Raw genomic sequence first — 52,378 nt, forward strand, 5'->3', positions numbered from 1 at the left:
TTGATAAGAAACTTAATCGTTGACTTTATCAAGAGTTTAAGTTGTTATGTATATAGCAAGGTTCCCACGACACGGTCGGCGGGGGCAATAACTACCCTCGAAGGAGCAGACATGTCACTGGCTGGAAAAGTTGCAATCGTTACCGGCAGCGGCCGCGGACTCGGCCTGAGCTACGCACAGGAACTGGCCCGCCAGGGTGCCGCAGTGGTCGTCAACGACGTCGATGCCGACGTGGCCGCCGAGGCGGTTGCCTCGATCACCGCGGCGGGCGGCAAGGCCGTGGCGGTCGTGGCCCCCGTCGGATCTTCCGAAACCGCCCAGGCACTGGTTGCCTCCGCCGTGGAAAACTTCGGGCGCCTGGACATCCTGGTCACCAACGCCGGCGTGCTGCGCGACAAGTCGATCCTGAAGATGACCGACGAGGACTTCGACCTGGTCATCAACGTGCACCTGCGCGGCACCTTCACCTGCGTCCGCGAGGCCTATGGCTACTTCAAGGAAAACAACATCGCCGGTCGCATCATCACCATCGGTTCGCCCACCGGCCAGCGGGGCAACTTCGGCCAGACAAACTACGCCGCCGCCAAGGCCGGCATCGTGGGCATGGTGCGCACCTGGGCCATGGAAATGAAGCGTGCCGGCGTCACGGTCAACGCCGTCATCCCGGTGGCCGCCACCGCCATGACCAAGACCGTCCCGTTCTTCGCCAAGGCCGTCGAGGCCGACGAGCGCGGCGAGGCCATGCCGGACTTCTTCCGCAAGGAACTGGGCTTCGGCACCGCCGACGACGTGGCAGGACTCATCGCCTTCCTCGCCTCCGAGCAGGCAGGCAACATCACCGGCCAGGCCATCGGCGCCGGCGGGGACCGCCTGCAGCTGTGGAGCCACCCGGAGGCGATTGCCTCGGAATTCAACGACGGCGGCTGGGACTACGCCACCTTGCTCGAACGCTTCCCGTTTGCGGGCAACCTGCAGTCGGTCGGCGAAAAGTTCCCGGAGCTGCCGGCCGAGCTGCAGCCCGAACCGGCAGCCAAGTAGAAAGCACCACCATCACGATGAGCGTTCGCTACGAATCCAACATCGACCTCGACGCGGTCACCGCGATCGACATGCACGTGCACGTCGAGGTCGACGACTGCGGGCACAAGGCCATGCCCGAGGACCTTTTCGAGGCCTCGGCCGCTTACTTCAAGTCCGCGGACCGCACCCCGTCGGTGGACCGGATCGCCCAGGTCTACCGCGAGGCGAAGATGGCCGCGGTGCTCTTCACCGTCGATGCCCGCACCGCGCTGGGCCACGAGCCGAACTCGATCGACGACCTGGTGGCCGGGGCCGCGCGCAACAACGACGTGCTGATCCCCTTCGGCTCGGTGGACCCGCGCACCGGCCCGGCCGCGATCACCGAGGCCCGCCGCCAGGCGGACGAACTCGGGGTGCGCGGCTTCAAGTTCCACCCCTCGCTGCAGGGCTTCGACCCCTCTTCCGAGGATTTTTACCCGTTGTGGGAGGCGCTTCAGGAGCTCGGGTTGCCATGCATCTTCCACACCGGGCAGAACGGGATGGGCGCGGGGCTTCCGGGCGGGCGCGGCATCAAGCTGCGCTACTCCAACCCGCTGCTGCTCGACGATGTGGCAGCGGACTTCCCGGGGCTGACGATGATCATGGCCCACCCCTCGGTGCCGTGGCAGGACGAGGCGAACTCGATCGCCACGCACAAGGCGAACGTGTTCATCGACCTTTCGGGCTGGAGCCCGAAGTACTTCCCGGAGTCCTTGGTGAAGATGAGCAACAACGTGCTCTCCCGCAAGGTGCTTTTCGGCACCGACTACCCGTTGATCACCCCGGAAAAGTGGCTGGGCGCCTTTGCCGAATTGCCGCTGAAGGACGAGGTCCGCCCGCTGATCCTCAAGGACAACGCGGTGCGGGTGCTGGGACTGCGCAGGCCATGACCGACTTCTATCCCAGCGACCAGTACGGCTTCGCGCGGCTGCTGACCGATGCCGAGCGCGCCGCGCTGCTGCGCCTGCGCGCCGTGCTCGATGAGCATGTGCGCCCGGTGCTCAGCGACCATTGGGAACGCGGGGAGTTCCCGGAATCGATCATCGAGCCGCTGGTGGGCCTGGACTTGATGCGGCCGGCCGAGGTGCTGGCCGCCGGCGAGCCGGTCCGCGGCCTCTTCGGCGGCTTCCGGAACTTCGAGCTGGCCCGGGTGGATGCCTCGGTCGTCACCTTCTACAACGCCCAGTCCGGGCTGTTCCGCACCACGGTGAACCTGGGCGGCAGTCCCGAGCAGGTCGCCGAGCTGGACCCGCGCATCGCCTCCTACGAATTCAAGGGCGTCTTCGCGCTCACCGAACCGGACCACGGATCGGACATCGCCGGGGGACTGGCAACCACCGCGACGTTCACGGACGACGGACAGGGCGGGCACTGGGTGCTCAACGGGGCCAAGCGCTGGATCGGCGGCGCCGCCCAGGCCGACGTGCTGGCCGTGTTCGCCCGCGACACCGCCGATTCGAAGGTCAAGTGCTTCTTGGTGCCCACCGACGCGCCGGGCATGAAGCTGAGCAAGATCGAGCGCAAGACCAGCTTGCGGATCATGCAGAACGCAGACATCGAGTTGGTTGACGTCAGGGTTCCGGAGTCGGCGCGGCTGGCGAACATCAACTCGTTCGCCGACGTCGCCGCCTGCCTGCGCAACATGCGCTCGGACGTCGCCTGGATCGCCGCCGGAGCGGCGGCCGGCGCCTACGAGGCGGCGCTGAAGTACGTCACCGAGCGCCACCAGTTTGGCAAGCCGCTGGCGTCCTTCCAGCTGATCCAGGAGAAGCTCGCCACGATGCTCACCAACGTGACCGCCTCCCTAGCCATGGTCACCAGCCTGACCCAGGCACAGGACGAGGGCGTCTACAAGGACGAGAACTCGGCCATGGCCAAGATGTTCACCGCGCGCATGCTGCGCGAGACCGCCGCCCTGGCACGGGAGATCTGCGGGGGCAACGGCATCGTGCTCGACTACGATGTCGCCCGCTTCCACGCCGACGCCGAGGCGATCTATTCCTACGAGGGCACCGACGAGATCAATGCGTTGATCCTCGGCAGGGCCATCACCGGGATCGGGGCCTTTCGCTAGATTGCCCCGGCACCACAAGTCTGTTTTTTGCACATCTCAAGACCAACCACTTAGTTAAAGGGAGTACCCATCATGGGCCAGACAGTTCTTTCCTACGAGCAGCTCGCAACCGCGGCCGGCACCGACCTGGGATACAGCGAATTCCGCACCGTCACCCAGGACCAGGTCAACACGTTCGCCGACGCGACCGACGACCACCAGTGGATCCACACCGACCCGGAAAAGGCCAAAGACGGCCCCTTCGGCGGTCCGATTGCCCACGGCTACCTCTCGCTGAGCCTGCAGATCGCCTTCTGGTCCGAGCTTTTCGACGTCACTGGCGTCTCCACCCGGGTGAACTACGGGCTGGACAAGGTCCGCTTCCCCTCGCCGGTTCCGGTGGGCGCGCAGATTCGCATGAAGGCTCAGATCGCGGAGGTAGAGGAAGTCAAGGGCGGTTACCAGATCGCCGTTGACCAGGTCGTCGAGGTCGAGGGCGCGCCGAAGCCGGCGGTCGTTTCGCGCGGCATTTACCGTTTCTACGCCTAGTATCCAGCAAAAGGTCGGGAGCCCGCTGGGGGTGCTCCCGGCCTTTGCCGTAGTGGCGCRAGGTCGCTGGTCCGAATGTGGCGTCACATTCAGCCATCCCAGGCGCACAAAAGTGACAACTATTGATTTTCTCAATGATTGTGCTTAGATTGTCCTATGTGGCAGGGGTCACAGAATCTCGCGGTTGGGGCGTAGGTGCCTGGCCTATCATTTTTCACCAAGGAGCATCCATGAAGAAGCGTTTGTCCACTATCCTCGCCGGGGCATCGATTGCGGCTCTCGCACTGACCGGTTGCGGCCAGGGATCGCCCTCCGGTTCCGCCGCCTCGGATGCGGGTACCGCCTCCGCCGCCGGCTCCGACGGACTGACCAAGGTTGTCGTCGGCGTCCTGCCGATCGCACCGTCAGTTGCCGTGAAATACGGAATCGACAAGGGCATCTTCGAAAAGCACGGACTCGACGTCGAGTTCACCACCAGCTCCGCCGGTGCAGCCATGCTTCCGGCCGTCTCCACCGGCGACCTGAACTTCGCCGTCGGCAACCCGCTCTCGGTGCTGACCGCGGTCGACAAGGGCTTGGACATGAAAATCGTCTCGGGCTACTCAGACTCCAAGGCCGAAGGGGACGACATCAACGGCGTGGTCGTGCGTGCCGATTCGGGCATCAAGGACTTTGCCGGCCTGGCCGGCAAGACCACCTCGGTGAACGCGCTGAAGACGCAGGGCGACCTGACCATCATGGAATCCGCCGCGATCGATGGCGGGGACTCGGGGGCCCTGAAGTTCTCCGAGATGCCGTTCCCGGACATGGAAGCGCAGCTCGACCGCGGGAACATGGACGCCGTCTGGCTCCCGGAGCCGTTCCTGTCCAAGGCGCTGGCGAACCCGGACAACGCACTGCTCGGCTACCCGAACCAGAAGGCCATCCCCGGCCTGCCAACCATGGTCAGCTTCACCAGCGGCAAGTTCGCCCAGGAGAAGCCAGAAGTCGTCTCCGACTTCAAGGCAGCCATGACCGAAACCCTCGCCGCTGCAGAAGCCGACCAGGCCGGGGCCAAGGCCATGCTGCCCGAGTTCATGAAGATGGACGCCAAGGTGGCCGAGAACCTGAAGATGGAAACCTGGGACGGCGAGGTGCCCAGCGACCAGCTCGCCAAGCTGGCCGAGCTGGCCGCCAAGCTGAAGTTCCTTTCCAAGGCACCCGACGTCGCGGCCATGACGGTCAAGTAGTACCGACAACAACGTTCTAAGAAGGTGTGCCGGCCATCCGGCCGGCACACGGGAAAGGCACCCATGCTCAACCAAGGTCTCGGCGGCTGGATCCACAAGCGCCGCGTCAAGTCGCAGGACCACGCGGCCGTCATTGAGGGGGAAAAATCCCTGAGCTACGCACAGCTGGCGACTCGCATCGACAAGCTGGCCAACGCGCTTCGGGCCTTGGGCGTGGCCAAGGGCAGCCGCGTGGCGTACCTGGGCAACAACCACTCCGCCTTCCTGGAGACCCTCTTTGCCTGTGGCGGCATCGGTGCCATCTTCGTGCCGCTCAACACCAGGCTGACCCCGCGTGAACTGAACTACGCGCTGAACGACTCGGGCAGCACCGTGCTGATCAACCCGGAGTCGCTGGACGACCTGGCGCAGGCCGCGATGGGCGAAAGCCCCGTGGAGCACCACCTGGTGCTCAACGACGAGCCCGGGGCGGACTCGGCGTACGAGCGCGCACTGGGTGCGGCGGAGGCCGGCTTCCAGGACATCGCCGTGGACCACGAGGATCCAGCCATCATCCTGTACACCTCCGGAACCACCGGCCGGCCCAAGGGCGCGGTGCTGACGCACGGGAACATGACCTGGAATTCACTGAACGTCCTGGTCGACTACGACGTGACCAGCGACGCGAAGGCCCTGATGATCGCCCCGATGTTCCACGTGGCCTCGCTGGGCATGGGTGCGTTGCCGACGCTGCTCAAGGGCGGCACCCTGGTGCTGCAGGACCGTTTCGAGCCCTCCTCGGTGCTCGCGGCGATCGAGCGCCACTCGATCACCTCGCTCTCCGGGGTCCCCACCACCTACCAGATGCTGGCCGAGCACCCCGCATGGGCCGGCACCGACATTTCCTCGCTGCGCATGCTCACCTGTGGCGGCTCCGCGGTCCCGATGCGTGTGCTCGAAGCCTACGAAAAACGGGGCCTGGGATTCTCGGGCGGCTACGGTATGACGGAAACCGCCCCGGGGGCCACCTCCCTGCAGGCCGAACGCTCCCGTGCCAAGGCCGGTTCGGCCGGCCTGGCGCACTTTTTCACCGACGTGATGATAGTTGATCCCTCGGGGGCCGAACTGCCGGCCGGCCAAGCCGGCGAGATCCTGATCTCGGGCCCGAACGTGATCAAGGAATACTGGCAGCTTCCGGAGGCCAGCGAGGCTGCCTTCATCGACGGACACTGGTTCCGCTCCGGGGACATGGGGCACCTGGATGACGAGGGTTTCCTTTACATCTCAGACCGGCTTAAGGACATGATCATCTCGGGCGGGGAAAACATCTACCCGGCCGAGGTGGAACAGGCCATCATGGAACTTGACGGCGTGGCCTCGGTGGCCGTCATCGGTGTCCCGGACGAAAAATGGGGCGAGGTGCCGAGGGCCATCGTGGTCCCGGTGGAGGGCGCGGCCATCACCGAGTCCGACATCAAGGAACACCTGGCAGGACGCCTGGCCAAATACAAGATCCCCCGCACGGTGGTGCTCACGGACGATTTCCCGCGCACCGCCAGCGGCAAGATCCGCAAAACCGATTTGCGCAAGAACTTCGGCGGGACGACTCCCCCGGTACACACAAGCTAAGGATTCATGACGACCATGAAAAACAAACTCACACTCGCAGTGGCCGCCTTGGGGATTCTCGCATTGAGCGCATGTGGCTCGGGCTCGCCCAGCGGCGAGGCCGCCGGCACCGCCTCCGAATCCGGCGGCGCCGGCCTGGAAAAGATCACCGTCGGCGTGATCCCGATCGTGGACACCGCCCCGATCTTCCTCGGCGACTCCAAGGGCTTCTTCGAGGCCGAGGGCTTGGACCTGGACATCCAGACCGCCACCGGCGGCTCGGCCATCGTGCCGGGGATCCAGTCCGGAAGCTACGACTTCGCCTTCTCCAACTACGTCTCGCTCATGGTCGCCAACGACAAGGGCCTGAGCATGAAGGTCGTCGCCAACGGCGTGACCACCTCCGGGAACAAGGACGGGGACTTCGGCGCCGTGGTGGTCCCGAAGGACTCGCCGATCAAGAGCCCCAAGGACCTGGCAGGCAAGAAGGTCTCGGTGAACAACCTTTCCAACATCGGGGACATCACCGTTTCGCAGGTCGTCAAGGACGACGGCGGGGACCCGAGCACCGTTGACTTCGTCGAGGTTCCGTTCCCCGATGCCCCGGCGGCCCTGGAAAACGGCATCGTGGATGCCGCCTGGATCCTCGATCCTTTCCTGGTCCAGGCCAAGGGTGACGGCGCACGGGTCGTGAGCAACAACTTCTCCGACTTCGATCCGGAACTGGACATCGCCGGCTACTTCGCCTCCTCGGACAAGGTCGCCGCCGAGCCCGAGCTGACGGCCAAGTTCCAGCGCGCGATGAACAAGTCGCTGGAATACGCGAACGAGAACCCGCAGGAGGTCCGCGACATCGTGGGCACCTACACCAAGATCGATGAGGAAACCCGCGCCAAGCTGGTGCTGCCGCGCTACCGCGTGGACATCAACACCGAGGCCGCACAGAAGCTGGGCGACGCGGCCCAGGAATTCGGTGCCATCGCCAAGCCCGTTGACCTCGAGGCCCTGTTGCCATGACCCAAGTGACCGAACCATCGACGCGCGCCGCGGTGAAGGCCAAGGCCTCCCGCGCGCCGTCCAAGGGCCTGCCGAAGTGGGTGCTGGGCCTGATCGGCATCGTGGTGTTCCTGGGGTTCTGGGAGCTGATGCCGGCGCTGGGCGTGGTGCAGGCCAAGTACCTGCCTCCGGCCTCCGAGGTCATCGCGGCCCTGGCCACCGACCTGGGGCTGACGGCGTTCTGGGTCGCCGTGGGCGACACCATGCTCGCCTGGGCGATCGGCCTGGCGATCGCCGTGGCCGCGGCCCTGGTGCTGGGCCTGGTGATCGGGATGTCGCCGTTCCTGCGGCGCTTCACCAACTCGACCATCGAGTTCCTGCGCCCGATCCCGTCGGTGGCGCTGATCCCGCTGGCGGTGCTGCTCTTTGGCATCAAGATCGAGTCCTCGCTGCTGCTGATCGTCTACGCCTGCTTCTGGCAGGTGCTGATCCAGGTCCTCTACGGGGTGGCGGACGTGGACAACGTGGCGATGCAGACGGCCCGCTCCTACGGGTTCTCCTACGCGCAGCGGGTGCGGGACGTCGTGTTCCCCACGATGCTGCCGTACCTGATGACCGGGATCCGGCTGGCCGCCTCGGTGGCGCTGATCCTGGCGATCACCGCGGAACTGCTGATCGGCTCCCCGGGGCTGGGAAAGGAGATCGCCCTGGCGCAGTCCGGCGGCGCGATTTCCGGGATGTATGCGTTGATCCTGGCCACCGGGTTCCTGGGGGTCGCGATCAACGGGGTCACCCGGGTGGTTGAGAAACGGGTGCTGTCCTGGCACCCGTCGGTTCGCGGGGAGGCGACGGCATGAAAATCCTGAAATCCTTCGGCTTCCTGTTGGGGTTGCCGCTGATCTTGCTGGCCTGGTGGTGGCTGGCGACCTCCGGGGCGCCGAACTTCTTCGTGCCCACCCCGGCGAAGCTGGTCACCACGTTCATCGAGACCTGGTTCGGGGAGCGGATGCTCACCGACGTGCTGCCCAGCATCATGCGCCTGGTGATCGGTGTGCTGGCCGCGATCGTGCTGGGCATCGTGCTGGGGCTGGCCGTGGGCCTGAACCGCACGCTGCGCGCGGTGACCGAGCCGGTGTTCGAGTTCTTCCGGGCGCTGCCGCCGCCGGTGCTGGTTCCGGTGCTGATGCTGCTGGTGGGCATCAACGACGGGATGAAGGTCGCGGTGATCATCTCCGGCTGCATCTGGCCGGTGCTGCTGAACACCATCGAGGGCGTGCGCTCCATCGACCCGGTGCAGAACGAGACCTCGCGGTCCTACGGGATCACCGGGTTCTCCCGGATCCGCTACCAGATCCTGCCCTCGGCAACCCCGACGATCATGGCCGGGGTGCGCCAGGCGCTGTCCATCGGGCTGATCCTGATGGTCATCTCCGAGATGTTCGCCTCGTCCTCCGGCCTGGGGTTCACGATCGTGCAGTTCCAGCGGTCCTTCGCGGTCCCGGAAATGTGGTCCGGCATCGTTGTCCTGGGGCTCATCGGCGTGGCCCTGTCGTTTATTTTCCAATGGGTCCAACGGCGCGTGCTGCGCTGGTACCACGGCCTGAAAGAGGTTGAAAATGCAGTCTGAGAATCCCACGTCGCACAAGGGCGGCCGCACCCTGCCCGAGGGGCAGGCCCTGCTCTCGGTCCGCGGACTGAAGAAGGTTTACCACACCGACGCCGGGGACATCGAGGCGGTGCGGAACCTGACCTTCGATTTGGGCCGCGGCGAGCTGGTCTGCCTGGTCGGTCCCTCGGGCTCGGGCAAGACGACGCTGCTCAAGTGCATCGCCGGGCTGCTGAACTCCACTTCCGGAGAGGTGCTCCTGGACGGGCAGAAGGTCACCGGCCCGCCGAAGAAGATGGCGGTGGTGTTCCAGGAATACGGCCGCTCCCTGTTCCCGTGGCTGCGCGTGGCGGAGAACGTCGAGCTGCCGCTGAAGAACGCCGGGGTTCCCAAGGAGGAACGCAAGCGCCTGGTTCAGGAAGCCTTGGAAGCGGTGGGCCTGGACCACGTGCCCAAGTCCTATCCGTGGCAGCTCTCCGGCGGCATGCAGCAGCGCGTGGCGATCGCCCGGGCGGTGGCCTACCAGCCGGAGGTGCTTTTGATGGACGAGCCGTTCGCGGCCGTGGACGCGCAGACCCGTGCGGACCTGGAGGACTTGATCCGCAGCGTCTGGAAGAAGCTGGGGGTGACGGTCCTGTTTGTCACCCACGACATCGACGAGTCGATCTACCTGGGGGAGCGGGTGATCATCCTGTCCTCCTCGCCGACGATCGTGCAGGAGGACATCGTGATCGACCTGCCGGCCGAGCGGGACCAGCTGGAGACCCGGTCGCTGCCGCGGTTCACCGAGCTGCGCCACCACGTCTATGCGGAGATCCAGAAGGCCAAGCAGGGGCACCGCCCCGAGGAAGCCATCACCATGGTCGCCAAGTAGCAAGATCCGTACCCTCATTACCGGGACGCCGTGCGTCCGTCATCCCCGTAGCCGGGCGATGACGGGCGTACGGCGTCCTTTTGTGGCCCGCGCCTCGTCCGTCGAACCACGTACAAGTGGCCGCCGTTCCCATTCACGGGATCGGCGACCACTTTGCCGGCTGCTGGGGGCGCCTACTTCCCGTAGGAGGTGCGCCACCCGCCCTGGTATTCGGCCCGGGCCACGGTCGAGTACGGCACGGGGCTGACCACCACGCGGGCCTCGAACTGGCGGTGCGGCTCCACGGTGGTCTTCTTCGTCCCTCCGTCCGGCTCGCCCCACACCACACGCAGCTCGGTGCCCTCGGGGACATCCGGATCAACAATGGCCAGGGACAGCCCCCGGCGCTCGTTGGAGCTGTAGCCGGTGAACATGGACAGGCCCACGGTCTTGCCGTCGGCATCGATGACGCGGTCGTAGTTGGAGGAACCGTAGTTTGCCAGCGGCAGATCGAAGTACTTGTAGGGGACCTCGTCGAGGTCCAAGACGGAGGAAAGGATCGTGCCCAGGTCTTCGGCGTTCCAGGCGAGGGTGACCTTCTTGCGCTGGCTGGCCGGGTCGATCTTCTCCAGGGCCTCGCGGCCGATGAAGTCGTGGTCGAATTTCACGAAGGATCCGTAGCCCAGTTCCCAGGGCGTGTGATAGTAGTCCTCGATGTCAGTGGAATCGAAGCTTCCGGCCACGGCGTTGGTGGCCTCGTAGCTGTCGGCACCCAGCCATTCGCGGTAGGCGCGCAGCTCCTCACCGGTGTAGATCCCCGGCAGCGGCGAGGGGATCCACCCGGATTCCAGGGTGTTGGAGGGATAGGCCCGCGCACCGACCGGCACCATGCCGAATTCCGCCCCCGCGTCCAGCACTGCCGCGCGGATCGTGTCGTAGGATTCGTACGGTCCCCAGATTTCCAGACCCGGTGCCCCTGCCATGCCGTGGCGCAGGGTGCGCACCTTCTGGCCGGCGATGGTCATGGTGTCCATGGAGAAGAAGCGCTGCTGTTCCAGCGGTTCGCCATTGAGCTTCTCGATGATGTTCCAGGCCTGTGGCCCCTGGATCTGGAAGCGCCAGTATTTGCGCTGCACCGGCTTGCCCATGGGGCGGGAGGGGGAGCGGCGATCCACTTCGATCTGTACGTCGTACCCGCCTGTTTCCGCCTGGAAGAGCAGCCAGTTGGCGGCAGGTGCCCGACCCACGTACACGTATTCGTCCTGTTCCTCGTGGAAGAGGATGCCGTCGCCGATGACGTGGCCGGCCGGTGTGGTGGGGACATACTGCTTGGCGCGGTTCACCGGGAAGACCGCCACGCTGTTGATGGCGGTGTCGGAGATCAGCTTCAGGGCGTCGGGGCCCTTGATGAAGAGGTTGTCCATGTGGTGGGTCTGGTCGTAGAGCACTGCGGTTTCCCGCCAGGCACGCTGCTCGCTGCGCCAGTTGGAGAATTCCGGGGCCACCACCGGATAGACGTAGGCCCCGAGCTGGGAATTGCGCAGCAGTTCGGCGGTGTTGCCAGCCGCATCCAGGACTTCCTGGAGGTTCTTGGGTGACATGCGAGAAGGCTTCCTTTCCTTGGGGAGCGGTGCCCTTTTTTCGCCGGGCCCGCACTGGAACACGAAGGAGCGGCGTATCTGCCGCTACCCCGACCATAGGCCAACGGACTCACTAAGTCGATAGTTACTTTTCGGAAAACCAAACCCCACGCGGCCTTGCCGCGGACCCCAGGATGCCGTGAAGTTGCGCGCCCAAGTATTTGGTCCCGTCGATATGCCCCAAAGCACTATCGGAATAGGTAGTATGCGACGTACATCACTTTTCTTTCGGGGGGTGACCCCGGGAATCCTGGAGACCAGCATGAAGAGAATCAAAGGGGCGTTGGCCCTGCTCGCGGCACTGAGCTTGGCGGCCTGCGGGAGCGGATCGCCGTCGACCGGCCCGGTCGAATCGTCCACAGAAGGCGCATCCGGCAGCGGCGCCGCCACGGGACTGGAAAAGGTCGAGGTCGGCGTGATCCCGATCGTGGACGTCGCCCCGATCTACTTGGGCGTCAAGGAGGGGCTCTTCGAAAAGGAGGGCCTGGACGTCAAGCTGACGCTGGCCCAGGGAGGGGCGGCCATCGTCCCGGCCATCATGAGCAAGCAGATGGACTTCGGGTTCTCGAACGTCACCTCCATGATCGTGGCACGCTCAAAGAGCCTGCCCCTGAAGATGGTGGCACCCGGGGGCAGCTCCACCGGCGACACCAAGGCGGACTTCGCCTCGGTGATGACCAAGCCGGACAGCGGCATCAAGGACATCAAGGACCTGGTCGGCAAGAAGGTCGCCGTAAACACCCTGAACAACATCTCGGACTCAACCATCAGCGAGGCGGTGAAGCTCGCCGGCGGGGACTACAAGCAGGTCCACTTCGTGGAAATGGGCTTCCCCGACATGGCGGCCCAGCTCGCTGCCGGCAACGTCGATGCAATGGCGGCCGTCGAACCGTTCGTGACCATCTCCGAGGCAGACGGCAATGTTCCGATCTTCTCCAACTACGCCGAACCGGTCGATGACCTGACCGTCGCCGTCTACTTCACGTCGGATGAATACATCAAGGAAAATCCCGAAACGGCGGCCAAGTTTGCCCGTGCCATGAAGGCCTCGCAGAAGTTCGCCGACGAGAACCCCGACAAGGCCAAGGCCGTCCTGCCGGACTACACCTCGCTGGAGCCGGATGTCATCGAGAAGCTGACGATGCCGAGGTACTACACCGAGGTCAACGAGGCCTCCATCGAGAAGATTGCCGAGATCTCGCTGGACCGCGGACTCATTGAAAAGATTCCGGACCTCACGGCGCTGCTGCCGTCAAAGTAGCTCCTACCAAGCATGAAGTCGGCGGCCTGCCGGGAACGGTTTCCCGGCAGGCCGCCGTCGGTTCTGCATGCTCCTGGTCCCCGTCTCAGAGGTGCGTCGCAACCCAGTCCGCGGTGGTCTTGATGCCGCCGAAGGTGTAGAAGTGCAGCTTGATCTCCCCATGGCGTGCCGGGTCGTAGTCCCGGGCCAGGTCGGCAACGAAGCGCTCGGGCCCGGCGGTCCCGAGCAGGTTCCCCAGGGAAAATCCGTAGCGCTTGGCGATCCCGGCGGAGGAAGCGACTCCGAACCGTCGGGCATAGCCCAGCAGTCGCTTGATGCCAGCCGGACCGGGTACCCCGATCCGCACCGGCAACGTGATGCCGCGCTCACGCAACGTGGTTAGCCAGTCCAGGACCGGGACGGTGTCGAACCCGAACTGGGTGATGATTTCGCCCTCGAATCCCCTCTCCCGAAGGGCGGCACTCTTGGCCTCGAGGGCCGACCAGAGTGCGTCGGCCTCGATTTCGGAATGGCCGTCGGGATAGCCGGCGATCGACACCGCGTTCACTCCGAAGGCCTCGAGCCGCCCGGAGGTGATCAGCGACAGCGAATCGGGGAAAGGGCCCATGGGTTCGGTCGGGTCGCCGCCGACGGCGAAGACGTGGCTTCCGGACCCGACCTGCACCAGCGCCTCAAGGAAGCCGTCGAGCTCGCCGGTGGATGCCAGCCTGCGCGCCGAAATGTGCGGCACTGGATGCAGTCCGGCTTCTTTGACGGCTGCCGCCGCGGCCACCCGCATCGACACATCCTCGTTGCCCAGGAAAGTGACGTTGACGGGGGTTCCGGGCGGCAGGGACGGGGCTGCTGCTTGGAGTGCGGGGATGTCCTTGCCCGTCATTTCCAGGGAGAATCCGTTCAGCAAGCCCCCGGAGGTGGTGCCGGGATGATCCGTTGTCATCGGTGGTGCCCCTTTCGTGCCCCGTGGGGCAGATCGGCATCATTGCCTATCCCCATAGGTATATCCCGGATGCACGATGGTGTCCATGGCCAGGGGGAGGGTCGGTCATTCCTTGGGAATGACCACCTCGCCCTCGAGTCCGTCCGGGTCCCGGAAGAACATACTGAGCACGGAACCGAAGTCGTTGATTCTCCCGTCTCCCGCTCCGGAGGCGATGAGCCGGTTGCGGATGGTCTCGAAGGCCGGCCGGGAGGCGGCTGCAAGGCCGAGGTGGTCGATGCGTCCGCGGCCCCACATCGGGGTCTGCCGTCGTGCCTCGGCGTTCCCGTCGATCACGAAGACATTGAGTTCCGTGCCCGGCCCGATCCTGATGTTTGTCATGGTCTCGCCCGGGCCGTGGTTGCGGGTCGGTCCCACCTGCGCGTCGAAGACCTTTCGGTAGAACTCGCCCAGTTTTCCGACATCGTTTGAGATGATCGCGATGTGGTTGACCCCATCCAGCAACATGTTCCCATCCTCCGTCTTGCCATGGCACGCTCGAGTGCCTTCCATGCCATTGAGCTACAGGTTCCGGGAGTTTACAAGGGCGGCCCAGCGGTGGCCGGCTCGGGGCGAATGGGGCTGGCGGTCAGCCGTTGAGCCGGTCGATGAGCTTGAGTCCGCGCCGGGCCCAGGCGATTTCTGCCTCCGCCTGGGACATGAGCCCCTCGTAGGTGTAGATCTTGTAGGCGCTGGTCTTTTCGCGGTCGGCCTCCGGGGTGTTGGCCAGGCGCCGGTTGAGCATGGCGCTGGAGCCATCCTCGATTTCCCTGACCTTTTCGCGCCATTGGCCCAGAAGCCCCGTGTGGTGTTCGATGTGGGCGCGCAACTGCTCCCGGGCGGCATCCGGATCCGCCCATTCCAGATAGGCGGCCTTGAGGTGTGCGGGGTCGCGGGTGCGGGCGTATTCCAGCGGGGTGTTCATCCAGTTCCTGAATGCAGCCTTGCCCGCCTCGGTCACGTGGTACTGGCGCTTCTTGCCACGCGGGCCCCAGGGGATTTCCTCGCCTTCGAGCAGGCCCTCGGACTCCATGCGCCTGAGCTCCGGATAGATCTGCGAGTCGGGGGCGTGCCACACGTGACCGACCGAGGACTCGAACTGCTTGTGCAGGTCGTATCCGGTCATCGGCTCGACAACGAGCAGGGCGAACAATGCGTTACGGAGACTCATAGCAACTTTCGGCGGTCACGGGTGTTGCAAATCACTATATCCGCAGTTAGTCTATGACCAACACCACTAACTATGTCGATAGGTAGTTTTGCTGCCGTATCGAAAGGAAAACCCCATGACCGTCGTCGCCACGACAAGCTCCACCACCAACAAGGTCCTGCCCCACCCGCTGAACGCCTGGTACGTGGCCGGCTGGGACCACGAGGTCACCCGCAAGCCGATGTCCCGCCGCATTGCCAACCGGCCCGTGGCCCTCTACCGCACCGAGGACGGCAGGGCCGTCGCGCTGGCGGATGCCTGCTGGCACCGGCTGGCACCGCTGTCCATGGGCAAGACCATGGAAAAGGACACCATCCAGTGCCCGTACCACGGCATCATCTACAACTCGGCCGGCCGCTGCGTCTCCATGCCGGCGCAGGAAACCATCAACCCGTCCGCCACCGTCCCCTCGTTCCCCGTCGTGGAGCGCTACCGCTATGTGTGGATCTGGATGGGCGACCCGACGCTGGCCGACCCGGACCTGGTGCCGGACATGCACCAGATGACGTCCGACGAGTGGGCTGGAGACGGGCTGACCATCCACGCGGCCTGCAACTTCCAGCTGGTGCTGGACAACCTCATGGACCTGACCCACGAGGAGTTCGTCCATTCCTCCACGATCGGCCAGGAGGAACTCAGCGAGTCCGACTTTGTCACCGTGCGCGAGGGCAACAAGGTGACCGTCACGCGCTGGATGCACAACATCGACGCCCCGCCGTTTTGGCTCAAGAACATGCGTGACAAGTTCCCCGGTTTCGAAGGCAAGGTCGACCGCTGGCAGATCATCAACTTCGAGGCGCCCTCCACCATCAGCATCGACGTGGGCGTGGCCAAGGCCGGCACCGGTGCACCGGAAGGCGACCGCAGCCAGGGTGTCAACGGCTTCGTAATGAACACCATCACCCCGGAAACCGACAGGTCCTCCCACTATTTCTGGGCCTTCATGCGCAACTACTGCCTGGACAGCCAGCTGATCACCACCCAGCTGCGCGACGGCGTGCACGGGGTCTTTGGCGAGGACGAGGAAATGCTCATGGCCCAGCAGGCAGCCATCGACGCCAACCCGGACTACGAGTTTTACAACCTGAACATCGACTCGGGCGGCATGTGGGTGCGCCGCATCCTCGAAGCGATGCTGGCCGCCGAGGGACGCCTGGCCACCTCCGCCTAAGGCGGAGACGGACAGCGAAGGATACGGACAAGGACCATGGCAGCAACCAACATTGAAACCTGGCAATCGGCAACCGTCGAACAGGTGGTTCCGGTCGCCGACGGCATTGCACGCATCGTGCTCATACCCTCCCTGCCGCTCAAGGCCGAGCCGGGATCGCACGTGGACCTCATGGTCGAAATCAACGGGGAACAGGCAAAACGCTCCTACTCGGTGGTGGAATCGAACCACGACGGGACCCGGCTGGTGATCAGCGTGATGAAGGCGCCGCTCTCGCGGGGAGGCTCGATCTTCATGCACTCACTCGTTCCGGGGCAGCGACTTGAAATCACCCAGCCGCTGCAGAACTTCCCGCTGCGCGTCGGCGCCCGGCGCTACATCCTGCTCGCCGGAGGCATCGGCATCACCGCGATCGCCAACATGGCAGCGGTGCTCAAACGGCTGAAGGCCGACTACACGCTGGTGTACGTCGGACGCAGCCGCAGCGCCATGGCGTACCTGGAAGAACTGTCCGAACTGCACGGCGAGCGGCTCGAGGTGCACGTCGATGACGAGGGCAGCTCGCTGAAGGTCCCCGCGGTGGTGTGCCGCGCCGACGCGGACACCGAGCTGTACATGTGCGGGCCCATCCGGCTGATGGACGCGGTGCGCCGCACCTGGGTGGAGCGCGAGCTGGATTTGCCCAACCTTCGTTACGAGACCTTCGGCAACAGCGGCTGGTACGACCCCGAGGAATTCATCGTCAGGGTTCCCAAGCTCAACCTGGAGGTCACGGTCCCGCAGGGCCGCTCCATGCTCGAGGCCCTCGAGGACGCGGGCGCGGAGATAATGTTCGACTGCCGCAAGGGAGAATGCGGGCTCTGCGAGGTCCGCATCACCGAGGTCTCCGGTGCCATCGACCACCGCGACGTGTTCTATTCCGAGCGCCAGCAGCGCCAGGGCACGAAGATGAACTGCTGCGTCTCGCGCGCCGTCACTTCGGCCACTGGCGCCAAGACCGACGCCGCCCATGCCGGGCCCGCCGTCATCACCATCGAACCAAACTAGCCACAAACCGCATTTGACAGGTCTCCCGAGGGTTCCGACAAGGGACCCTCGGGAGATCTGTCGCGCCCATAAGCGGAAGCCCCACCCACGTCACAAGCGACTTTGAGTTCCGGGAGCTGGTGGAATTGCTTGATATCTTCAAGATGTCTCAAAGTGAGACGCAAAGTAGGCGAGACCGCGAATAGGTTTGTGTCACACATCACTCGCATGTACTGAGGCGCGACCCCAGGATCGGGACCGACTACATTTCAAGGCGGCTGTTTATGACACCTATGACCAATCAGGAAACCGCGGTATCCGCATTCTGGGACACGGAATTCGTGCCTATGCGTGACGGCATCAGGCTGCGTACCGAAACCTACCGTGCCACCGGCAACGCGCCGACTCCGGTCCTCTTCATGAGAACGCCCTACAGTGAGCCCATGCAGCGCAATGCCCCCATCAGGACGGCCTTGGAAGCAGGGTTCTCCGTCGTGATCCAGTACTGCCGAGGGTCATTCGGGTCCGAGGGGGAGCTCGTGGCCTTCGAAAATGAGAAGCCGGACGGGCTTGATTCGCTTGCTTGGCTACGGTCGCGGGAATGGTGCGACGGGAACGTCGTCATGTTGGGACAGTCCTACTTGGGCATGACCCAGAACGCAATCGCCGGTTCTATGCCTGGGGGGCTGGCCGGCATGGTCCAGATGGTGACCACACACAACTACCGCGATGGCCTTGCCTACCAGCAGGGTGCCTTCCAGCTGGGCCAGGGGCTCGGCTGGCACGTGCTGAAGGTAGCCCAGACGCTTGCCGATCAGCCCACCTCCAACCCTGAGGAGAAAGCCCGGCTCGTTCAGGCATTCAGAAGTCTTGCCGGGAACCTCAACGAAGCATACCGCGTGCTGCCATCGAGCAACCTGCCAGCCATCAACGAGGTGCTCCCTACTTGGAGGAAATGGGTGGAGAACGAAACGAATCAGGACTACTGGAGTTCCTTCAGCTTCACCGATGAACGGGTAAAGACCAACGTACCGGTGCTCCACATCGGAGGGTGGTACGACCTTTTCCTCTCGGGCACGTTGGATAACTACACTACGATCAGCACTGCCGCCGAGAATGTTTCCATCAGGGCATCACAACATCTGATAATCGGCCCGTGGACCCACACTGACCAGACAGGGAACGCCGGGGAAATGTTCTATCCGGCAGGAAACGCAGCTGTCTTCGGACTGGAACGGCAACAAATCGGATTCCTCAGGTCCGCGGTGGAACGAGAAGCCTCCAGCCTTCCGCCAGTGCAGCTGTTTGTTATGGGTGCGAATATCTGGCGTTCCGAACAGGAATGGCCGCTTGCGCGCACGCAATGGCAGGACTGGAACTTCACGCCAGAATCCCAGCTGTTGCCCCCCGGGTCCCAAGTGGGTGAAGGCATCCTTGAGTTCACCACTGATCCGCTTGACCCGGTTCCGACAGTGGGAGGCCGGACCCTCATGCAGGGAGGGATCGATGGTGGTATGCACTACCAGCCCGGCACCCGCGATCAACGGATCCTTGACGGGCGCGCGGACATACTCAGGTTCGTTTCGGAACCGTTGGAATCAGACCTTGAAGTCACCGGACCCGTCAGTGCCACGCTCACGGTCTCCACGAGCGCCAAGGATGCGGATTTCACTGTTCGCCTCATCGATGAGCGCCCCGATGGAAGGGCCCTGGGCGTCGCCGATGGCATCCTGCGCCTGCGTTACCGAAACGGGATGAACCACCCAAGCCCGGTTGAGCCCGGGAAGGAATATCAAATCACAGTTTCCCTCGTGGCTACGAGCCAGCTGTTTGCCAAGGGGCACCGAATCCGCATTGACATCGCGGGTTCCAACTTCCCCTGCTATGACAGAAATCTTGGGACGGGGCGACCCATCGCCGAGAACACAGCCGGGGATATCCGGGAATTTTCCCAGAGCCTGCACTTCGGGCCGGAAAAAACCATGCACTTGAGCCTGCCGGTCATCCCTTGTACGGACTGACCTGAAATCCTCCAACCAGCAGAAACAAATCTCCCAGCATAAATCCCGCATGGCACAGAAGCCCTGCAACTTCAACGAAAGTGATTCGCCTTGAGAACACGACACATGCTTTTCGCTGCCTTGGCAGCAGGTTCATTGGTGTTGGCCGGATGCGCGGGAACGCCCACCGGCAACGCAGGGGAGCCAGCTCCCGGTGCCGAAGCAGCCACTCTCGCCGCGGTTCCGGGGTTCGACCCGGCGACCAAGACTATTACCGTTGGCACCATGATTCCAACCTCGGGGGTCTGGGAAGCCGCAGTGGCCAATATCGACGGTGCCGAGGCGTATTTCCACCGAGTTACACAACCCGGCGCACCCTTGGACGGATACAAAGTCGTCGTCAAGAACGTTGACACCGAATACAACCCCTCCGTTGCCGTCCCGCTTTACGGGCAGCTACAGAACGAAGTCCTAATGGTCAACCAGCTCTTGGGCACCGCAATTGCCAAGGCCCTGTTGCCACAGATCAAGGCCGACAACATGTTGGCGGTGCTCAACGCAAATGACGAGGACACCTTCAAGGACCCGAACTTCCTGACGTTCGGACCGTTCTACGGGGTGTACCACGCTGCTGCGGTGCAGTATCTGGCGGAGGAAGGGGAAATGCAGGGGGCACGCTTCTGCGCCCTGCTCCAGGACGACGATTTCGGGACCAAGGTTGAGGAAGGCTTCACCTTTGCCACGGAAGAACTGAGCCTGGACCGCGGAGTTTCCGTGCGCTACCCCACGGGACACTCTGATTTCACTCCGCAGATCGCCCGGCTACAGAACGACGGCTGCGAGGTCGTGGACCTGGGTGGTGCCGGTGCGGTGGTGCAGAACGCGGCAACCCGCGCAGTTCAGCTGAACTTCAMTGCCACGTGGCTAGCCGGTAACACTGCTTACAACGACACCCTGGCGACCGGTCCGGCCGCCGACTACATCAAGAAGAACGTGAAGTTCCTCGTGACCGGAACCGAATGGGGCGATGAAACGGTCCTCGGCCAGAAGATGCTTGAAGAGGATCTTGCCGCCACGCTGCCCAACGCCAAGCCCGTTGCCAACGCCTACCAAACGGGGTATGCGGCAGCCATCGTGACCTCGGCCGTGATCGAAAAAGGCATTGCCGATGGCGACCTTTCACGCGAACACCTGCTCGAAGTGGCCCAGTCCCTGGGATCCCACGACGACTTCGGGCTGATGGGTGGCAAGTTCGTATACGGAGACTCCCCGGCCGACCGTCGGCCGAGCACCAGCATTTCCGTTTTCAGTGTCAGCCAGGATGCGCCGACGGGACTCAAGCTGGAGAAGTTCGGCTTCGAATCGGACGTTGCGGTCAATTACAGCGAAAAGATTGTCGCAGCCAGCAACAACTGATCGGATGAGGGGCCGCCCTGGGCGGCCCCTCACGCGACTTGCGGAAAGGGTCACATGAAAATCAATAGACTCACGGGACGGGCATCGCCGGACCGCGCTTCGACTGCCAAGGTGCTTTCGGTCGAGGATCTCTCCATCGCCTACAGCGGCGGTGCCATCAGGGCGCTGGAAAACGTCAGCCTGGACGTTCATGAAGGTGAAATCGTTGCTTTGTTGGGCGTCAACGGGGCAGGGAAGAGCACATTGCTTCGCTCGGTGGCCGGCCAACTGGATGCCTTCGGCGGAAGCGTCACCGGCGGATCCATAGCGTTGCTGGGTCAACGCGTCGACAAGGAAACCCAGTGGTCGCGGATTAAGCGGGGTCTGTCTATTTCGATGGAGGGCCGCCGGGTCTTCGCCAATATGTCCGTAGATGACAACCTGCGCGCCGGTGCCCACACCCAGCGCAGGGAAGCAGCAGCCAACGCACGGAAGGAAGTTATGGAGTTGTTCCCCGTGCTCGAACGCAAGAAGGACCTGCATGCAGGGCTCCTTTCCGGCGGTGAACAGCAGATGCTGGCTGTCGGACGGGCGCTAATGCAATCTCCAAGGCTGCTACTCCTGGATGAACCGTCTTTGGGGTTGGCCCCGCTGATCGTCAGTCAGATCAGGGACATCATCGTCGAAATCAATCGGCGTGGATGTAGCGTGCTGCTCATTGAACAAAACGCGGCGATCGCCCTCTCCATTGCGGACTATGCATACGCCCTAGACAGCCACAGGATCGCCCATGCCGGGACGGCCGCCCAGCTGCTGGCCGATGATTCCCTGAACAACCTGTATCTGGGAAAGAGCGATCAAGCACCACAGGATCCTGGAAAGGAGCCCGCCCATGTTGAAGGTTGAATCCCTAAGCCTGCGTTATGGGGGAGTATCGGCTCTGAAAGACATTAATTTCGACGTTGATGAGGGCGAACTGTTCTCGATCCTGGGCCCCAACGGCGCAGGTAAGACCTCGCTGTTCAACTGCCTGAGCGGGCTTGCCAAATCGGAGGGTAGCATCGCCTTCGAGGGGCGATCCCTGGCCGGGTTGAAACCACACCAGATTGCCGGGCGTGGGATCGGCCGGACTTTCCAGAACCTCGGGCTCTTCGGGTCAATGACCGTGGCGGAAAACATCTTGGTGGGAAGCCACCGGCAGATCCGAGGCGGCGCGCTCTCGGCAGCGCTGGCCTGGCCCTCCACCATGCGGGCAGAACTGGCCGCGCGTATACGTGCCGACGAGCTCATGGAGCTGATGGACCTGACCTATTGGCGGGACTATGTGGTGTCAACGCTGCCCTATGGAACCCGTAAACGCGTCGAGCTGGCCAAGGCAGTTGCCTCATACCCGAGGCTGATGCTTCTCGACGAGCCAGTAGCCGGCATGAACAAGGAAGAAACCGGGGATTTCATCCGGTACGTGTTACAGGTGAAGGAAGAGCTCAACCTGACCATCGTCCTGATCGAGCACGACGTACACATGGTCATGAGCATCTCCGACCGGATCCTTGCGCTCGATTTCGGCGAGGTCATCGGGCTCGGAACGCCAGCAGAGATCCAACGCAACAGTCGGGTCATCGAGGCCTACCTAGGGACGTCGGACAACGTGAACCAGTCTGAGCAGGAACAAGCGGAAAAGGTGGCAGCAAGTGAATAGTTTCATCCAGTTGACGGTATCCGGGGTTTCCCTGGGCGTCATCTATGCGCTGGTGGCCATCGGTTTTGCCGTGCTTCTGAAGGCCACCGGGCACTTCAACATGCTGCCAGGGGCCATCGTCGTCCTGGGTGCTTACCTGACCTACCAGCTCCATATGGGTATGAGGTTGCCGTTCCTGGCCGCGGTGATCGGCGCAATCATCATCTCCGCGGGATTGGGCCTGCTTGCCGAAAGGTTTCTATTTTCTCGGCTGAGCGGCAAGGGGCACAAATCGATCGAGCATATGGCGGTGTTGCTGCTGAGCCTGGGCCTGATCTCCGTCGTCCAGGCCCTGATAATCAGTTTCTGGGGCTCGTCGACGAGGCTCATTGGTGACCCATGGGGCCTGGCAGTGGTTCGGTTCGGGGAGATATCCGTCGCGCAGCGGGACATCTGGGCTCTTATCTTGAGCATGGCACTCCTGTCCGTGTTCTACTACATCATCCAGCACACCAAATCCGGCGTGGCCATGAGGGCCATTGCCAGCGATACCGGTGCTGCGAGAGCGCAGGGTATCAACCCCCATATCATTGCTGCGGTGGCCTGGGTCATGACGGCCTCCGCCGCGGTTCTGGCCGGCATGGTCCTGGCCACGGAGATCGGCGGAGGGCTGGTCCCGACCCTCGACGCGGTGGCTTTCACCGCGCTTCCGGCGCTGATTCTCGGAGGGTTGGGTTCTTTGCCCGGCTGCATCTACGGCGGGTTGGTCCTAGGCCTAGTTCAGACCTATGCCTCGGGCTATGCGCCGGACAGCCTCGGGCAGGGATTCGCCTCGGCCTTGCCCTGGATAATCCTGATCGTGATCCTCGTGGTCAAACCCGGCGGATTCGCCAAGACATTCGAAACCCGGAAGGCATAGGCCATGACGACTACTACGATGCCACAGGCATCCCGTACGGGAGCCCATGGAAAGGATCGGGGGCCCTCTCCAGAGTCGACTGGCAGGGCTCGTTCCTCGATTAGATTGTTCAGGACCCGTGCGCACTTGGCATGGTTCGTCGCGGCAGTGGCCGCAGTGGTGCTGATTCCGCTGACCGTCTCAAACCCGTTCGTGATTTCCCTAGGAGTCACCATCGGCATTTATGCCGTGGCTGTTGTTGGCCTGAACGTTCTAACCGGTTACACGGGGATCATTTCCCTCTCGCATAGCGTGTTCATCGGGGTCGGCGCCTTCGCCGGTATTGGACTTGGCGCGCTGCTGGAGTTACCGCTGGTGATCTGGCTTCCGGGTTGTGTCGTAGTGAGCGCAATGGTGGCAGCTGCCATCGCGCCGCTGACCCTGCGGCTCAAGGGTGTGTTCCAGGTAATCCTGAGCTTGGGCATGATCTTCATCGGGCACTACGTTTTCGTGAACCTGCCGGCCCTCACCGGTGGAAACTCAGGAATCTCGGGTTCTCCTAAATTGTCGGTGGGTTTCCTTGATTTCGGGGCACCGGTTCTATTCGGGATGAAATATTCGTATAACGCAGGGCTTTTCATCCTCGTATGGATCATGCTCATCGTCAGCATGGTCGTCGTGGCGAACATGTTGAAGAGCAAATTCGGGCGGTCGATGGTCGCGGTGCGGGAAGACGAGACCGCGGCCCAGCTTGCAGGCATCAACACCAGTGCGGTTAAGGTCAAGGCGTTCATCCTGGCCGGAGCCTTCGGGGGGCTTGCTGGTGGCCTTCTGTTGGCGCAGCTGCGCTACGTGAATGCCGAACAGTTCGGCATCAACATGGGCTTGGAGCTGCTGATCATCACGGTTGTCGGAGGGCTCGGCGCCGCGTGGGGGCCGATTCTGGGAGCGGCGGTCATAGCTAGCATCCCGGTGCTGGCTGCCCAGTACGGGCAGCTGCTGCCCTTCCTTAAGGCGGACAACGACACGGCGTCCTTTGGTATTCCGGTGGGACAGGTTGGACTGTTGGCTTATGGACTCGCGTTGGTCCTGGTGATGGTCTTCGAGCCGCGAGGCCTTTCCCATTTGATGAAATCAGTGGCATCTGCCGTGAAACGGAAGCGACGGAAGGTGCCCCAAGCAGGATGATCCTGCAGGGCGCGCATCAGCCCTCCAATCGCCTGGTGTGAGGGGCCGGCGTTGGTCTACGCGAAAGCGGGATAGACGCCGGTCCGCCGGCGTTTAACTGGGCAGCCGAGCTCGCCACTGCCCGCATTTGATGACCAGGTCTTGACAGTCTCAAAATGAGACACTTTCATCTTTGAACCGTCGATAGTGTGATAACAATTACACCGATGGCAGGTGTAGGAATCCACGTAGAAGAATTTCACCGGAGGGACGAACAATGCTGAATGTAGGAATCAACCTTGGTTTTGGAAAATTGGATGAAAGCCTGTCTGACGAAGAGATGTACCACGCAGAGGTGGATCTGGCTGTCCGCGCGGAGGCTCTGGGCTATGACAGTGTATGGGCCGTCGAGCACCACTTCAGTGACTACTCCATGTGCCCAGATAATCTTCTGGTCCTGGCGAACATCGCGGGCCAGACGGAAACCATCGGGCTTGGCACCGGTGCCGTCATCGTCCCCTGGAACTCACCGCTCCGAGTAGCCGAGAAGGCTCTCATGGTCGATACCCTGTCCAAGGGACGCTTGCTTCTGGGCGTGGGCCGTGGGCTGTCCCGCAAGGAATATGTGCCCTTCAACATCCCACTTGAGGAAACGCGCGAACGATTCGACGAAGCTTCCGCCATGATCTTCGAAGCCGTTGAAACCGGTGTGATCGAAGGGGACGGCCCCTTTTACAAGCAGCCCCGCGCCGAACTCCGGCCTGGCCCGCGTGCCTCCTTTGCCGACCGCCGCTACTGCGTCGCAGGATCGCCGGATTCCCTAGTCTCGGCAGTCAACTTGAAGGCGCGGCTGATGTCGTTCATCGTCCGCCCCGTGCCTGACCTCATGGGTAACTTCAATACCTACCGCGAGCTCTACGAGAAGACGCACGGAGAAGTCGCGCCGCCGATCTGCCTGAATGTAAATATGTACTGCCACGAAGACGACTCATTGGCCCAGGAGCGCCACTTCGAGTACATCTCGCGGTTCTTCCATTCGAACGTGGACCACTACGAGATGGCCGGCGACCACTTTGCCACAACCAAGGGCTACGAACGCTACGCGGATGGTGCTAGGCGGATCAAGGAAGCCGGGCTTCAGGGTGCGGCAGATAAGTACGCCGAAACCGCGTTGTGGGGTAACCCCGAGCGGATTCTGGGCCAGATCGAAGCCATCAGGGACGTACTGGGCGACTTCGAACTCATCATTGCCCCGTGTTTCGGAGGGATGCCCTACGATCAGGCACAGGAAAGCCTTGAACTGTTCTCTAGGGAAGTCCTCCCGAAAGCACGGGCCCTCAACGGGGACCGGGTCAGCGTCCAGGCATAATCCTGCCGCCGGCATCCGCCCGGAGCGGATGCCGGGCAGGCCTCACCAGCGGGCCGTGGATTCCGGTGGCAACGCCTCCGATCACATGAATGGAGTTCCAGAAGATGGACCAGTCGCAAAAGGCACCCCTGAACAGGGCGCCCCGGACAAACGCCCAGTGGGACCGCATTCAGGAGATCAAGCTCGAGGTGCTGCAGCAGGATCCGCTGGATCTGATGCCCGATCAGTTCCCGGAGATCAGGAGGGAAGTACTGATGTCCTGGAAACGTTCGATGCTTGCAGGAGTCGACGCCTGGGGCACCGAGATTCCCTTTGATGAAGGATTCTCTCCAACGAATCGGCTTGCCCGTATTGCCCAGCCGATCATGAATCGGCTAGAGGACCAGCTGTCGGACCTCAGTTCCTGGGGATTCCTGACAGATCGCGGATGCCGGCTCTTAACTTCGGTGGTGGGCGACGCCCCGGATATCAGAATGTCCCAGGGGACAAAACTGCGCCCGGGCTTGTGTTTCTCCGAAGAAGCGATCGGAACAAACGGCATCGGCCTCGCCCTTGAGGATCAGCGACCGCAGGTTGTTTCGGGCACGGAGCACTTCCGCATGGACACGGGCATCCTGACCACGACCGGGGTCAACATCAGGGATCCCTACACGCGCAGGTTCGTGGGAACTCTGGGTGTTCATTGCAGAAGGGAATACGGCTCAGGGGCCATCCTGCCGCTGGTCCTCGAAATCGGAAAGTCGATCGAGGCACAGCTCCTGGCCAGCCGGGCCGACGGCGAGAAAGTGTTTTTCGACCATTTCCTGCGTCTGCAGCGGCGAAGCCGTGGTGCGGTGATCGGGATTACCAAGGAGCTCTACCTAGTCAACGCCGGTGCCCAGAGAATCGTCCATGAAGCCGACGAAGGTATCCTTCGTCGGCTTGCCGAGGAAGCAAGCCTCAAATCGAGGTCGATTTCAGTGCAGCACAGACTGAGCTCGGGGGACTCGGTTCGTGTCATCGTGGAACCAATAGAACAGGCCCGCGGCGACTACGCCGCGGTCCTGCTGCTGGAACAAGGGACAAGACCGTTCTCCTCATCGGCCGGCGAGATGCGGCGCCTCCATTCCGAGCTGGCCCGCCCTGACTATCGGAGCCAGTTGGCCATGGCCCTGAAAACAGGTAAACCTGTCCTTGTGACAGGTGAACGGGGGACCGGAAAACAACAGCTGATCATGGAATTACTCGGGGAAAGCGAAAATGTAAGGGTCCTTCCCTGCCTCTCGGCCGCAAGCGATCCCGTGGCGTGGATGGCGGAGTTCGAGAGGGCTACGGGGACAGACAGAGGACGCGTCCTGTTGTGTCGCATCGACGAGTTGCCGCCAGCGATCGTGGATACGGTATCCGATTACGTGGAACGTGCCGCGGTTCCCGTCATCGCCACGGCGTCTGAAGGCTTTGCCGAGCAGGGTGCAACGCTCGTCCTGAGCGAGGTGTTCCAAATGCTGGTCAAGGTTCCCCCGTTGAGGGACCGCCCCGATGAATTCCCGGCCATTTGCCGGCGCATCCTCGACGAATTGGAAGCGGATGACGGTCGTAAATCAACCCTACCCACCAAGACCCTGGCGCATTTGGTCGCAAATGACTGGCCGGGCAACCTGCGACAGCTTCGCCAGGTGCTGGCAACCTCCAAAATCCGCTCCGTGGGCACGGCTATTCACCTGACGGACCTGCCCCAACGCTATGCGCGGGCAACTAGACAACTCGGTGAGATGGAACAAGTTGAACGCAAGACACTCATGATCGCCTTGCGGGAAGCCGAAGGCAACCGAAACCTGGTGGCCGAGCGCCTCGGTATTTCACGGGCCACGGTCTACCGAAAGCTCAAACGCTACGAACTGCACTAGGCGGGAACTGAGCGACGCGGCGGTGGAAAGTCATGGATCAAACATAACTAAGGAGAAAATTCGTGAAAAGGACTGTTGAATACCCAGGGCGGACAGCAGTGGTTACGGGTGGGGCATCTGGCATCGGCAAGGGTCTTGCGGCGTCCCTGAAGAAACGTGGCATGGACGTCGTCATCGCCGATATAGACCAGACCGCGTTGGATGCCACGGCCCTTGAGTTGGGTGTTGTGGCAATCCGGACTGACGTCACCGACGCGCAGAGCGTCCAGGCTCTGGCTGACAGGGTGCTGGAGCAATTTGGTGCGGTCCATGTCGTATGTAATAACGCTGGCGTTGGTCCGATGGCGCCCATCTCCGAACTCACTTTGGGCGACTGGAAATGGATGATCGACGTGAATCTCTTCGGTGTGATCCATGGAGTTAATTCGTTCCTTCCACTGCTCAAGCGAAACCACGATTGGGGACACATCATCAACACGTCGTCGATGTCGGTGCTGGCTCCCCCAAAGAATCTGGGGGCATACGTGGCAGCGAAAGCGGCTGTGTTCGGCATGACGGAGGTCCTCGCGCAGGAACTCGCCGCGGAGGGATCTGTGGTCGGGGCCACGGCGTTGGTCCCAGGACCGATCCGGAGCAATATCCAGAATAGCCTCCGCAACCGCCCCGCCAACGAAGAGGGTGCGCTTTTCGATGTGGATATTTCGGAGAACGGAAAGTCCTTCAGGTTCCTGGAACCGCACGATGTGGGGGAACTGGTCATTGACGCCATTGACAGAGGTCTAACCATGGCACCAACTCATCCGGAGTGGCTGGGGCAAGTCACCGAACGCCATCAGGACATACAGGCCGCTTTTTCCATCTAGTTTCTTGCAACATCCATAATACGACAATCCAAGGGGAATGCTCATGAGCAACGATTCAGCCATCGCAACAACTATCGTCGACCCTGACTTGGGAACGCGCGTTAGAAATGTCCACCGCAAGTACCCCACCGGGGTAACCGTTGTGACCACCTCTGTGGACGGGGTCCCGTTCGGGCTCGCCGTGAACGCGTTCTCCAGCATTTCGTTGGATCCGCCCCTAGTGCTGGTCTGCGTCAACGAGTCCTCAAAATCGTATCCGGCGGTTTTCGAAGCGGACCACTTGGGCATCAATATCTTAGCTGCCGACCAGACAGCCGTGGCCGGAACATTTGCGCGGTCCGGCGGGGACAAATTTGCTGACCTCGCCTGGCGGTCCTCGGCCGTCGGAGTCCCGATCCTGGACGGTGTGGCAGGCTACTTCGAACTCGAGATCAAGTACAAGATTCCCGCCTACACCCATACGATCTTCATTGGCGAGGTCGTGGAAGCCGGCCATAGCGATAAGGCGCCGCTGGTCTACCAAGACGGGCGGTTCTTTGACGGCGCCAGGCTCGAAGAAATCTAGCCGCCACCTTCCAAAAACCCACGACTACGACAAGGAACGGAAGCCATGAATTCCCAGCAAGCACCCATCGAAGAGGCCAACAAGGATCTTCTCCTGACCGCTTTGAGACACACCGGTCCCGAAGAAGCGCTCCAGGCGATGGACCGCTATTATTCCCTGGACTTCGTCAGGCACAGCGACAAAAAAGACTACGATCTGGACACGCTGAAGGAAGGAATTCGAAGTCTGTATGCCGGCTTCCCCGATCTCGCCAGGCATCAGTTTGGACTGCTTGCAGACGGTGATCGAGTAGCCTACCGGTGGGAAGCCGAAGGAACTCACCTGGGCGAGTACATGGGTGTCCGACCCACAGGAAAGCCCATCCGTGCGGCTGGCRTGGTGATGTGCAGGATCTCCGAAGGACTCATCGTCGAGGAATGGGGCTCTTGGAACAAGGTGGGCCTCCTCCATGACCTCGGCATCATTCCCATCGGACGTTGACAGGGGCAGGTAAGTTGAAAGATTTCAAGGGAAAGATCGCATTCATCACCGGAGGCGCCTCCGGCGCGGGCTTCGGTCAAGCGGAATTGTTCGGCGGCCTCGGCTGCCGAATCTTCATTGCCGATGTTCGACAGGACGCCTTGGAAGAGGCCCTGGGCCGGCTCCAGTCAAGCGGCATCGAGGCGCGCGGTACTGTCTTGGATATCTCCGATAGGGCCGCGTACACGCGTGCGGCGGACGAAGTTGAGGCGGTCTACGGTGGTCCGCCACAGCTGCTGTTCAACACCGCCGGCGTAAATAGCTTTGGGCCGCTGCATCAGGCCACGTATGAGGACTTCGATTGGATCATCGGAGTCAACCTACATGGGGTGATCAACGGCATGCAGACCTTCGTGCCGCGGATGATTTCCTCAGGTCAGGAGGGGCACATCGTGACCACCTCGTCGATGGCTTGTTTCGGGGGTAATGCGACCTCCGCCATCTACGCGATGACCAAGGCCGCAGTCTTTAACCTGATGGAAAGCTACGCGCAGACCATTCCCCAGCTCGGGATCGGAGTCTCGGTGCTGTGCCCCGCCAGTATCCGCAGCAATATCGCCGACGCCCAGCAGACTAGACCCGAGCACCTGGCCGCGAATTCGGGTTTCCGCAACGATGCGGCGTTCATCGAGCTGCAGCGCAACCTGTACGAAAACGGCATGGATCCGCTGGAACTGGCCGAGCACGTAAAACGGGCTATTGAGGAGGAGGAGCTGTACATTCTGCCTTTCCCGGAAACCAAGAACGGCGTGGAAACCTACTTCGGGAACATCATCGGTTCCTTCGTCGACATGGGCTCGGACCAGGCCGCCCAAAAGAGGGCCCAAGACTTTGACGAATACAGGCGCAAGGCTGCTGCGCTACAGCCGTAGTGGCCCCGCCTGTGACCGCCGGCGGGCCGTTCTTCCCTGATAGCAAGGGCAGAACGGCCCATTCAGGCAACGCTCAGTTCGACCGGGCACTCCAGGTGTCCGCAGTCGGCCAGATCCCATACCTGCCAGGCGAGAGGATGCCCTGGGGATCGATGGCATCTTTGATCTTCTGGCAGAACCGAATGTAGGCGTGGTTGTTGAAGTCCATCAGTTCAGCGACGTCATCCATCAGGTCCAAATGGGTTCGATACTCCGTGTATCCCAGCTTGGCAATTTCCGCGATCATTTCTCGGGCCACCGTATAGGCATGACGGGCGGCGGCAGGGTCCGTGCGCTGGAAATTGATGCTTGCCACGACGGCGCAAGTACGTTCGCCCGTGACCAGGATCCCGGCCTTGAAATTCAGTCCCATCCGTTCGTGGGTCATCTGCCTGATCACGTCCACCGTCGCTTGGACCTCGCTTCCGTTGAGTGGAACCAACGGGGACATCCCGATATGTGCAAAATTGTCATCTTTGTACTTGATGACATCTAAGTTTGGGACTCCGGCCAGGATCCGGTCGGAGATGGATTCCAGATTCTCGTATTCGTCCGGGGAATAGTAGCCACCAACCTCTGCCTTGGCTCCGGGAATTGCTTCCCATGCACGCTTGATGGCAGCCAGCTGGTAGTCGACGCCTGCCTGGTCGCCCCAGAGGGCGGTCCGGACGTACCATCTGCCCAGGCCGCTGGCGACGGCGATGCGGTCGATCTCCTGCTCGCTCATGATTCCTTCGGCAGCGGCCGCGATGACTTCCGGGAGGCCTGTCATGGTTGCGGCCATGACCGTGTTGTAGAGGCACGGTGCTCCGCGGAGCAGGTTTCGCAGTTTGAGCTCCCTTATGGCATCGATCGCCATTGGCAGGTCCTTCTCCGCGGCGATGGTCAAGGTCAAAGGTGCGAAGGTCTCGGGCTGCGGCATGAGCCWWWGGCTCATGCGGGTGACGATCCCGAAGTTCGACTGGACGAACAGCGGATCCAATGCGGGGCCGACGCCGCGTTTGTAGATATGAAACGCCGAGTTGCCGTCCATGGCCCCCAACCCGGTTCGGATCACGTCACCGTCAGCAAGAACCACTTCCATGCCACACGGCGCGTTGAAGTCCTGCCCGTAGGGAAGGTAAGTCACCCCGTTGTCCAACGAGTTTCCTATGACGCTGCCCCAACCGATGTCAGGGATGGAGAGCATAAGCCGTGAACCGCGTCGGCGTAGTTCKTCATAGAGGTCAAACCAGCGGACGCCGGGTTCCACGACGGCGTAGGCCAGTTCCTCATTGATTTCCAGGATCCGGTTCATGCGGCGGAGGCTTATATTGATCGAGCCTCCGACCCGGGGTGACGGACCGCCATAGCCGTTGTTCCTTCCCCTGCGAATGGGTCCAGACCGGGATCTTTTCCGCGTTGGCGAGCCTGAGGATCTCTTGCAACTGCTCGGTGTTTTTCGGCTGCACCGCAACGGAAGGGCTGTAGGTGTCATCGCCCTGGACCCAGTAGGGGTCCTTCAGTGGCCATTCCGGATCTGCTAGCTGTACCGGATCCGTGATGACGTTGTCGTCGCCAAGTATTTCGCGCAGGCGCGAAATGTGTTCTTCTTCCACCAGAGGACGACTGTTTGTCGATGACGATGGCATTCGGTTCGTGGGCATGGATRTCTCCTGAGCGGTTACCCGGCATGCCTAGGGCATGGTCGGGGTCCATTGGAGGGGACATGGTGCCTGTCCCCGTTATTGGTAGGGCGCCAAGTTTATCCACGCAGGGAACGATGCAGTGTCCTAGTTGCGGATGCCGAAAACTATCCCATGGATTTCCGGCATCCGGAAGAAACGTCCAGCCCCGCTGTCACGAGACTTCCATTGCTCTGGCAATGGCCCGCGAGGCAGCTTTGCATAGGGCCAAGGAAACATCGATGTCTGCTGCATCCGGTGGGATGACCAGTGACAAGGCCGCAATGACCTGGCGTGTGGATGGATCCCAGATGGGTGCTGCAAGGGCTGTCATTTCATCTTTCAACTGGCCGGAAGTCACGACGTGGCCTTGGGTCCGGATTTCTGCCAATTCGCGGCGTAACTGTTCCGGACCGATGCTCGCTAGACCAGTCGTTGTCGACACGGTGTGTTGGAGCAGTGATTCTTGGACTGCCGGACCGGCATATGCGGCGAGTACCCTGCCTGCGGCGGTTGCCAGACCGGACCCGGCATTTCTCTGCGGTCGGAAAATGAATCTGTGCCCTGTGACGCGTTCGACGAAGATGACATCGTCGGCTTCCAAAATGGCCAAGACTGATGGATAACCAGTGTTGGCGGAGAGGTCCTCCATGGAAGGTAAGCAGATTTCGCGTAAAAGCCGGCCCCTCGACGCCATGGAAGATACCTGTCGAAGCTTCGCCCCGATCATGTAGAGCCCCTCCGGTGTGCGGTCCAGCGCGCCCCAGGCCACTAGATCATTGGTTAATCGATGTGCGGTGCTTAGAGGAAGACCTGCGGCCCTTGCCATCTCGGACAGTTGAAGCCTCTCGTTTCCCGGGAGGAACGTATCCAAGAGGCTCAGCGCACGCAGCGTGACCGACCCGGTGCGAAGAGAGCCGTTTACCATGTTTGCCTTTCCTAGGCATGGGGAATGCCGGCTGGGTAGCAGAAGGGGACCGCAGCCGGGAGGAGTCGTGTTTCCGCGTGCGAGTCTCTCCAACCGTTTGCTTCAAATGAGGACAATGATATGGGATTCGCTGAGGCTCTGGTATCAATGTGTCGGTGTCGATGTCGGACCCGCTGGGGTATCGGTGGTCTACCAAGGTATTTTGCAGGAAGGTACCGGTCACGGCAGAGGTCGGATTCGATGATCCGTTGGCGCTGGAAAGATAGGCGTGCTTCGCCCTTTCGGCGGCCTTCAGTGGCATCGTAGCCGCGTACCGGCCGGTGCTTGAGCCACTCGGTCTGGCGCATCCGCACTTCTGGTCTTGCTGGCGCTGTAGGGGATCGAGCACCTGTCGATTAAGGGCACCAGCGCGTTATTACGCCTCTATCCAGTGACCCTGCCCCCTTAAACAAGCGGTTCAAGGCGCTGGGTTACGCGAGCCGGGCCGGGATTCGCAGGACGAGCGGGTGTTGGCCATCGCATTGACCTGCGACGGCCGGGACCTGAGTTCCCGGGCCGAAAAGATTCTCGTGAGGTGATGCGCCGGCTGGGCGTGGACCGCTAGGAGTTCATCTCGCTGCAACGTTCGATGGACAGGGTGATCGCCGACGCCGACGCGGCTCACCGACTCCGTGTCAGGGGAAGCGTAGTCAGACCGATGTGCTTTAGAGAAGTTACGTTGGACAGATCGTCAGGATCCCTGGATTGTCGGGGATCCTGACGATTTTGGTTCCGGTTCTCTGGCTACTTTCTGTGGGATTTGGTGTGGTGGTCGATGAGGTCCATGGCGCATTGTTGCCGGGGCGTCGGCAGGGACAACAGTTCGAAGGTCTTCTCGGTGCCCGGGACACTGTTGGTGTTCCGGGGCCGGGTTCCCATGTGGGTGAGCAGGTCCTGGTAGCTGGTGGCGGTGGTTCCGTCGGTGAACGTCAACGGTGCCTAGGCGGTGCGTGGGTGCCAGGTCAGGTTAGCGGCGAGCATGCAGGGGAACACGTGGGATTTGGTGCGGTCCTCGGTGTAGTGGCGAATGGGGCGGATGCCCAAATCCCGGGTCTTGAGGGTCTTGAAGATCTTCTCCACGTTGGCCAGGGACTTGCAGGTCCGCACCGCCTCGGGGGCGTCCATGGTGTCGTGCGGGACGTTGGTGCGGATGACGAAGATGCCGTACAGGTCCGCTTCGCGTTTGATGGATTCTTGGTTGCGTTCATAGGTGAATTTTTCGCCGGTGATGACCAGGTTGAAGTGCTTGGCCATGTTGTATTTGCCGACGATCTTCCCGACTTTTACCCCAATCTTTCCGGCGTCCTTGAGCCTTCCGGATGCCACCGCTTTCTTGATGGTTTCGAGCTTCTCTTCGGTCGCTTCGAGCAAGCTGGTGCGCTTGTGTGTGCGCTTGACGGCCAGTGCCGGGTTTTGGGTGTCAAAGGCATCCAGGATCCGCACGAGGCGGTCGAGTATCGAGTCTCCGCTCGGTGAATTGGCCCTGGGCCACTATAGAACAGTCGCCACCGGCCGAGCTCGCTGTCGGACAGTCATAGCGGCTGGTACGACCCGGACGAATTTCTTGTCAGGGTCTCGAACCTGGATCTCGAGGTCACGGTCCCACAGGTCCGCTCCATGCTCGAGGCCCTCGAAGATGCCGGGGCCGAGCTGATGTTCGACTGCTGCAAGGGCGAATGCGGGCTCTGCGAGGTGCGCATCACCGAGCTGTCGGGAACCAACGACCACCGCGACGTGTTCTATTCCGAGCGTCAGCAGCGGCTGGCGACCAAGATGAACCGCTGCATCTCGCGCGCCGTCGCCTCCGCCACCGGTGCCAAATCAGATGCTGCCCATGCCAGGCCCGCGATCATCACCATCGAACCGAACTAGACTCAATCCCGCCAGCAAGGCGGCCTCAGGATTCCCGCTGGAGCCTGAGGATGTATTGCCGTGCGCCGAGGCATGCCGAACTACGAAGCATTGAGTGGGGGATGGGCGAGCGTCTGGAAGAAGCCTGGAATCGAGCCAAGACCAAGCCCCGCGCCGATTGATCGTTGCAACCCTTGTCCGCCACGGGGCCACAACCCCGTGGCCACCATGTGACAACGATGCCCGGAACAGCCAATCCATGTGTGGAGGGTCCCGGGCATCGATGGTTTTAATCAGGGAATCAATACTGCCTTGATGGCCGTCCCGTTCCTGGTGTCGTCGACTGCCCGATTGATGTCGGTGAGCGGGTAGGTCTTCACCAGGCGGTCCACCGGAAAGCGACCCGCTTCGGCCAGGGCGATGATCGCGGGAATCAGGGTCTGAATTTCACTGTCGCCCAGGGTGAGCCCCTCGACTCGACGTCCGGGCATGATGAAGTTGACGTCGATTGCCGCTGTCGCGCCGAAAGGCGGTGCGCCAACGGCAACAACGTGTCCGCGGGCCCGGGTCGAGGCGACTGCCTGTTCCAAGACCGCGGTGCTTCCCGTGGCTTCGATGGCAGCATGCGCCCCGCCGCCGGTCAGCTCCTGGATGCGTGCCGGAACGTCGATGCCCGGATCGGCCTGGATGGTGTGGGTGGCGCCGACTTCAAGGGCCAGTTCCAACCTGCTCCCGACCCGGTCCACGGCAATGATGGTGGTGGCCGGGGTGAGCGCCGCGGCCATGATCGCGGACAGGCCCACGGTGCCGGCGCCGAAGACCACCAGGGACGAACCTGCGGCCGGCTTGATGGCGTTCCACACCGCTCCGGCACCCGTCTGCACGCCGCAGGCCACCGGGGCGACCTGTTCCCAGGGCAGCAAGGTTTTCAGCTTCACCACGCTGCGTTCATCGGCCACAGACTGGTGGGCGAAGGACGACTGGCCGAAGAACCTGCCGCCAAGCTGCGTACCGTCACGCTCGATGGGGGAGCTGCCGTCGGCACGCTTGCCGCCAATGAGGTTGTCGGACAGCCAGGTGTCGCAATAGGCCGGGTGGCCGTCGCGGCAATTGGCGCAGTGCCCGCAGGAGGTGAAGGACAGCACCACGTGGTCCCCGGGGACCACCCGGGTGACGGCCGAACCTACTGCCGCCACGACACCTGCCCCTTCGTGCCCGAGCACGCCGGGAAGCGGGAAAGGCAGTCCGCCGGATGCGACGGACAGGTCGGTGTGGCAGAGTCCGGCGGCCTTGATGTCAACCAGGACCTCGTTGGGCCGCAGGTCCGAGAGCTCCACCTGCTGAAGAACAAATTCGCCGCCGGGGGTTTCGACGACTGCTGCGGTGGTCGTTGTGCTCATGCCTGGTCCTCCGCATCGATTGCGATGATGACGGACTTGGTCCGGGTGTAGGAGTCGAGTGATTCGGGTCCGTATTCACGGCCCCAGCCCGAGCTCTTCACCCCGCCAAACGGTACAGCCGGGTCCAGCATGCCCCATGCGTTGACCCACACGATGCCGGCATCGAGTGCCGCCGAGACGCGGTGGGCGCGGGAGATCGAGGAAGTCTGGACTCCGGAGGCCAGCCCGTATTCTGTGCTGTTTGCCAGGTGGATGGCCTCGGCTTCGGTGTCGAATGGCTGGACGGTCAGGACCGGACCGAAGATTTCCTCCTGGACCGCTGCCGCGTCGTTGGGCAGGTCGGCGATCACGGTGGGCTTGTAGAAGTAGCCGCGGTTGAGTTCCAGCGGCTCACCTCCGGTGATGATCCGACCGCCTGCCGAGCGTGCCGCCTCGACGTGGGAAGCGACCTTGTCCAGCTGTTTCCTGCTGGCCATCGGTCCAATGACTGTCTGTGGGTCGAGCGGGTCTCCGAGCGGCACACCGGGCACGGCCTGCGCGAGAATTTCCAGCACCGTTTCGTAGATCGGTCGTTCGACAAGCAGCCGTGGGCCGCCCATGCAGAATTGTCCGGAGTTGAAGACGAAGGCACTGATCACGGTCCCGATGGCCTTGTCCAGGTTGGCATCGGCAAAGAGGATGTTTGCGGCGTTGCCGCCCAGCTCCGCCGTCACCGGGCGCAGTTTTTGCCCGGCGAGGGCCGCCACATGCGCGCCGACCTCGGTCGAGCCGGTGAATGCGACCTTGCTGATGCCCGGGTGGCCGACTAGGTGGTCGCCCAGCAGGCCCCCGGGGCCTGTGACCACATTGAAGACACCACGCGGAAGCCCGGCTTCGGTGAGGATGTCGGCCATGATCAGCGCCGTCAGCGGGGTGTCGGTGGCGGGCTTGTGCACCACGGTGTTTCCGGCGGCCAGTGCCGCGGCGATCTTGGAGCTGGAGAGGATCAGCGGAAAGTTGAACGGGGTGATGGCGGCAACCACGCCCAGCGGCTCCCGCCGGGTGAAGGCGTGGGCGGCCAGCGGGGTCTCGCGCACCGAGCCGTCGAGTTGCTGGGCCATCGCTGCGACATATTCGTACTGGTCGGCCGCGGTGGCGACGTCCACGACGTGGGCGAAGGTGATTGGCTTTCCGACATCCAGGGATTCGGCCAGGGCCAGTTCGTCCTCGCGTTCACGCATGATGGCCGAGGCGCGGGCCAGGACCCGCGAGCGCTCGCGGCCACTGAGCAGCGACCACGCGCCGGATTCGAAGGCCGTTCGCGCCGCGGAAACCGCGGCGTCGATGTCCGCGGTGGTGCCGGATGCCACGGTGGCAATAGCCTGGCCCGTCGCGGGGTTCAATACGTCGATCCGGCCTCCGTCCGCGGCTTCCTGCCAGGAGCCGTTGATGTAGAGCCGGCCGTTGGCCGCGATCGAGGAGAGCCGGGTATCCGTGACGGTGTTTTCCGTAGTCATTTGGGGAACCGTGCCTTTCTAGGAATTGGGGGTGGAGTCTTCAAGGGCGGGAGCGTGGAGCAGCTCGAGGCCGCGGTCGCGGTATCGCGCACCCCAGATCCCGGACTTGCCCGGGGCCATGATCGAGTTGGGGTCCAATGCGTCCTTCACCCGCTCGTGGAAACGCAGCAGGGCGCCGTCGTTGTAGTCGAAGGTGGCCATGACTTGGTCCATGAGTGCCAGATGCGTACGGTATTCGCCATATCCGGCGTCAGCGGCTTCCTCCACGAGGATCCGGGCCATGGCCAAGGTGTTGTCGCGTTCCCGGGGAACGGCCGTGTTGTAGAGAAAGAGGCAGATGTGGTGCATTTCCCGCAGGCCGACGATGAATTGTGCCGCGTAGTCCTGCCCGAATTCATCGGCCCGCTTCTTCACCATGAGGGCCTGCCGCATCGCGTCTTTTCCGTCCGGCGCGGATACCGGGGAGAAGCTGGTGTGCCCACCGTTGGGCACCCAGTCCATCAGGTGCCGTTCCTCGATGGTCGGGATACCGCGGTTGATCTTGTGGCGGTCGTGCAGGACATGGCCGCCGCGGTCCTCGGGAGACTCCGGGCGGTCTTTGGTCGTGGCGAAGCGGGCGCCGGGAACCTGCAGGAAGGCTTCCTTGATCATGGCCAGGAACATTTCGATCTGCGGTGGGGGTCCGTACACCGAGGCGTAGAGATTCCAGTATCCGAGGTTCAGTTCCCGCTGCATGGTCTTGATCTCGTCGTCGGAGAGATGTCCGGGGCCAGCATGCCATTCGTCGCGGTGCGATACGGCCGCGGCATCCATGAAGATGTTGCGGAGCACCGGCACGTTTTGCAACGGTGCCATGCCGATGCGCAAGGGCAGCATGATGTCGATGACCTGTTCAAGGTCGGCTTCGTTCTCGAAGGTAATCAGGAATGTCTCGGAGGCCGGTGGCGCGGGCATCAAGGCAATGCCCAGTTTGGTGACAATGCCGTAGTTCGACTGGCTGAACAGGCCATCCGGGTACGGGCCGAAGCCGTAGGGGAACAGTTGCCAGGCATCCGAGCCCGACATGGCGCCCATGCCGGTGCGCAGCAGGTCGCCGTCCGGAAGTACGACTTCCAGGCCCGTCTGCCAGCTCCAGTGGTCCCCATACGGGGTGTATCCGACGCCGCGGTCAAGCGTGTTGCCCACGATCGATCCCCAGCCGAGATCGGGTACGTCGATCCAGAGGTTGTAGCCCTTTTCCTGGATGTGGTTGTAGAGGTCGAAGTAAGTGACACCGGGTTCGACCAAGGCAAACGCGTACTTCTCGTTGACCTCGATGATCTTGTTCATGCGCTCGCCGGTGTTCACTACCACGGTGCCGGAGAGCCGTGGTGCGGCACCGCCGTAGCCCAGGTTCTTGCCGGTGGATACCGGGGACAGCGGGACCTTGTACTTGTTGGCGATCCCGACAATCACCTGGACTTCTTCGGGTGTCGAGGGGGAGATCACCGCGCCGGGCAGGAATTCAAGGCCGTTGGTGGTCGGATACGGGTCGGCAAAGGCCTCGAGCTCCACGGGGCTTGAGAGGACCCACTGTGCGCCCAGGGCACCGCGGAACTCTTCGAGGGCCGCGTCGAAGTCGGCTTCGGAAACGTCGAGGGGGATGATTCGCGACATGATGGTCTCCTACATGGAATCTTGGGAATGTGATGCAGGTCATCATTCGACCCTTCCGGGGGGCCCGCAAGCGGGAGATGCGCGAAATGGATGGCCCCTCGGGTGCCGCGAGCCGAGCTTGCCTATTTCGCCAGTGTTTCCGAAGGGCTGCGGCCGTAGGTCTGCGCATAGTGGATAGCGAAGCGGCCGGCATGCATGAAGCCCCATTCGCGCGCTATGGCCGAAACGCGTTCGCCCGGGGAGGCCGCCTGCAGAGCTTCGTGTGCCTTGCGCAGTCGGATCTTGCGCACCATCGACATCGGGGTTGAGGCAAGGTGTTCCTGGAATCCCGTCTGCAGCGCACGGGGGCCGATGTGCACCGCTTCGGCGATCTTGTTCAGCGTCAGCGGCTGGTTGGCGTGTTCTTCGATGTATGCCACGGCCCTTCGTACGTATGCGGGGCCGGCGGCTGTGATGTCGCCGGTGAGTTCGGGGCTGTAGTTGTTGGGTGCGACAAGCAGCAAGCCCCGCACGACAGCTTGTGCGGCGGGGCGGGAGATGAGGGGGTTGTCCATGAGCGATTCCCCCGTGCGCAACCCGTGGGCCAGGAGGGCCAGGGCATCGAACCAGTCGCGGCCGTTCCGTGACGTGAGGTCCAGGTGGCCGTCAAAGGCCAGTGGCTTTTCCGGGGTCCTGCCCAACAGGGTTTCCAGTTCGAGTTCGATCACGTCTTCGGGGATCTTGAGTCCGAGCATCGTGGTCGGCTCCCCCCAGCCCTCGAGGCTGGTGGCGACATTCGGGCCGTGCACGGCTGCCGACCTCGGGGAAGTGAGTAGTTTCTGGTCGCCATAGGTCATCCTGAGTTGGCCCAAGGTCGGGAAATTTACTTGGTAGGCGTTCGAAAAGGCCTGACTGCTGATGTGGACGGGGGTGGCGTATTCCAGGAGGCCGACCGTCAGCCCGGAAGTATCCGTTGAGCGAAGCCGCATTTGGAAGTCCTTACCCCTGCCCAGCAGGCGCAGGGAGTGCGGGTGGAAGACGCCGCCACCGAGGTATCTGGCCTCGTCGACCTCCCGGCTCAGGACAAGGTTGGGCGGTTTCGTGGTGCGGGATGCGGCAGTGTCCTGCGCATTGCTTGCGGACTTTCCTGAAGCGGGGGGATCGTGAAGTACTTCAGCCATGGACCAATCGCCTCTCTCGTGGCGAGGGAGAAAACATATTATTGAAATTATCAATCAATTTGGCTGGGTAGTCAACGATCGATGGCGTTGAATGCCGCCGCCGCGAGCTGGGCTATAACGTCACCCTGAGCACCCGGGAGGTAGCCTGACTCACCCTATTTTCGTACCAGGCGTCCGCGGCGCCGCTGGAGGTCAATCCATCCTGATGGCCCGAACACCCAACGCATGGTCCCTCTCGGCCGCCTTGCCGGTCCGGCCCAGGATCGAGGAGACGAGTTCTTCGGGCGGCGGATGATCCGGCAGGGCGGCAAGGTAGGCTTTGTGCGCGCCGAGCGAGGCGACCGCGAGGTCCACCGACTGCTTGCCGACGGGTATGGCGTGGGTGTCTCGGGATTCGGTGACCAACAACAACGAGACGGCCCATGGTTCATTCCCCGCCTCTTCGCCGGTGGTGCGAAACAGCCATGGGTTGTCGGCGTCACGGATTGCGTCCACGACAGCAAGCCCCGCGACCCTGTGGTCCACGTGGTTGATCCCCCACAGGGTTTCCAGGTCCCAGGTCATGGTCACGACCACATCGGGTTTGAAGCGGCGGATGTGGCGGGCTATTCGCTCCCTCAGCGCAAGCCCGGGTTCCAGCAGCCCATCGGGAAAATCCAGGATAGTCAGATCGGCAACCCCCACGATTTCGCAAGCGCGCCTTTGCTCTTCGGCGCGCAGGGGACCCGCGACGGCCGGGGCCAGATTCCGTATCCCTGATTCGCCCGAGGTCAGCACGAGATAGCCCACCTCGATGCCCCTGGAAGTCCACTCGGCCACGACGGCCGAGGCTCCGTATTCCATGTCGTCGGGGTGCGCCACGACGCAAAGCACGCGTTCGATGGCTGAATCGTCCAAAATCGGAAGCGGTCCAACCGGTTCGAGAGTTACCGGAACCGCGGAATCATTGCCCATTCCTTGAGTGTAGGGGCTTGGCGCATCGCGCGGGCGATCGTCATGGCATGGCCTCCGTTCGGTGTTCAGTCGGTCATGATGGGTCAGTCACCCGTCCACACCCGGACCCAAGGCCCGGGCGATGCCTCTGGTCGCGGTTTGCAGGGCCATGACCGCGGCCGGCAAAAGGTCCGAACCGCGCGGGAGCACCACGGCCAGCACGGCCAGCGCATGGCCGCGGGCATCGAGGACAGGTGCGGCGGCCCCGGTGGACTCCGGGTCGATGAACCCATCGAAGGTGGCGTAGCCGATCCGCCGGATTTCGGCCAGCTCGTGGCGCAGCTTCGGGTGCCTGGCCAGCATGGCGTCCCCGTGCCGCTCAAGGTAGCCCTCCAGCACGTTGGCGGGGGAGTAGGCCAGCAGCGCCATGCCCATGGACGTGAGGTGGACCGGCATGCGGCCTGCCACGTTGGCCTGGTTGACCACGGATCCGGGGCGCGAGAGCCGCTCGATGACCAGCACATCGTCCTCGTGCAGCACCGCCAGCTGGGTGTTCTGCCCGACCAGCTGGTTGATGTCCTCCATGAAGGGAAGCGCCGCCTGGCGCAGGCCCAGGGTCGAGGCGCTGCGGTTGGCCAGTTCCCACAAGCGCAGGCCCAAGCGCACCTGGCCGTCGTTGTCGCGCGCCAGCAGGCCGTGGGAGACCAACTCATCGAGCAGCCGGTAGGTGGTGGCCCGGGGAACGTCTGCGCGCCGCGACAGCGCATTGACCGTCAAGGTGGGGTTTTGCGCGTCAAAGGCATCAAGGATCCGCACCAGGCGGTCCAACATCGAGTCCCCGCTCGGTGAATTGGCCATGACACCACCTTAGAGCAGGTGGCCGTTCCCCCTGTGCCCCGGAATCGAGGGTGCTCCGGGTGGAAGTCGCGCGGCCGAGCAGGCCGACCTGCCGCGCGTGCCGCGCACGGGCCACGAACGTCCGGTGATAAAAGTAACTCCGGCAAATTCCCTTGAACTCCGTCAAGTGGGCCTAACATGAGGAAGCAAAGACAACCAGGTGCACCGGCCCATCCGACCAGCCCTTAGGGGTTTGACAAGCGGTTCTTGACTTCATGGACGGCCCTCCGGCATCCCTGGTCCACAAGACATAAGGAGAACCACATGGCCGGGCCAGAGGACATGCAGGGCACCGGGCCGGAGCGCCCCCAGCCCATGGTGGAGCGAAGCCGCTTCGGCGTCAGCGAGCGGCGCAAGGACCCGGCGGCCGAGGAAAACCGTGCCCCGATCACCAGCACCGAGCTGAGCAAGGGCCCGTCCGAACTCATCGAGTATGCCGGCCCCAAGGTCAACTGGCGCGTCTTCATCATCTCGGCCGTCATCATCCTGGCCTTCTCCCTCTGGGCCATCATCGTCCCGGACAACGCCGCGGCCGCCATGGCCGCGGCCGTCGCCTGGATCTCGACCAACCTCGGCTGGTTCTACGTCGTGACGGTGACCCTGGTGGTGCTCTTTGTCCTCTGGGTCGCCTTCTCCAAGGAAGGCAGCGTGCGCCTGGGCCCTGACCATTCGCGCCCGCAGTACAACCTCTTCACCTGGGTCGCGATGCTCTTCGCCGCCGGGGTCGGCATCGACATGCTCTTCTACTCGGTGACCGGACCGATCACCCAATACATCACCCCGCCCTCGGCCGACCCCCAGTCCGCAGCGGCCGCGCAGGACGCGGTGGTGTGGACGATGTTCCACTACGGCATCGCCGGCTGGTCCATGTATGCGCTGCTGGGCATGGCCATGGGCTACTTCGCCTACCGCTGGGGCATGCCGCTGTCGATCCGCGCGGCGCTCTATCCGCTGCTCGGCAAGCGGGTGCGCGGGGCGACGGGAGACGTCATCGACATCTTCGCCCTGGTTGGCACGGTGTTCGGCGTGGCCACCTCGATGGGCATCGGCGTGGTGCTGCTGAATGTCGGGATCTCCTGGCTCTTCGGCATCCCCGAGGGGCTGGCCCTGCAGATCGCCCTGGTGCTGGTGGCGGTCATCATGACCATCGCCGCCTGCACCTCCGGGGTGGACAAGGGCATCCGGCTGGTCTCCGAGCTGAATCTCTGGTCGGCCGCGGCCATGATGCTCTACATCCTGATCACCGGCAAGACCTCCTTCCTGCTCACCGCGCTGGTGGAAAACATCGGGCGCTTCATTTTCACGCTGCCCGAGCGCACGCTGCAGACCTTTGCCTACGAGGAAGACGGTTCGGCCTGGATGGCCGGCTGGACCCTGTTCTTCTGGGCCTTCTGGCTGGCCTGGGGCCCGTTCGTCGGGATGTTCCTGGCGCGCATCTCGCGCGGGCGGACGCTGCGCGAGTTCGTCATTGCCGCGATCACCGCCCCGGTGCTCTGCGACTTCCTCATCGTCTCGATCTTCGGCAACAGCGCGATGAACGAGGTGCTGGGCGGGAACACCGAATTTGCCGAGCTCGCCATCAGAAGCCCCGAGCACGGCTGGTACGCGTTGCTGGAGATGTTCCCCGGCGCCCCGTTCCTCATTGGCCTGGCCACGCTCTCGGGACTGCTCTTCTACCTGACCAGCGCCAACTCCGGCGCCATGGTCATGTCCAACTTCTCCTCCTCCATCCCGGATCCCTCGCAGGACGGCGCCAAGTGGCTGCGCATCTTCTGGGCACTACTCACCGCGGTGCTCACCGTGGCGATGCTGGTGGCCGGCGGGGTGACCACCATGGAGCACGCGACGCTGATCTTCGCGCTGCCGGTGACGATCATCGCCTACCTGGTCATGGCCTCCTTCTCCAAGGTCCTGCGGATGGAGCGGGCCGAACGCGAAGGCACCGTGATGCGCCGCCGCTCGGTGGCCGCGCACGGCGGCAACGCACCGGAAAAGACCTGGCGCCAGCGGATGGCGCAGCTGCGCGCCTACCCGTCGAACAAGGCCGTGGCCCAATACGTGGAGCGGACCATCCACCCGGCGCTGGAGGAAGTGGCCGGAGAATTCAACGAGCTGGGCTACCAGGCCGAGCTGACCACCGCGCCGAACGAAGATACGGGGATTTCCGAGCACACGCTGCTGGTCCACATGCACGACCACCGCAACTTCCACTACCAGGTGGCGGCGGTCGAGGCCCCGGTTCCGGCGTTCGGTGCCCGCACCGTCTCCCGCGAGGTCGACGTGTACTACCGGCTGGAAGTCTTCACGCAGACCGGCACCGAGGGCTACGACCTGATGGGCCTTGACAAGTCGCAGGTCATCAACGACGTGCTGGACCGCTACGAGGCGCACCTGGCCTTCCTGCAGTACTCCTCCGAGCACGACTACGCCTCGCTGCTCACCCCGCCGCGCCCGGCCACCGGCATGGTCCCGCAGGTGGAGCAGCCGGAACCCGACGAGGACGAGGGCAAGGGCCGGGAATAACGGAAGCACCAACCGGAACCCGTGGAAGCGCGGGCCCCGGGGCAGGATCCGGACGGTGGGCCAGGCATTCGCGCGCAGGTAGCGCGAGGGATCTTGGCCCACCGTCTTTTTGCCGTGTTTGGAGCCGGCCCAGGCCGGGGATCCGGGCGTCGTTCCTTCCGGCGAGGCCCGGCTCCGCGGGTGAAGGGGACCCGGTTCCTGCCCCGCCGGTCCACCCGTAAATTCACGTTTCCCCCAAACCATTGACACGTGTGGTCCAGCTCACCTAGGGTCTGTTATATATCAGTTGTATGCCTGAACGGGCGAGGCCAGGGCGACACCGGCAAAAAGGGGTTCTGTTGATCGATATACGTGACGAGTCGGTGGGTGGATTGATCCGGGACATCGGGAAGCGGATCGCTTCGCCCGGCGGCGGGACCGTGGCGGGGCTGCAGGCGGCACTCGGCGCCAGCCTGCTGCGCATGGTGGCGAACTATTCGCAGGGCCCGAAGTTCGAGCACGTCTCGACCGCGGTGGCCGCCATCCTGGCCGAACTTGAGGTCCTGGAGGCACGCTCGCTGGACGCCGCCAACGAGGACGCCCGCGCGTTCGACGCCGTCGGCCGGGCCTACGCGGCCAAGCCCGGGGTGGGCATGGACCTCGCGGAACGCCGGGAAGCCATCGGCCGGGCCCTGGACGCCGCCGCGGACGCACCGGCCAAACTCATCGTGGTCTGCGGGGAGCTGGTGGCCCTCGCCGAGGAACTGGCCCCGATCGGCAACAGCAGCGTCATCGCGGACGTTGCCGCCGCCGCCGCGTCCATCCGCGCCGCGGTCTCCACGTCGGTCGTGAACCTGGAGGCAAACCTGCCCTCGGTCAAGGATCCGGCCAGGCTGCGCAACTTCGAGCGGATCCTCCAAAACGTATCCCGGGTGCGCAACCGTGCCGATGCCCTGGTCGAGTCGGTCCGAAACCCGGTGGCGGCATGAGCGTCCGGATCCTCGACGGCCGGGCCGTGGCGGCGGGCCTCACCGAACGCTCCATCGAGCGCGTTGGCGAACTGGCCCGGACCGGTGGGCAGCGCGGCCTGCACATCGTCACAGCAACGACGGATCCCTCCAGCGAATCCTATGTCCGTGCCCTCACTGGGTATGGCACCCGCATCGGCGTCCGGGTCACCGTGGAGCGGCTTGGCGAAGGCGCCCCGGCCGAAACCATCCGCCGCGCGCTGGCCGGCGCAAGTGCGGATCCATCGGTCCACGGCGTCATGCTGCAGACGCCGCTGCCCGCCGGGGTGTCCCTGCAGCAGGTCGCCACGGCCATCGCCGTGGACAAGGACGTTGACGGGGCCAACCCGCTGTCGCTGGCCACCTGGATGTCGGGCGGCGCCGGGTTCGCCCCGGCGACGGCCGCTGCAGTCATCGAATTGCTCGACCACCACGGTGTCGAACTCGCAGGTGCCCGCGTGACGGTGGTGGGCAGGTCCCCGGTGGTGGGCAAGCCCCTGCTGCACCTGTTCCTGAACCGCGATGCCACCGTCACGGTGGCGCACTCCAAGACCAGGGACCTGGCCGCGGCGACCCTAGGGGCCTCGATCCTTGTCGCCGCGGCGGGCAGTCCCGGCCTGGTCACCGGCGAGCACGTGGGCGACGGCGCCGTGGTGGTCGATGTCGGCACCAACTACGACGCTGCCGGCCGCCTGTCCGGGGATGTCGACGCCAGGTCCGTCGCACCCCGGGCCGCTGCGCTCAGCCCGGTCCCCGGAGGCGTCGGGGCGATCACCACCGCATTGCTGTTCCACAACACCATCACCGGGCTCGCCGCCCGCCGGCCCACCAAACCAGCCGCCCCATCCACCACCGAACCGGCGCCGGTGCCGGTTCCCCACTGATTCGATAAGCCAAGGAGCACCAGCCATGACCTATTTGCCTTCCACCATCGCTTCGGGAACCACGAGCCTGCTCACGCCCCGCGAGAACACGCCAGCCACGGACCACGCGGTCCTCACGCTCTCCTGCCCGCAACGCAGCGGCATCGTCCACTCGGTGTCCAGGTTCCTCTTCGAGCGGGGCTTCGACATCGTCGAGCACCAGCAGTTCGACGACCCGGCCGCGCAGCGCCTCTACCTGCGCACCGCCTTCGTGCAGCGCGAGAAGGCGCTGAGCGCCAGCGACCTCGCCAGCGACTTCGCCCAGGTGGCCAACGAATTCTCCATGGACTTCAACTTCCACGACGGGACCAAGCCCAGGGTGCTGGTCATGGTCTCAAAGATGGGCCACTGCCTCAACGACCTGATCTTCCGCTGGACGACCGGAACCCTGGCCGCCGACCTGGTCGCGGTGGTGTCCAACCACGAGACCCTGCGCCCCATGGCCGAGGCCGCCGGGCTTCCGTTCATCCACATTCCGCTGACCGCCGACACCAAGCCGGAGGCCGAGGCACGGCTGCTCGAGGCCGTCAGCGACTTCGAAGCGGACCTTGTGGTCCTGGCCAGGTACATGCAGATCCTCTCCCCGGAACTCAGCACGCGGCTCGCCGGGAAAGCCATCAACATCCACCACTCGTTCCTGCCGGGCTTCAAGGGGGCCCGTCCCTACCACCAAGCCCACAAGCGCGGGGTCAAGCAGATCGGCGCCACCGCGCACTACGTCACCGACGACCTGGACGAGGGGCCGATCATCGAGCAAGAGGTCATCCGGGTCGACCACCGGCTCAGCCCCCAGGAGCTGGCGACGGTGGGCCGGGACAACGAGGCCCTGGCCCTGTCCAAGGCCGTGCGGCTGCACGTCGAAAACCGGGTCATGGTCGACGGACTGCGCACCATCACCTTCACCTAGCCCGGCGCCCGATCCGGGCACCACACCCCCCACATACCTGCGGTCCGCCTGCACGGCACCAGCACCCACACCCCCAAGGAGAGCCATCATGAAGCCACCACGCGTCGTCATCATCGGAGCCGGAATCGTCGGGGCCAACCTGGCCGACGAACTCACCCAGCGCGGCTGGACCGATATCACCGTCCTGGACAAGGGCCCCATCCCGCTCACGGGCGGCTCCACCTCGCACGCCCCCGGGCTGGTCTTCCAGACCAACGCGTCCAAGACCATGACCGAATTCGCCGCCTACACCGGGGCGAAGCTCGCCTCACTGGTGCGCGACGGCGAAAGCGCCTTCAACCGGGTCGGCGGGCTGGAGGTGGCCACCACCGCGGCCCGCATGGAGGAGCTCAAGCGCCGCCAGGGCTGGGCCACCTCCTGGGGCCTGGAGGCCCGGATGGTGGACTCCGCGGAGGCCAAGGCGCTGCACCCGCTCATCGACGAAAACCAGGTGCTCGGCGCCCTGCACATCCCCAGCGACGGGCTGGCCTCCTCGGTGCTCGCCGTCCAACTGCTGCGGGAGCGCGCCGAGTCCCGCGGTGCGGTGTTCATCGGCTCGGCCCCGGTCACCGGCGTCGAACGCCACGCTGGACGAGTCACCGGGGTGCGCAGCGGCGACACCGTGTTCCCCGCCGACATCGTGGTCTCCGCCGCGGGGTTCTGGGGCCCGGCCGTGGGGGACCTGATCGGGATGAAGGTGCCGCTGGTGCCGCTGGCCCACCAGTACATCACCACCTCGCCGCTGGCCCCGCTGCGCGGATCGGCGGCCGCGGGCCGCACCGTGCGCGGCACCGGGAACAGCGCCGACCTGCCGATCCTGCGCCACCAGGACGAGGATCTGTACTTCAGGGAGCACGGCGACCGCCTGGGCATCGGTTCCTACGCCCACCGCGCGATTCCCGTGGGCTACGACGAAATGCCGAACACCGGGGAGATCACCGAGCACAACATGCCCTCGCGCATGCCGTTCACCTCCGAGGACTTCGAGGTCCCCTGGAAGAACTGCCAGCTGCTGCTCCCCTCCCTGCACGGAGCCACCTTCGAGGACGCCTTCAACGGGATCTTCTCCTTCACCCCCGACGGCGGATCGCTGGTCGGCGAATCGCGCGACCTGCGCGGCTTCTTCATCGCCGAGGCCGTCTGGGTGACGCACTCCGCGGGCGTGGCCAAGGCCGTGGCCGAGCTGCTGGTCAACGGGCGCTCGGAAACCGACCTGCGGGAACTGGACGTCGCCCGCTTCGAGGAGGTCCAGCTGCAGCCCGACTACGTGCTGGAGACCTCGCAGCACAACTTCGACGAGATCTACGACATCCGCCACCCGCTCGAGCCGCGCACCTCCCCGCGCAACGTGCGCGTCTCGCCCTTCCACCGGCGCCAGGTCGAGCTCGGCGCCTTCTTCCTGGAAACCGCCGGCTGGGAGCGCCCGCACTGGTACGAGGCCAACGCGGGCCTCGTCGCCGCGCTGCCCGAGGCCTGGCAGCCTCCGGAGCGCGACGCCTGGAGCGCGAAGTTCGAATCCCCGATCTCCGCGGCCGAGGCCCATGCCACCCGCACCAACGTCGCGATGTACGACATGACCGCACTCAAGCGGCTCGAGGTCTCGGGCCCCGGGGCCCTTCCGCTGCTGCAGAAGCTGACCACCAGCGGGCTGGACAAGTCCATCGGCTCGGTGACCTACACGTTGATGCTCGACGAGGCCGGCGGGGTGAAGAGCGATTTGACCGTGGCGCGCATCGAGGAAGAACTGTTCCAGCTCGGCGCCAACGGCGGGCTGGACCTGGACTACCTCCTGAAGCACGCCGCGGACCAGAGTGCGGCCGACCCCGCGCTGTGGGCCCAGGTGCGCGACACCACCGGGGAAACCTGCTGCATCGGAGTCTGGGGCCCGCGGGCCCGGGACCTGGTGGCGCAGCTGACCGCCCAGGACCTGACCAACGACGGGCTGAAGTACTTCCGCGCGGCCAGCACTTCCATCGGCGGGATCCCGGTGAGATTGATGCGCCTGTCCTACGTCGGGGAGCTCGGCTGGGAGATCTACACGACGGCCGACTTCGGCCTGCGGCTGTGGGACATCCTCTGGGAAGCCGGCCAGGACCTCGGCGTCATCGCGGCCGGACGCGGCGCCTTCAACAGCCTGCGGCTGGAGAAGGGCTACCGCTCCTGGGGCGGGGACATGGACACCGAACACGATCCGTTCTCCGCCGGGCTGGGCTTCGCCGTGCGGGCCGCCAAGGAGGGGTACATCGGGAAGGAAGCGGCGGAGAAGCGCCGCAACGAGCCCGCCGCCAAGCGCCTGCGCTGCCTGACCGTCGATGACGGAACCTCGATGGTGCTGGGCAAGGAGCCGGTCTTCGTGGACGGCACCAACGTCGGCTACGTCACCAGCGCCGCCTTCGGGCACACGGTCCACAAGCCGGTGGCCTACGCCTGGCTTCCGGCGCAGATGGAGGAGGGCGAGCAGGTGGAAATCAGCTACTTCGGGAAGATGATCTCCGCAAGCATCGTTGCCGAGCCGCTGGTCGACCCGGGAATGGTGGCGATCCGCGCCTGAGTCCGCGGGCCGCGTACCGAGAAGGCCGCCGGGCGGGTCCCCGGCGGCCTTCTTTTGTGCCCGGCTACAGGGCCTCGCGCACGCGGTTCTCGAAGTGGGTGATGTGCTCCTCGGCCAGGCGTGCGGCCAGCTCCGGGTCCCCGTCGATGATGGCGCGCAGCAGCGCGGTGTGCTCGTTGACGTGGCCTTGGATGGGCTCGAGCCCGGAGAGCACGAAGTTCCACATGCGCTGGGAGAGATGGAAGTACTGGATGAGCGTGGTTTCCACGTAGCTGTTGCGCATCACCGCGTACACGGCGCGGTGGATGTGCGCGTCCAGGTCCACCGAGGCGCGGTTCGAGGCGAAGGAGCGGGCCTCGATGTCCTCCAGGCAGGCCCGAAGCATGTCGCGGTCCTCCTCGGTGGCCTGCTCGGCCGCCCGCCGGGCGGCGAAGGCCTCCAGGACCCGGCGCGCGTCGGAGATGTCCTTGAGGTCGCGGATGTTGACGTCGGCGATGATGGTCCCGCGGCGCGGGAAGACCTTGAGCATCCGGTCCGTTTCCAGGCGCTTGACCGCCTCGCGCATCGGGGTCCGGCCGACGGACAGGTCGCGCATCAGCGCGTCCTCGTCGAGGGCGCTTCCGGGCGGCAGCCGCATGTCGATGATGCGCTCGCGCAATTCCAGGTAGGCGTGTTCCGCCTGCGTCCTACCCGCCGGGACGGTGTTTGCCACGGTGCCTGGCCCCTTCGTCGATGATGCGATCCGGATGGTCATCCGTTCCTAGGTATATCAGAGAGTACGGCACGCGGGCGCCGGGCCCGGCCCTGGCGGAAGCGGGGCCCGGCGCCCGGGCGGTTCCGCCGGTTGGCAAGGACTTCATTAAAAGGCGACACGGTCGTTGCGGCTCCCCAGCGCTCTGGGTGCTGCAACGACCGTGTCGCCTGCCTGCAGGTGGAACCGCGGCATCCCGGTCCGATGTCCCGGTTTAGTTGGAGAGGTAGCCGTTGGGGTCCAGGACGTACTTGGTGGCCGCGCCGGCGTCGAACTCGGCGTAGCCGCGCGGGGCGTCGGACAGGGGGATCGCCTGGGCGTTGACGGCCTTGGCGATGTGGATGCGATCGTGCAGGATCGCCATCATCAACTGKCGGTTGTACTTCATCACCGGGCACTGGCCGGTGGCGAAGGACAGGGACTTGGCCCAGCCGGTGCCCAGGGACAGCGACAGGCTGCCCTTCTGGGCGGCCTCGTCCACGGCGCCGGGGTCSCCGGTGACGTAGAGGCCGGGGATGCCCAGGGAGCCGCCGGCCCGGGTGAGGTCCATCAGGGAGTTCAGCACGGTGGCCGGGGCCTCCTGGGCGTGGGTGCCGTGGCCGTGGCCGCGGGCCTCGAAGCCGACGGCGTCGATGCCGCAGTCGACCTCGCGCACGCCGAGGATTTGCTCGATCTGGTCGGCCGGGTCCCCGGCGCCGACGTTGATCGCCTCGCAGCCGAAGGAGCGGGCCTGGGCGAGGCGGTCCTCGTTCAGGTCCCCGACGATGACCACCGCGGCGCCCAGCAGCTGGGCGGAGGCGGCGGCGGCGAGCCCGACGGGTCCGGCGCCGGCGACGTAGACGGTGGAGCCGACGGTGACCCCGGCGGTGACCGCGCCGTGGAAGCCGGTGGGCAGGATGTCSGAGAGCATGGTCAGGTCCATGATCTTTTCCAGGGCCTGGTCGCGGTCGGGGAACTTGAGCAGGTTCCAGTCGGCGTAGGGGACCAGGACGTATTCGGCCTGGCCGCCGACCCAGCCGCCCATGTCGACGTAGCCGTAGGCGCTTCCGGGGCGGTCGGGGTTCACGTTCAGGCAGATGCCGGTCTTGGCTTCCTTGCAGTTGCGGCAGCGGCCGCAGGAGATGTTGAAGGGGACCGAGACGATGTCCCCGACCTTGAGGAATTCGACGTCGGGTCCGGTTTCGATGACCTCGCCGGTGATTTCGTG

48 protein-coding genes are annotated in these 52,378 nt (G+C 63.8%); 31 read left to right on the forward strand and 17 right to left on the reverse strand.

Going from position 1 to position 52,378, the window contains the following annotated elements:
- Nucleotides 1-111 precede the first annotated feature (111 nt).
- From BLJ79_RS06085 to BLJ79_RS06130, 10 genes are all read left to right on the forward strand, one after another.
- The gene (locus BLJ79_RS06085) at nucleotides 112-1,038 is read left to right on the forward strand and encodes an SDR family NAD(P)-dependent oxidoreductase (protein ID WP_071213802.1); all 927 of its coding nucleotides are present in this window, start codon (nucleotides 112-114) and stop codon (nucleotides 1,036-1,038) included.
- A gap of 17 nt (nucleotides 1,039-1,055) precedes the next feature.
- Nucleotides 1,056-1,949: an amidohydrolase family protein gene (locus tag BLJ79_RS06090; protein WP_071213803.1), complete on the forward strand. Its 894-nt coding sequence runs from the start codon at nucleotides 1,056-1,058 to the stop codon at nucleotides 1,947-1,949.
- Complete coding sequence (locus tag BLJ79_RS06095) at nucleotides 1,946-3,133, forward strand: acyl-CoA dehydrogenase family protein (protein WP_071213804.1); 1,188 nt, start codon at nucleotides 1,946-1,948, stop codon at nucleotides 3,131-3,133. Before BLJ79_RS06090 ends, BLJ79_RS06095 begins: the two co-directional genes overlap by 4 nt.
- Before the next feature lie 72 nt (nucleotides 3,134-3,205).
- On the forward strand, nucleotides 3,206-3,661 hold the full coding sequence (locus BLJ79_RS06100) for a MaoC family dehydratase (protein ID WP_071213805.1): 456 nt from the start codon (nucleotides 3,206-3,208) through the stop codon (nucleotides 3,659-3,661).
- 230 nt (nucleotides 3,662-3,891) lie between these two features.
- Nucleotides 3,892-4,890 carry an ABC transporter substrate-binding protein gene (locus BLJ79_RS06105; protein WP_071213806.1) on the forward strand — a complete coding sequence of 333 codons (999 nt, stop codon included), beginning with the start codon at nucleotides 3,892-3,894 and terminating at the stop codon, nucleotides 4,888-4,890.
- A gap of 63 nt (nucleotides 4,891-4,953) precedes the next feature.
- Nucleotides 4,954-6,498 carry an acyl-CoA synthetase gene (locus BLJ79_RS06110; protein ID WP_071213807.1) on the forward strand — a complete coding sequence of 515 codons (1,545 nt, stop codon included), beginning with the start codon at nucleotides 4,954-4,956 and terminating at the stop codon, nucleotides 6,496-6,498.
- 15 nt (nucleotides 6,499-6,513) lie between these two features.
- Nucleotides 6,514-7,494: an ABC transporter substrate-binding protein gene (locus tag BLJ79_RS06115; RefSeq protein WP_071213866.1), complete on the forward strand. Its 981-nt coding sequence runs from the start codon at nucleotides 6,514-6,516 to the stop codon at nucleotides 7,492-7,494.
- Nucleotides 7,491-8,330: an ABC transporter permease gene (locus BLJ79_RS06120; RefSeq protein WP_071213808.1), complete on the forward strand. Its 840-nt coding sequence runs from the start codon at nucleotides 7,491-7,493 to the stop codon at nucleotides 8,328-8,330. The genes BLJ79_RS06115 and BLJ79_RS06120 overlap by 4 nt, the downstream gene beginning before the upstream one ends.
- On the forward strand, nucleotides 8,327-9,100 hold the full coding sequence (locus BLJ79_RS06125) for an ABC transporter permease (protein ID WP_071213809.1): 774 nt from the start codon (nucleotides 8,327-8,329) through the stop codon (nucleotides 9,098-9,100). The genes BLJ79_RS06120 and BLJ79_RS06125 overlap by 4 nt, the downstream gene beginning before the upstream one ends.
- On the forward strand, nucleotides 9,090-9,953 hold the full coding sequence (locus BLJ79_RS06130) for an ABC transporter ATP-binding protein (protein ID WP_071213810.1): 864 nt from the start codon (nucleotides 9,090-9,092) through the stop codon (nucleotides 9,951-9,953). The genes BLJ79_RS06125 and BLJ79_RS06130 overlap by 11 nt, the downstream gene beginning before the upstream one ends.
- Nucleotides 9,954-10,126: 173 nt before the next feature.
- On the opposite strand, the gene ligM is transcribed toward BLJ79_RS06130, so the two are convergent.
- Nucleotides 10,127-11,533, reverse strand: a complete 1,407-nt coding sequence (gene ligM, locus BLJ79_RS06135) for a vanillate/3-O-methylgallate O-demethylase (RefSeq protein ID WP_071213811.1) — start codon at nucleotides 11,531-11,533, stop codon at nucleotides 10,127-10,129.
- 301 nt (nucleotides 11,534-11,834) lie between these two features.
- On the opposite strand from ligM, the gene BLJ79_RS06140 reads away from it, so the two are divergent.
- Nucleotides 11,835-12,833, forward strand: coding sequence for an ABC transporter substrate-binding protein (locus BLJ79_RS06140; protein WP_071213867.1), 999 nt, complete (start codon nucleotides 11,835-11,837; stop codon nucleotides 12,831-12,833).
- An 85-nt stretch (nucleotides 12,834-12,918) separates the two neighbouring features.
- Here BLJ79_RS06140 and BLJ79_RS06145 read toward each other — a convergent pair whose 3' ends face one another.
- The 3 genes from BLJ79_RS06145 to BLJ79_RS06155 form a co-directional block, all read right to left on the reverse strand.
- Nucleotides 12,919-13,770, reverse strand: a complete 852-nt coding sequence (locus tag BLJ79_RS06145; RefSeq protein ID WP_071213812.1) for a methylenetetrahydrofolate reductase — start codon at nucleotides 13,768-13,770, stop codon at nucleotides 12,919-12,921.
- Between the two features lie 105 nt (nucleotides 13,771-13,875).
- Complete coding sequence (locus BLJ79_RS06150) at nucleotides 13,876-14,277, reverse strand: VOC family protein (protein ID WP_071213813.1); 402 nt, start codon at nucleotides 14,275-14,277, stop codon at nucleotides 13,876-13,878.
- Nucleotides 14,278-14,398: 121 nt separating this feature from the next.
- A complete protein-coding gene (locus BLJ79_RS06155; RefSeq protein WP_071213814.1) occupies nucleotides 14,399-14,980 on the reverse strand; it encodes a PadR family transcriptional regulator in 582 nt (193 codons plus the stop codon).
- 115 nt (nucleotides 14,981-15,095) lie between these two features.
- Here BLJ79_RS06155 and BLJ79_RS06160 point away from each other — a divergent pair, with 115 nt between their 5' ends.
- From BLJ79_RS06160 to BLJ79_RS06225, 14 genes are all read left to right on the forward strand, one after another.
- Nucleotides 15,096-16,190 carry an aromatic ring-hydroxylating oxygenase subunit alpha gene (locus BLJ79_RS06160; RefSeq protein WP_071213815.1) on the forward strand — a complete coding sequence of 365 codons (1,095 nt, stop codon included), beginning with the start codon at nucleotides 15,096-15,098 and terminating at the stop codon, nucleotides 16,188-16,190.
- Between the two features lie 36 nt (nucleotides 16,191-16,226).
- Complete coding sequence (locus BLJ79_RS06165; RefSeq protein WP_071213816.1) at nucleotides 16,227-17,237, forward strand: PDR/VanB family oxidoreductase; 1,011 nt, start codon at nucleotides 16,227-16,229, stop codon at nucleotides 17,235-17,237.
- Between the two features lie 272 nt (nucleotides 17,238-17,509).
- Nucleotides 17,510-19,237 (forward strand): CocE/NonD family hydrolase, encoded by a 1,728-nt coding sequence (locus BLJ79_RS06170; protein WP_175475405.1) that lies wholly within the window; start codon nucleotides 17,510-17,512, stop codon nucleotides 19,235-19,237.
- Between the two features lie 105 nt (nucleotides 19,238-19,342).
- Nucleotides 19,343-20,632, forward strand: a complete 1,290-nt coding sequence (locus BLJ79_RS06175) for an ABC transporter substrate-binding protein (protein WP_071213818.1) — start codon at nucleotides 19,343-19,345, stop codon at nucleotides 20,630-20,632.
- Between the two features lie 54 nt (nucleotides 20,633-20,686).
- Nucleotides 20,687-21,517 carry an ABC transporter ATP-binding protein gene (locus BLJ79_RS06180; RefSeq protein ID WP_071213819.1) on the forward strand — a complete coding sequence of 277 codons (831 nt, stop codon included), beginning with the start codon at nucleotides 20,687-20,689 and terminating at the stop codon, nucleotides 21,515-21,517.
- Nucleotides 21,504-22,310: an ABC transporter ATP-binding protein gene (locus BLJ79_RS06185; RefSeq protein WP_071213820.1), complete on the forward strand. Its 807-nt coding sequence runs from the start codon at nucleotides 21,504-21,506 to the stop codon at nucleotides 22,308-22,310. The genes BLJ79_RS06180 and BLJ79_RS06185 overlap by 14 nt, the downstream gene beginning before the upstream one ends.
- The gene (locus BLJ79_RS06190) at nucleotides 22,303-23,208 is read left to right on the forward strand and encodes a branched-chain amino acid ABC transporter permease (RefSeq protein ID WP_071213821.1); all 906 of its coding nucleotides are present in this window, start codon (nucleotides 22,303-22,305) and stop codon (nucleotides 23,206-23,208) included. Before BLJ79_RS06185 ends, BLJ79_RS06190 begins: the two co-directional genes overlap by 8 nt.
- 126 nt (nucleotides 23,209-23,334) lie before the next feature.
- The gene (locus BLJ79_RS06195; protein WP_071213822.1) at nucleotides 23,335-24,375 is read left to right on the forward strand and encodes a branched-chain amino acid ABC transporter permease; all 1,041 of its coding nucleotides are present in this window, start codon (nucleotides 23,335-23,337) and stop codon (nucleotides 24,373-24,375) included.
- A gap of 256 nt (nucleotides 24,376-24,631) precedes the next feature.
- Nucleotides 24,632-25,723: an LLM class flavin-dependent oxidoreductase gene (locus tag BLJ79_RS06200; RefSeq protein ID WP_083411038.1), complete on the forward strand. Its 1,092-nt coding sequence runs from the start codon at nucleotides 24,632-24,634 to the stop codon at nucleotides 25,721-25,723.
- Nucleotides 25,724-25,827: 104 nt separating this feature from the next.
- The gene (locus BLJ79_RS06205; RefSeq protein ID WP_175475406.1) at nucleotides 25,828-27,609 is read left to right on the forward strand and encodes a sigma-54-dependent Fis family transcriptional regulator; all 1,782 of its coding nucleotides are present in this window, start codon (nucleotides 25,828-25,830) and stop codon (nucleotides 27,607-27,609) included.
- A 98-nt stretch (nucleotides 27,610-27,707) separates the two neighbouring features.
- A complete protein-coding gene (locus BLJ79_RS06210) occupies nucleotides 27,708-28,472 on the forward strand; it encodes an SDR family NAD(P)-dependent oxidoreductase (protein ID WP_286135286.1) in 765 nt (254 codons plus the stop codon).
- A gap of 43 nt (nucleotides 28,473-28,515) precedes the next feature.
- The gene (locus BLJ79_RS06215) at nucleotides 28,516-29,037 is read left to right on the forward strand and encodes a flavin reductase family protein (protein ID WP_071213869.1); all 522 of its coding nucleotides are present in this window, start codon (nucleotides 28,516-28,518) and stop codon (nucleotides 29,035-29,037) included.
- Between the two features lie 45 nt (nucleotides 29,038-29,082).
- The gene (locus tag BLJ79_RS06220; protein ID WP_071213825.1) at nucleotides 29,083-29,517 is read left to right on the forward strand and encodes an ester cyclase; all 435 of its coding nucleotides are present in this window, start codon (nucleotides 29,083-29,085) and stop codon (nucleotides 29,515-29,517) included.
- A gap of 14 nt (nucleotides 29,518-29,531) precedes the next feature.
- Nucleotides 29,532-30,428, forward strand: a complete 897-nt coding sequence (locus tag BLJ79_RS06225) for an SDR family NAD(P)-dependent oxidoreductase (RefSeq protein ID WP_071213826.1) — start codon at nucleotides 29,532-29,534, stop codon at nucleotides 30,426-30,428.
- A gap of 73 nt (nucleotides 30,429-30,501) precedes the next feature.
- Here the strand turns inward: BLJ79_RS06225 and BLJ79_RS06230 are convergent, their stop codons facing one another.
- The 5 genes from BLJ79_RS06230 to BLJ79_RS06245 form a co-directional block, all read right to left on the reverse strand.
- Nucleotides 30,502-31,842 carry an FAD-binding oxidoreductase gene (locus tag BLJ79_RS06230; RefSeq protein ID WP_286135287.1) on the reverse strand — a complete coding sequence of 447 codons (1,341 nt, stop codon included), beginning with the start codon at nucleotides 31,840-31,842 and terminating at the stop codon, nucleotides 30,502-30,504.
- Nucleotides 31,739-32,113: a hypothetical protein gene (locus tag BLJ79_RS23685; protein ID WP_286135289.1), complete on the reverse strand. Its 375-nt coding sequence runs from the start codon at nucleotides 32,111-32,113 to the stop codon at nucleotides 31,739-31,741. Before BLJ79_RS23685 ends, BLJ79_RS06230 begins: the two co-directional genes overlap by 104 nt.
- Nucleotides 32,114-32,306: 193 nt before the next feature.
- Complete coding sequence (locus BLJ79_RS06235; RefSeq protein ID WP_071213828.1) at nucleotides 32,307-33,059, reverse strand: IclR family transcriptional regulator; 753 nt, start codon at nucleotides 33,057-33,059, stop codon at nucleotides 32,307-32,309.
- A gap of 783 nt (nucleotides 33,060-33,842) precedes the next feature.
- On the reverse strand, nucleotides 33,843-34,031 hold the full coding sequence (locus tag BLJ79_RS06240; RefSeq protein ID WP_071213829.1) for a hypothetical protein: 189 nt from the start codon (nucleotides 34,029-34,031) through the stop codon (nucleotides 33,843-33,845).
- 6 nt (nucleotides 34,032-34,037) lie between these two features.
- Nucleotides 34,038-34,541: an IS1634 family transposase gene (locus BLJ79_RS06245; protein ID WP_071213830.1), complete on the reverse strand. Its 504-nt coding sequence runs from the start codon at nucleotides 34,539-34,541 to the stop codon at nucleotides 34,038-34,040.
- 138 nt (nucleotides 34,542-34,679) lie between these two features.
- On the opposite strand from BLJ79_RS06245, the gene BLJ79_RS06250 reads away from it, so the two are divergent.
- Nucleotides 34,680-34,970 (forward strand): 2Fe-2S iron-sulfur cluster binding domain-containing protein, encoded by a 291-nt coding sequence (locus BLJ79_RS06250; RefSeq protein WP_286135288.1) that lies wholly within the window; start codon nucleotides 34,680-34,682, stop codon nucleotides 34,968-34,970.
- A 272-nt stretch (nucleotides 34,971-35,242) separates the two neighbouring features.
- Here BLJ79_RS06250 and BLJ79_RS06255 read toward each other — a convergent pair whose 3' ends face one another.
- The 6 genes from BLJ79_RS06255 to BLJ79_RS06280 all read right to left on the reverse strand — a co-directional run bounded on the left by BLJ79_RS06255 (nucleotide 35,243) and on the right by BLJ79_RS06280 (nucleotide 42,452).
- A complete protein-coding gene (locus BLJ79_RS06255; RefSeq protein ID WP_071213832.1) occupies nucleotides 35,243-36,349 on the reverse strand; it encodes an NAD(P)-dependent alcohol dehydrogenase in 1,107 nt (368 codons plus the stop codon).
- Complete coding sequence (locus BLJ79_RS06260) at nucleotides 36,346-37,845, reverse strand: aldehyde dehydrogenase family protein (protein ID WP_071213833.1); 1,500 nt, start codon at nucleotides 37,843-37,845, stop codon at nucleotides 36,346-36,348. The genes BLJ79_RS06255 and BLJ79_RS06260 overlap by 4 nt, the downstream gene beginning before the upstream one ends.
- An 18-nt stretch (nucleotides 37,846-37,863) precedes the next feature.
- Nucleotides 37,864-39,501: an FAD-binding oxidoreductase gene (locus tag BLJ79_RS06265; RefSeq protein WP_071213834.1), complete on the reverse strand. Its 1,638-nt coding sequence runs from the start codon at nucleotides 39,499-39,501 to the stop codon at nucleotides 37,864-37,866.
- 122 nt (nucleotides 39,502-39,623) lie between these two features.
- The gene (locus tag BLJ79_RS06270) at nucleotides 39,624-40,661 is read right to left on the reverse strand and encodes an AraC family transcriptional regulator (protein ID WP_083411041.1); all 1,038 of its coding nucleotides are present in this window, start codon (nucleotides 40,659-40,661) and stop codon (nucleotides 39,624-39,626) included.
- Nucleotides 40,662-40,853: 192 nt separating this feature from the next.
- On the reverse strand, nucleotides 40,854-41,558 hold the full coding sequence (locus tag BLJ79_RS06275; protein WP_286135278.1) for a PIG-L deacetylase family protein: 705 nt from the start codon (nucleotides 41,556-41,558) through the stop codon (nucleotides 40,854-40,856).
- A 144-nt stretch (nucleotides 41,559-41,702) separates the two neighbouring features.
- Entirely contained in the window at nucleotides 41,703-42,452 is a 750-nt protein-coding gene (locus BLJ79_RS06280; protein WP_071213836.1) for an IclR family transcriptional regulator, read from the reverse strand.
- Nucleotides 42,453-42,755: 303 nt separating this feature from the next.
- On the opposite strand from BLJ79_RS06280, the gene betT reads away from it, so the two are divergent.
- From betT to BLJ79_RS06305, 5 genes are all read left to right on the forward strand, one after another.
- Nucleotides 42,756-45,014 (forward strand): choline BCCT transporter BetT, encoded by a 2,259-nt coding sequence (gene betT / locus BLJ79_RS06285; RefSeq protein ID WP_071213837.1) that lies wholly within the window; start codon nucleotides 42,756-42,758, stop codon nucleotides 45,012-45,014.
- A 338-nt stretch (nucleotides 45,015-45,352) separates the two neighbouring features.
- Nucleotides 45,353-45,982: a cyclodeaminase/cyclohydrolase family protein gene (locus tag BLJ79_RS06290; RefSeq protein ID WP_175475407.1), complete on the forward strand. Its 630-nt coding sequence runs from the start codon at nucleotides 45,353-45,355 to the stop codon at nucleotides 45,980-45,982.
- The gene (locus tag BLJ79_RS06295) at nucleotides 45,979-46,884 is read left to right on the forward strand and encodes a bifunctional 5,10-methylenetetrahydrofolate dehydrogenase/5,10-methenyltetrahydrofolate cyclohydrolase (protein ID WP_071213839.1); all 906 of its coding nucleotides are present in this window, start codon (nucleotides 45,979-45,981) and stop codon (nucleotides 46,882-46,884) included. Before BLJ79_RS06290 ends, BLJ79_RS06295 begins: the two co-directional genes overlap by 4 nt.
- Nucleotides 46,885-46,909: 25 nt before the next feature.
- Nucleotides 46,910-47,830: a formyltetrahydrofolate deformylase gene (gene purU, locus BLJ79_RS06300; protein ID WP_139194748.1), complete on the forward strand. Its 921-nt coding sequence runs from the start codon at nucleotides 46,910-46,912 to the stop codon at nucleotides 47,828-47,830.
- An 85-nt stretch (nucleotides 47,831-47,915) separates the two neighbouring features.
- Entirely contained in the window at nucleotides 47,916-50,420 is a 2,505-nt protein-coding gene (locus BLJ79_RS06305; RefSeq protein WP_217641813.1) for a GcvT family protein, read from the forward strand.
- 64 nt (nucleotides 50,421-50,484) lie between these two features.
- Here BLJ79_RS06305 and BLJ79_RS06310 read toward each other — a convergent pair whose 3' ends face one another.
- Nucleotides 50,485-51,132 carry a GntR family transcriptional regulator gene (locus BLJ79_RS06310; protein WP_083411048.1) on the reverse strand — a complete coding sequence of 216 codons (648 nt, stop codon included), beginning with the start codon at nucleotides 51,130-51,132 and terminating at the stop codon, nucleotides 50,485-50,487.
- Nucleotides 51,133-51,385: 253 nt separating this feature from the next.
- Nucleotides 51,386-52,378, reverse strand: a 993-nt coding sequence (locus BLJ79_RS06315) for an alcohol dehydrogenase catalytic domain-containing protein (RefSeq protein WP_071213842.1), incomplete at its 5' end; no start/stop codon positions are given.

The organism is Arthrobacter sp. UCD-GKA (assembly GCF_001863355.1).
Lineage (GTDB): Bacteria > Actinomycetota > Actinomycetes > Actinomycetales > Micrococcaceae > Paeniglutamicibacter.

Excerpts from the sequence above, each read along its gene's own strand:
- BLJ79_RS06085 (WP_071213802.1), top strand. The coding sequence starts at position 112 with ATGTCACTGGCTGGAAAAGTTGCAATCGTTACCGGCAGCGGCCGCGGA.
- BLJ79_RS06090 (WP_071213803.1), top strand. The coding sequence starts at position 1,056 with ATGAGCGTTCGCTACGAATCCAACATCGACCTCGACGCGGTCACCGCG.
- BLJ79_RS06095 (WP_071213804.1), top strand. The coding sequence starts at position 1,946 with ATGACCGACTTCTATCCCAGCGACCAGTACGGCTTCGCGCGGCTGCTG.
- BLJ79_RS06100 (WP_071213805.1), top strand. The coding sequence starts at position 3,206 with ATGGGCCAGACAGTTCTTTCCTACGAGCAGCTCGCAACCGCGGCCGGC.
- BLJ79_RS06105 (WP_071213806.1), top strand. The coding sequence starts at position 3,892 with ATGAAGAAGCGTTTGTCCACTATCCTCGCCGGGGCATCGATTGCGGCT.
- BLJ79_RS06110 (WP_071213807.1), top strand. The coding sequence starts at position 4,954 with ATGCTCAACCAAGGTCTCGGCGGCTGGATCCACAAGCGCCGCGTCAAG.
- BLJ79_RS06115 (WP_071213866.1), top strand. The coding sequence starts at position 6,514 with ATGAAAAACAAACTCACACTCGCAGTGGCCGCCTTGGGGATTCTCGCA.
- BLJ79_RS06120 (WP_071213808.1), top strand. The coding sequence starts at position 7,491 with ATGACCCAAGTGACCGAACCATCGACGCGCGCCGCGGTGAAGGCCAAG.
- BLJ79_RS06125 (WP_071213809.1), top strand. The coding sequence starts at position 8,327 with ATGAAAATCCTGAAATCCTTCGGCTTCCTGTTGGGGTTGCCGCTGATC.
- BLJ79_RS06130 (WP_071213810.1), top strand. The coding sequence starts at position 9,090 with ATGCAGTCTGAGAATCCCACGTCGCACAAGGGCGGCCGCACCCTGCCC.
- ligM (WP_071213811.1), bottom strand. The coding sequence starts at position 11,533 with ATGTCACCCAAGAACCTCCAGGAAGTCCTGGATGCGGCTGGCAACACC.
- BLJ79_RS06140 (WP_071213867.1), top strand. The coding sequence starts at position 11,835 with ATGAAGAGAATCAAAGGGGCGTTGGCCCTGCTCGCGGCACTGAGCTTG.
- BLJ79_RS06145 (WP_071213812.1), bottom strand. The coding sequence starts at position 13,770 with ATGACAACGGATCATCCCGGCACCACCTCCGGGGGCTTGCTGAACGGA.
- BLJ79_RS06150 (WP_071213813.1), bottom strand. The coding sequence starts at position 14,277 with ATGTTGCTGGATGGGGTCAACCACATCGCGATCATCTCAAACGATGTC.
- BLJ79_RS06155 (WP_071213814.1), bottom strand. The coding sequence starts at position 14,980 with ATGAGTCTCCGTAACGCATTGTTCGCCCTGCTCGTTGTCGAGCCGATG.
- BLJ79_RS06160 (WP_071213815.1), top strand. The coding sequence starts at position 15,096 with ATGACCGTCGTCGCCACGACAAGCTCCACCACCAACAAGGTCCTGCCC.
- BLJ79_RS06165 (WP_071213816.1), top strand. The coding sequence starts at position 16,227 with ATGGCAGCAACCAACATTGAAACCTGGCAATCGGCAACCGTCGAACAG.
- BLJ79_RS06170 (WP_175475405.1), top strand. The coding sequence starts at position 17,510 with ATGACCAATCAGGAAACCGCGGTATCCGCATTCTGGGACACGGAATTC.
- BLJ79_RS06180 (WP_071213819.1), top strand. The coding sequence starts at position 20,687 with ATGAAAATCAATAGACTCACGGGACGGGCATCGCCGGACCGCGCTTCG.
- BLJ79_RS06185 (WP_071213820.1), top strand. The coding sequence starts at position 21,504 with ATGTTGAAGGTTGAATCCCTAAGCCTGCGTTATGGGGGAGTATCGGCT.
- BLJ79_RS06200 (WP_083411038.1), top strand. The coding sequence starts at position 24,632 with ATGCTGAATGTAGGAATCAACCTTGGTTTTGGAAAATTGGATGAAAGC.
- BLJ79_RS06205 (WP_175475406.1), top strand. The coding sequence starts at position 25,828 with ATGGACCAGTCGCAAAAGGCACCCCTGAACAGGGCGCCCCGGACAAAC.
- BLJ79_RS06215 (WP_071213869.1), top strand. The coding sequence starts at position 28,516 with ATGAGCAACGATTCAGCCATCGCAACAACTATCGTCGACCCTGACTTG.
- BLJ79_RS23685 (WP_286135289.1), bottom strand. The coding sequence starts at position 32,113 with ATGCCCACGAACCGAATGCCATCGTCATCGACAAACAGTCGTCCTCTG.
- BLJ79_RS06235 (WP_071213828.1), bottom strand. The coding sequence starts at position 33,059 with ATGGTAAACGGCTCTCTTCGCACCGGGTCGGTCACGCTGCGTGCGCTG.
- BLJ79_RS06255 (WP_071213832.1), bottom strand. The coding sequence starts at position 36,349 with ATGAGCACAACGACCACCGCAGCAGTCGTCGAAACCCCCGGCGGCGAA.
- BLJ79_RS06260 (WP_071213833.1), bottom strand. The coding sequence starts at position 37,845 with ATGACTACGGAAAACACCGTCACGGATACCCGGCTCTCCTCGATCGCG.
- BLJ79_RS06265 (WP_071213834.1), bottom strand. The coding sequence starts at position 39,501 with ATGTCGCGAATCATCCCCCTCGACGTTTCCGAAGCCGACTTCGACGCG.
- BLJ79_RS06270 (WP_083411041.1), bottom strand. The coding sequence starts at position 40,661 with ATGGCTGAAGTACTTCACGATCCCCCCGCTTCAGGAAAGTCCGCAAGC.
- BLJ79_RS06280 (WP_071213836.1), bottom strand. The coding sequence starts at position 42,452 with ATGGCCAATTCACCGAGCGGGGACTCGATGTTGGACCGCCTGGTGCGG.
- betT (WP_071213837.1), top strand. The coding sequence starts at position 42,756 with ATGGCCGGGCCAGAGGACATGCAGGGCACCGGGCCGGAGCGCCCCCAG.
- BLJ79_RS06295 (WP_071213839.1), top strand. The coding sequence starts at position 45,979 with ATGAGCGTCCGGATCCTCGACGGCCGGGCCGTGGCGGCGGGCCTCACC.
- purU (WP_139194748.1), top strand. The coding sequence starts at position 46,910 with ATGACCTATTTGCCTTCCACCATCGCTTCGGGAACCACGAGCCTGCTC.